General features: G+C 38.9%; 62 protein-coding genes and 1 pseudogene (1 of these 63 running past the window's edge). 46 read left to right on the forward strand and 17 right to left on the reverse strand.

Annotation, left to right across the window (positions count from 1 at the left end; translation table 11 throughout):
• The 4 genes and pseudogenes from ACWIX0_RS03575 to ACWIX0_RS03590 form a co-directional block, all read left to right on the forward strand.
• Positions 1–933: hypothetical protein (locus ACWIX0_RS03575; RefSeq protein ID WP_454172010.1), on the forward strand; the 933-nt coding region annotated here is incomplete at its 5' end.
• Positions 934–944: 11 nt separating this feature from the next.
• A complete protein-coding gene (locus tag ACWIX0_RS03580) occupies positions 945–2207 on the forward strand; it encodes a hypothetical protein (RefSeq protein WP_454172012.1) in 1263 nt (420 codons plus the stop codon).
• An 8-nt stretch (positions 2208–2215) separates the two neighbouring features.
• Positions 2216–3508, forward strand: a complete 1293-nt coding sequence (locus tag ACWIX0_RS03585; protein ID WP_454172014.1) for a hypothetical protein — start codon at positions 2216–2218, stop codon at positions 3506–3508.
• Positions 3509–3718: 210 nt separating this feature from the next.
• Positions 3719–4526 (forward strand): annotated as a pseudogene (locus tag ACWIX0_RS03590) (IS1595 family transposase).
• A 116-nt stretch (positions 4527–4642) separates the two neighbouring features.
• Here the strand turns inward: ACWIX0_RS03590 and ACWIX0_RS03595 are convergent.
• The 5 genes from ACWIX0_RS03595 to ndk all read right to left on the reverse strand — a co-directional run bounded on the left by ACWIX0_RS03595 (position 4643) and on the right by ndk (position 7950).
• On the reverse strand, positions 4643–5662 hold the full coding sequence (locus ACWIX0_RS03595) for a beta-ketoacyl-ACP synthase III (RefSeq protein ID WP_454172016.1): 1020 nt from the start codon (positions 5660–5662) through the stop codon (positions 4643–4645).
• A gap of 49 nt (positions 5663–5711) precedes the next feature.
• Positions 5712–6710 (reverse strand): phosphate acyltransferase PlsX, encoded by a 999-nt coding sequence (plsX, locus tag ACWIX0_RS03600; RefSeq protein ID WP_454172161.1) that lies wholly within the window; start codon positions 6708–6710, stop codon positions 5712–5714.
• A 234-nt stretch (positions 6711–6944) separates the two neighbouring features.
• A complete protein-coding gene (gene rpmF, locus ACWIX0_RS03605) occupies positions 6945–7097 on the reverse strand; it encodes a 50S ribosomal protein L32 (RefSeq protein WP_454172018.1) in 153 nt (50 codons plus the stop codon).
• Positions 7098–7457, reverse strand: coding sequence for a hypothetical protein (locus ACWIX0_RS03610; RefSeq protein ID WP_454172020.1), 360 nt, complete (start codon positions 7455–7457; stop codon positions 7098–7100). It lies immediately after the preceding gene.
• A gap of 79 nt (positions 7458–7536) precedes the next feature.
• A complete protein-coding gene (ndk, locus tag ACWIX0_RS03615) occupies positions 7537–7950 on the reverse strand; it encodes a nucleoside-diphosphate kinase (protein ID WP_454172022.1) in 414 nt (137 codons plus the stop codon).
• A 282-nt stretch (positions 7951–8232) separates the two neighbouring features.
• Between ndk and ACWIX0_RS03620 the strand changes: the two genes are divergently transcribed.
• The 8 genes from ACWIX0_RS03620 to ACWIX0_RS03655 all read left to right on the forward strand — a co-directional run bounded on the left by ACWIX0_RS03620 (position 8233) and on the right by ACWIX0_RS03655 (position 14932).
• Positions 8233–8835, forward strand: coding sequence for a hypothetical protein (locus ACWIX0_RS03620; RefSeq protein WP_454172024.1), 603 nt, complete (start codon positions 8233–8235; stop codon positions 8833–8835).
• A gap of 205 nt (positions 8836–9040) precedes the next feature.
• Entirely contained in the window at positions 9041–9292 is a 252-nt protein-coding gene (locus ACWIX0_RS03625) for a YfhL family 4Fe-4S dicluster ferredoxin (RefSeq protein WP_454172025.1), read from the forward strand.
• A 62-nt stretch (positions 9293–9354) separates the two neighbouring features.
• A complete protein-coding gene (locus ACWIX0_RS03630) occupies positions 9355–10821 on the forward strand; it encodes a Ppx/GppA phosphatase family protein (RefSeq protein ID WP_454172027.1) in 1467 nt (488 codons plus the stop codon).
• Positions 10822–10851: 30 nt separating this feature from the next.
• The gene (locus ACWIX0_RS03635) at positions 10852–11835 is read left to right on the forward strand and encodes a lipid A biosynthesis lauroyl acyltransferase (protein ID WP_454172029.1); all 984 of its coding nucleotides are present in this window, start codon (positions 10852–10854) and stop codon (positions 11833–11835) included.
• Between the two features lie 370 nt (positions 11836–12205).
• Positions 12206–12760 (forward strand): c-type cytochrome, encoded by a 555-nt coding sequence (locus ACWIX0_RS03640; RefSeq protein WP_454172031.1) that lies wholly within the window; start codon positions 12206–12208, stop codon positions 12758–12760.
• A 390-nt stretch (positions 12761–13150) separates the two neighbouring features.
• Positions 13151–14032 carry a hypothetical protein gene (locus ACWIX0_RS03645; protein ID WP_454172033.1) on the forward strand — a complete coding sequence of 294 codons (882 nt, stop codon included), beginning with the start codon at positions 13151–13153 and terminating at the stop codon, positions 14030–14032.
• A gap of 10 nt (positions 14033–14042) precedes the next feature.
• Positions 14043–14663, forward strand: a complete 621-nt coding sequence (locus tag ACWIX0_RS03650) for a hypothetical protein (protein WP_454172035.1) — start codon at positions 14043–14045, stop codon at positions 14661–14663.
• A gap of 35 nt (positions 14664–14698) precedes the next feature.
• Positions 14699–14932, forward strand: a complete 234-nt coding sequence (locus ACWIX0_RS03655) for a hypothetical protein (protein ID WP_454172036.1) — start codon at positions 14699–14701, stop codon at positions 14930–14932.
• Positions 14933–15194: 262 nt separating this feature from the next.
• Here the strand turns inward: ACWIX0_RS03655 and ACWIX0_RS03660 are convergent, their stop codons facing one another.
• From ACWIX0_RS03660 to ACWIX0_RS03695, 8 genes are read right to left on the reverse strand one after another with little or no spacing between them, the layout of a single operon-like run.
• The gene (locus ACWIX0_RS03660; protein ID WP_454172038.1) at positions 15195–15920 is read right to left on the reverse strand and encodes a hypothetical protein; all 726 of its coding nucleotides are present in this window, start codon (positions 15918–15920) and stop codon (positions 15195–15197) included.
• Between the two features lie 44 nt (positions 15921–15964).
• The gene (gene hisG, locus ACWIX0_RS03665) at positions 15965–16582 is read right to left on the reverse strand and encodes an ATP phosphoribosyltransferase (protein WP_454172162.1); all 618 of its coding nucleotides are present in this window, start codon (positions 16580–16582) and stop codon (positions 15965–15967) included.
• Between the two features lie 15 nt (positions 16583–16597).
• Positions 16598–17284, reverse strand: a complete 687-nt coding sequence (locus tag ACWIX0_RS03670) for a type III pantothenate kinase (protein WP_454172040.1) — start codon at positions 17282–17284, stop codon at positions 16598–16600.
• Positions 17285–17294: 10 nt separating this feature from the next.
• Positions 17295–18623: a hypothetical protein gene (locus tag ACWIX0_RS03675; RefSeq protein WP_454172041.1), complete on the reverse strand. Its 1329-nt coding sequence runs from the start codon at positions 18621–18623 to the stop codon at positions 17295–17297.
• Between the two features lie 17 nt (positions 18624–18640).
• Positions 18641–19384 (reverse strand): hypothetical protein, encoded by a 744-nt coding sequence (locus ACWIX0_RS03680; protein WP_454172043.1) that lies wholly within the window; start codon positions 19382–19384, stop codon positions 18641–18643.
• Positions 19385–19430: 46 nt separating this feature from the next.
• Positions 19431–19913, reverse strand: coding sequence for a dUTP diphosphatase (dut, locus tag ACWIX0_RS03685; protein WP_454172045.1), 483 nt, complete (start codon positions 19911–19913; stop codon positions 19431–19433).
• Positions 19914–19966: 53 nt separating this feature from the next.
• The gene (gene greA / locus ACWIX0_RS03690; protein ID WP_454172046.1) at positions 19967–20449 is read right to left on the reverse strand and encodes a transcription elongation factor GreA; all 483 of its coding nucleotides are present in this window, start codon (positions 20447–20449) and stop codon (positions 19967–19969) included.
• 43 nt (positions 20450–20492) lie between these two features.
• Positions 20493–22283 carry a lipid-A-disaccharide synthase gene (locus ACWIX0_RS03695; RefSeq protein WP_454172048.1) on the reverse strand — a complete coding sequence of 597 codons (1791 nt, stop codon included), beginning with the start codon at positions 22281–22283 and terminating at the stop codon, positions 20493–20495.
• Positions 22284–22477: 194 nt separating this feature from the next.
• Between ACWIX0_RS03695 and ACWIX0_RS03700 the strand changes: the two genes are divergently transcribed.
• The 24 genes from ACWIX0_RS03700 (at position 22478) to ACWIX0_RS03815 (ending at position 41160) form a co-directional block, all read left to right on the forward strand.
• Positions 22478–22894, forward strand: a complete 417-nt coding sequence (locus ACWIX0_RS03700) for a Fur family transcriptional regulator (protein WP_454172049.1) — start codon at positions 22478–22480, stop codon at positions 22892–22894.
• Positions 22895–22979: 85 nt separating this feature from the next.
• On the forward strand, positions 22980–23492 hold the full coding sequence (locus ACWIX0_RS03705) for a 4Fe-4S dicluster domain-containing protein (RefSeq protein WP_454172051.1): 513 nt from the start codon (positions 22980–22982) through the stop codon (positions 23490–23492).
• Positions 23447–24355, forward strand: coding sequence for a Coenzyme F420 hydrogenase/dehydrogenase, beta subunit C-terminal domain (locus ACWIX0_RS03710; RefSeq protein ID WP_454172052.1), 909 nt, complete (start codon positions 23447–23449; stop codon positions 24353–24355). The genes ACWIX0_RS03705 and ACWIX0_RS03710 overlap by 46 nt, the downstream gene beginning before the upstream one ends.
• Positions 24345–24701, forward strand: coding sequence for a hypothetical protein (locus tag ACWIX0_RS03715; protein WP_454172053.1), 357 nt, complete (start codon positions 24345–24347; stop codon positions 24699–24701). The genes ACWIX0_RS03710 and ACWIX0_RS03715 overlap by 11 nt, the downstream gene beginning before the upstream one ends.
• A gap of 120 nt (positions 24702–24821) precedes the next feature.
• Positions 24822–25757: an NAD-dependent epimerase/dehydratase family protein gene (locus ACWIX0_RS03720; RefSeq protein WP_454172054.1), complete on the forward strand. Its 936-nt coding sequence runs from the start codon at positions 24822–24824 to the stop codon at positions 25755–25757.
• Positions 25699–25992 (forward strand): hypothetical protein, encoded by a 294-nt coding sequence (locus tag ACWIX0_RS03725; RefSeq protein ID WP_454172055.1) that lies wholly within the window; start codon positions 25699–25701, stop codon positions 25990–25992. The genes ACWIX0_RS03720 and ACWIX0_RS03725 overlap by 59 nt, the downstream gene beginning before the upstream one ends.
• A gap of 142 nt (positions 25993–26134) precedes the next feature.
• Complete coding sequence (locus ACWIX0_RS03730) at positions 26135–26836, forward strand: NYN domain-containing protein (protein ID WP_454172057.1); 702 nt, start codon at positions 26135–26137, stop codon at positions 26834–26836.
• Between the two features lie 123 nt (positions 26837–26959).
• Complete coding sequence (locus tag ACWIX0_RS03735; protein ID WP_454172058.1) at positions 26960–28039, forward strand: thiamine pyrophosphate-binding protein; 1080 nt, start codon at positions 26960–26962, stop codon at positions 28037–28039.
• Between the two features lie 103 nt (positions 28040–28142).
• Complete coding sequence (locus ACWIX0_RS03740) at positions 28143–28376, forward strand: hypothetical protein (RefSeq protein WP_454172060.1); 234 nt, start codon at positions 28143–28145, stop codon at positions 28374–28376.
• Positions 28366–28896 (forward strand): hypothetical protein, encoded by a 531-nt coding sequence (locus tag ACWIX0_RS03745; RefSeq protein WP_454172062.1) that lies wholly within the window; start codon positions 28366–28368, stop codon positions 28894–28896. The genes ACWIX0_RS03740 and ACWIX0_RS03745 overlap by 11 nt, the downstream gene beginning before the upstream one ends.
• Positions 28897–28900: 4 nt before the next feature.
• A complete protein-coding gene (locus ACWIX0_RS03750; protein ID WP_454172064.1) occupies positions 28901–30217 on the forward strand; it encodes a polysaccharide pyruvyl transferase family protein in 1317 nt (438 codons plus the stop codon).
• A 134-nt stretch (positions 30218–30351) separates the two neighbouring features.
• Positions 30352–31239, forward strand: a complete 888-nt coding sequence (locus tag ACWIX0_RS03755) for a LicD family protein (protein WP_454172066.1) — start codon at positions 30352–30354, stop codon at positions 31237–31239.
• Entirely contained in the window at positions 31233–31484 is a 252-nt protein-coding gene (locus ACWIX0_RS03760; protein WP_454172067.1) for a hypothetical protein, read from the forward strand. Before ACWIX0_RS03755 ends, ACWIX0_RS03760 begins: the two co-directional genes overlap by 7 nt.
• Positions 31429–32796 (forward strand): HAD hydrolase-like protein, encoded by a 1368-nt coding sequence (locus ACWIX0_RS03765; protein ID WP_454172068.1) that lies wholly within the window; start codon positions 31429–31431, stop codon positions 32794–32796. Before ACWIX0_RS03760 ends, ACWIX0_RS03765 begins: the two co-directional genes overlap by 56 nt.
• 62 nt (positions 32797–32858) lie before the next feature.
• Positions 32859–33035: an NTP transferase domain-containing protein gene (locus ACWIX0_RS03770; RefSeq protein ID WP_454172069.1), complete on the forward strand. Its 177-nt coding sequence runs from the start codon at positions 32859–32861 to the stop codon at positions 33033–33035.
• 71 nt (positions 33036–33106) lie between these two features.
• Complete coding sequence (gene gatA / locus ACWIX0_RS03775) at positions 33107–34468, forward strand: Asp-tRNA(Asn)/Glu-tRNA(Gln) amidotransferase subunit GatA (RefSeq protein ID WP_454172071.1); 1362 nt, start codon at positions 33107–33109, stop codon at positions 34466–34468.
• A 25-nt stretch (positions 34469–34493) separates the two neighbouring features.
• Positions 34494–34880 (forward strand): nucleotidyltransferase family protein, encoded by a 387-nt coding sequence (locus ACWIX0_RS03780; RefSeq protein ID WP_454172073.1) that lies wholly within the window; start codon positions 34494–34496, stop codon positions 34878–34880.
• Entirely contained in the window at positions 34873–35226 is a 354-nt protein-coding gene (locus ACWIX0_RS03785; protein WP_454172075.1) for a HepT-like ribonuclease domain-containing protein, read from the forward strand. The genes ACWIX0_RS03780 and ACWIX0_RS03785 overlap by 8 nt, the downstream gene beginning before the upstream one ends.
• A gap of 58 nt (positions 35227–35284) precedes the next feature.
• Entirely contained in the window at positions 35285–36979 is a 1695-nt protein-coding gene (gene guaB / locus ACWIX0_RS03790) for an IMP dehydrogenase (protein ID WP_454172076.1), read from the forward strand.
• 354 nt (positions 36980–37333) lie between these two features.
• Complete coding sequence (locus ACWIX0_RS03795; RefSeq protein WP_454172078.1) at positions 37334–37717, forward strand: hypothetical protein; 384 nt, start codon at positions 37334–37336, stop codon at positions 37715–37717.
• Between the two features lie 143 nt (positions 37718–37860).
• Complete coding sequence (locus ACWIX0_RS03800) at positions 37861–38481, forward strand: hypothetical protein (RefSeq protein ID WP_454172080.1); 621 nt, start codon at positions 37861–37863, stop codon at positions 38479–38481.
• A gap of 11 nt (positions 38482–38492) precedes the next feature.
• Positions 38493–39440, forward strand: coding sequence for an outer membrane beta-barrel protein (locus ACWIX0_RS03805; RefSeq protein ID WP_454172082.1), 948 nt, complete (start codon positions 38493–38495; stop codon positions 39438–39440).
• 6 nt (positions 39441–39446) lie between these two features.
• Entirely contained in the window at positions 39447–39626 is a 180-nt protein-coding gene (locus ACWIX0_RS03810; RefSeq protein WP_454172084.1) for a hypothetical protein, read from the forward strand.
• A gap of 136 nt (positions 39627–39762) precedes the next feature.
• Positions 39763–41160, forward strand: coding sequence for an FAD-linked oxidase C-terminal domain-containing protein (locus ACWIX0_RS03815; protein WP_454172086.1), 1398 nt, complete (start codon positions 39763–39765; stop codon positions 41158–41160).
• Between the two features lie 74 nt (positions 41161–41234).
• Here ACWIX0_RS03815 and ACWIX0_RS03820 read toward each other — a convergent pair whose 3' ends face one another.
• The 4 genes from ACWIX0_RS03820 to ACWIX0_RS03835 form a co-directional block, all read right to left on the reverse strand.
• The gene (locus ACWIX0_RS03820) at positions 41235–41810 is read right to left on the reverse strand and encodes an outer membrane beta-barrel protein (RefSeq protein WP_454172088.1); all 576 of its coding nucleotides are present in this window, start codon (positions 41808–41810) and stop codon (positions 41235–41237) included.
• A gap of 292 nt (positions 41811–42102) precedes the next feature.
• Positions 42103–42867 carry a Fic family protein gene (locus ACWIX0_RS03825; RefSeq protein WP_454172090.1) on the reverse strand — a complete coding sequence of 255 codons (765 nt, stop codon included), beginning with the start codon at positions 42865–42867 and terminating at the stop codon, positions 42103–42105.
• Between the two features lie 755 nt (positions 42868–43622).
• Entirely contained in the window at positions 43623–45413 is a 1791-nt protein-coding gene (gene traF, locus ACWIX0_RS03830) for a conjugal transfer protein TraF (RefSeq protein WP_454172092.1), read from the reverse strand.
• A 211-nt stretch (positions 45414–45624) separates the two neighbouring features.
• Entirely contained in the window at positions 45625–45879 is a 255-nt protein-coding gene (locus ACWIX0_RS03835) for a hypothetical protein (protein ID WP_454172094.1), read from the reverse strand.
• Between the two features lie 22 nt (positions 45880–45901).
• On the opposite strand from ACWIX0_RS03835, the gene ACWIX0_RS03840 reads away from it, so the two are divergent.
• From ACWIX0_RS03840 to ACWIX0_RS03885, 10 genes are all read left to right on the forward strand, one after another.
• Positions 45902–47611: a hypothetical protein gene (locus ACWIX0_RS03840; protein ID WP_454172095.1), complete on the forward strand. Its 1710-nt coding sequence runs from the start codon at positions 45902–45904 to the stop codon at positions 47609–47611.
• 67 nt (positions 47612–47678) lie between these two features.
• Positions 47679–49061 (forward strand): hypothetical protein, encoded by a 1383-nt coding sequence (locus ACWIX0_RS03845; RefSeq protein ID WP_454172097.1) that lies wholly within the window; start codon positions 47679–47681, stop codon positions 49059–49061.
• A 138-nt stretch (positions 49062–49199) separates the two neighbouring features.
• A complete protein-coding gene (locus ACWIX0_RS03850) occupies positions 49200–49610 on the forward strand; it encodes a diacylglycerol kinase (RefSeq protein WP_454172099.1) in 411 nt (136 codons plus the stop codon).
• A gap of 278 nt (positions 49611–49888) precedes the next feature.
• Positions 49889–51703, forward strand: coding sequence for a translational GTPase TypA (gene typA, locus ACWIX0_RS03855; RefSeq protein WP_454172101.1), 1815 nt, complete (start codon positions 49889–49891; stop codon positions 51701–51703).
• 272 nt (positions 51704–51975) lie between these two features.
• A complete protein-coding gene (locus ACWIX0_RS03860; protein WP_454172103.1) occupies positions 51976–52686 on the forward strand; it encodes an NAD(P)H-dependent oxidoreductase in 711 nt (236 codons plus the stop codon).
• Between the two features lie 21 nt (positions 52687–52707).
• A complete protein-coding gene (locus ACWIX0_RS03865) occupies positions 52708–55068 on the forward strand; it encodes a ribonucleoside-diphosphate reductase subunit alpha (RefSeq protein ID WP_454172105.1) in 2361 nt (786 codons plus the stop codon).
• Positions 55069–55107: 39 nt separating this feature from the next.
• A complete protein-coding gene (gene purE, locus ACWIX0_RS03870) occupies positions 55108–55605 on the forward strand; it encodes a 5-(carboxyamino)imidazole ribonucleotide mutase (protein ID WP_454172107.1) in 498 nt (165 codons plus the stop codon).
• Positions 55606–55685: 80 nt separating this feature from the next.
• Positions 55686–56183, forward strand: coding sequence for a DUF3972 domain-containing protein (locus ACWIX0_RS03875; protein ID WP_454172109.1), 498 nt, complete (start codon positions 55686–55688; stop codon positions 56181–56183).
• A 345-nt stretch (positions 56184–56528) separates the two neighbouring features.
• Positions 56529–57239, forward strand: a complete 711-nt coding sequence (locus ACWIX0_RS03880; protein ID WP_454172110.1) for a hypothetical protein — start codon at positions 56529–56531, stop codon at positions 57237–57239.
• Positions 57236–57671, forward strand: partial view of an HAD family hydrolase gene (locus ACWIX0_RS03885; protein ID WP_454172112.1) — the 5' portion only. The gene runs 272 nt beyond the window's last position; 436 of the gene's 708 nt are visible here — the first part of the coding sequence; its start codon is at positions 57236–57238; its stop codon lies beyond the right edge, outside the window. The genes ACWIX0_RS03880 and ACWIX0_RS03885 overlap by 4 nt, the downstream gene beginning before the upstream one ends.

The raw sequence follows: 57671 nt of genomic DNA on the forward strand, positions 1-57671 counted from the left end.
GATAGACTAAAGTATTTCAATAAGTTGGAGCGTATTTATAATCTAGCAGAAGCAGTAGCATTTTTAAAAGCATTGCCAAAAAGAGCAAAAAAAGATTTTATAAAATACGCTAGGAAAAATCCACAAATTGCTTGTAAAATCGCTTATATTTATTATAGGTTTGATTTGGGGAATGATAAGTTTGTAAGCAGTGTAGAGGGAAAAAATGGGGCATATCAAAAAGATAGAGAATATTTTATAGATAAGGTTGTGGAGGTGTTTAAAAAAGAAACTTATGAGAGTGAAATTTTGAGAAGTAAGATTAGATTTAGGGAGGCTTATAGTAATCCTTTGTTTGATAGATATAGTTTATTTAGTTCTCGATTAAATGATAAAAAAAGCAAGATTAGCAAGATAGGTTTTTATGATGAAAGAGAAGAATTTGTTGTAGGTTTCATTAAAGAAATATGCAAAGCTATTGGCACAAAAATAAGTGAAGTAAAAGTTGATGCAATAGAAAGTAGAGGAGAAACTTATGTCGAAAAGCAAAAAATAATTATTGATAAAAACTTACTTGTTTTGTCTAATGTAATATCGAACAAAACAAAGCAACCATCTTTTTATTATCAATCCGACAGGCTTATAGGCACGATTATACACGAATGCAGGCATTTATATAATTATCAAAAAATATATGAAACAAAACCGCACACAAACAGCAATTTGCTAAATTATCTTGCATATTGCAGAAATTTTTTAATATCAAGTGCAAGACTAAAAACAAAGCCAAATGTGCTAGAATCTTATCAAAAAGAATGCAATAAAAACGAACATAATGCAGTTTATTGCAAAATAAAAGAATCACAAAACACATATAGGATTCAGCCAAATGAGCGCGACCCTAGATATGTGGCAAATAAAGCCATTGAAAGACTTGGCATAAAACAAAAATAAAAGGTTGATAAATGGCTATTTCTTTTGATTTAAGTTTATTGGTTGATAATAAAATGTATTTTGACCCAATTTGTGGCGATAGCGACAGTGAATATGTAAAATATAAAACTATTTACTTGGGCATTGAAACAAATATTTTAGCCATTGATGATAGGATTGATGATTTTCCTAATTTTGCGACTTATCACAGTTTTAAAACTTCTAATGAAGATACGCAACCTTCTTGTGAAGCACCTTCAAATTTCAAAGATTTTACCGCCACGCTTTATCTAGGCAAAATCATTTTTGAAAAAAATAAAAAAGGTATTTTAGCACCAAAATTTATCCCCTCAAACCTCACAGATTCTAGCTTTGAGGGATTAAATACTTTTTGGTTAAACGAATTCAATCGATTCGCTAGAAATACAAACAAGCAATTATTACCACCAAAACAGCCAGAATTTAGGAACGGTGATTGGGAATATGATGAAGTAAAAAAACGCGACTACAAATACTTGAAATTGCGTTACTTTAGAAGCAAAAAAAATATCGTTTTGACAAAAGAGCAAATCATCTCATACTTCACACAATTACACCAAGAAAACACAGAATTTATCGCAAACTACATAGAATCAATAAATAAAAATCACGGCATTAAAGCCTATCATTTGCACGATAAAATCTATGATGATTTATTATCAAAAGGAATCTTGCAAAAAGATATGTTTAAATGGTGGAGTAATGCCCCTAAAGCCCCTTATAAGCAAGCAGTATTGCTTACTCTTGATTTTCTAACTAAAACCAATCAACCAAATCATAAAATCTTATTATATGATGAGTTGTTTTTTTGGTATTTGGTTTTAAGTCTTAAAAATTTTATCGTAGGTTTTTCTGCTTCTTTTTGCGATGAAAATAATCTACTTTTTAATGCGGGAGCTTATAAGCAATACGCACATTTAGCAAAAAAATATCGTAGTAGCACAAAAGAAGTAGAATTTAGAAACACAATGTATGGCTTTGATGAGTATAGGAGAGAGTTATTTTTTGGCAATAATGGCGGATTGATGAATGTTTATGATGACTATATAAAATTACAATTTTTATCCCCAAACCAAGCATTATTTGAAAGAGGACAACCTATCACACCCTCCCCACTAGGCAAATACTATTTTGAATTAAGCGATAACAAAGGCGTATATATCGAATTTTTCCCTAGAATCTACCCTAGCATCACAAACTCTCCAAAAGGCTGGAGCAAAGAAATGATGCAAAAACTAGATTTAAAGTTAGAATAAGGATTGCTATGGTGATAAAAATCGCAAAACAAGTCAATCGCACACTGAAGTGTTGCATATTGGCATTGTTGATATTGCAAATGAACATACAAGCATATAGTATAGTTCGTTTAAAAACAAAAAGAGCAGAGCCAGTTTTATTGCCCTTTAGCTTTTATGCGACAAATCAGGAAATTCACTTAGCAATAGATACAAATATACTTTGTGTAAATGATAGAAAAGAATATAGCCTACTTCAATATTTAAAAGATTTTACCGCTACGCTTTATCTAGGCAAAATCATTTTTGAGAAAAATAAAAAAGGTATTTTAGCACCTAAATTTATCCCATCAAATCTTACGGATTCTAGCTTTGAAGGGCTAAATACATTTTGGCTAAATGAAATCAATAAAAATGCACCATTGCGACCAAAGCCAACTATGAAAACACCAAAAACTTCATTGGGTAATTTCCCCATCTTGCCACGACCAAGCGTTGATAATGACTTTTATGAATATCAAAAATATCAAGATGAAAACCACAAATATTTAAAAATCCATTATTTTAGGCATAAAGATAATATCGTTTTAACAAAAGAGCAAATTATCTCATATTTCACGCAATTACACCAAGAAAACACAGAATTTATCGCAAACTACATAGAATCTATAAACAAAAATAATGGAATCAACGCATATCATTTGCATAATAGTCTTTTTGAAAATCTAACACAAAAAGGTGTTTTGCCAGAATCTATGATAAAGCGATATATCGACACTCGCGAGATTATCCGCAATAATATGCTTGATTTAATCACCCTAGATTTTCTAGCTAAAACCAATCAACCAAATCATAAAATCTTATTATATGATGAGTTGTTTTATGCGTATTTAGTGTGGAGTTTGAGGGAATTTTTGATTCCGTATTTTAGTGGTAGATTCCAAGAATATTATTATTTAACATTCAATAATGGTGCATATCAAAATGCGAAAAATAAAGATATGCTTTTTACGCAAAACTTTTTTTCAAATTTAGATTTTTTGGTATTTTATAAAAACTCTCATAAGCGATTATATAAATTCGCCTCCCCAAACCAACCAATAAGCCAAATGAACGAATATGAAATATATGATATGAGTGAAAGCCAAATAGAACAAGCAAGCAAAATCACACCCTCCCCACTAGGCAAATACTATTTTGAATTAAGCGATAATAAAAGCGTATATATCGAATTTTTCCCTAGAATCTATCCTAGCATCACAAACCCTCCAAAAGGCTGGAGCAAAGAAATGATGCAAAAACTAGATTTAAAGTTAGAATAATCATAAAACAATTTTGATAAAATAACGAAAATTCCAATAAAATCCACCATATAAACAAAAAGATTTCTTTAACTTAAACTCACATAAAAGAGTCTTAAGTTATGATGTCAGCGATAAAAAACAAGTATATTGCTACACATAAAAACCTTTGCAAGAATTTAAGAGGCTAAGAGAATCAAAAACAAGATAGATTTAAAAAAAGATTCTTAAATATGTTTCTACTTCGCTTACACTCTTAACTTTGCAAGAAGTCTTGATATTGAGGCTGTTAAAATTGCAAAATTAAGCAAAATTTCTCGCCAAAGTGTCAATAAAATTTGCAAAAACATTAGAATCTTAATCACAAAAGAATGTCAAAAAAAAATATCTAAATTAAATGGCAAAATTGAGGTTGATGAAAGCAATCTTTTAATATAGATTTTGGTTGCTAAAAGAGTAAGAGGCAAAAGAGGGGATGGAGCTGGCAAAAAAAACTTCTGTATTTTTGCTTTTTTACACTCGCAACTGCAAGCAAAAGGTATGCTAAAACGAAATAATCGTGTTTATACTCAAATTGTAAAGCATTGCTTGGCAGATGATCTTTTGCCTATAATACGAGATTTAAGGAATATGAATGAGACAGAATTTTATAGTGCAAAATTGTATGATGATTGGGGAGCTTATGATGGGCTAGTGGATTTTTTGTTTCGATTACGCTTGCAACTACAAGCAAAAGTGGCAAAAGCACATTAACGAGTAAAACATAACAAAAATGAGTTTGCGTTAGGTAGAAATCATATAAATGGTATTGAAAATGTTTTTGCTTCATTTCACTTGCAACTATAAATAGAAGGGGTTATGCAAAGCATAGATTAAGCAAATTTAAAGGAATCAAAAAAGAGAATTTTTTGCTTCATCTAAAAGAAACAGAATTTAGATATAAGGCTAGTGGCAGCATTAAAATGTCAAAATACAAAAGCAAGATTTGTATAAAATCTTATTAAAAATGATAAAAGAAAATCTGTTTGAGTTGGGTTGAGCCTTATCTTTTATATATGTAGCGATATACTTGTTTTTTCATCGGTGCAATCATAACTTAAGACTCATTTATGTGAGATTAAGTTAAATAGAGTCAAAACTTTAGAATCCAAACTCCTAATCCCCGCCAAAATACACAAGCGCAGAACCCCAAGTAAATCCCCCACCAAACGCATCAAACAACAATAAATCACCCTTTTTTAATCTCCCCTCGCCATAGATTTCATCAATCGCCATAGGGATACTCGCAGCTGAAGTATTGCCATATTTTTGCACGGTTAGGACGACTTGATGTTCTTGTAGTTTTAGCTGCTCGCCCACAGCATTTATGATGCGTAGATTTGCTTGGTGTGGGACAAAATGCGTAATATCTTTTGATGAAATATTATTTTTGCTTAAAATATGCTCCACATCGGCGATTAGCGTTCGCACGGCGTATTTGAAAACCTCATTTCCTTTCATTTGCAATTTTCCATTTGGTTTGATTGCGCTTCCATTTAGGGCGCAAAGATTCCACGCATTTGGGCTAGGCTTGCCATCTTTGTTTTGAGGTGTCATTAGTAAGTCTGCGTATTTGCCATTTGCGCTTAGATGCACATCTAGTATGGATTCTTTTTTCTCACTCGTGCGCGAGATGATAGCAGCCCCCGCACCATCGCCAAATAGCACGCAAGTCCCTCTATCGCTAAAATCTAGCACCGAGCTTACTTTTTCTGCGCCGATGATTAAGATATTTTGATACGCCCCTGATAAAATAAAACTTTTTGCAATGCTTAGCAGGTAGATAAACCCCGTGCAAGCCGCGCTTATATCAAATGCGGGTGTATTTTGTATGCCAAGTTTTGCGCTGATTAGGCACGCATTGCTAGGCATAGCAGCAAAATCAGGGCTCAAAGTCGCACAAACCACCAAATCAATATCGCTAGGCTCTAAATTTGCCCTTTTTATCGCAAGTCTAGCTGCTTCTACGCCCAAATCGCTACTGCCTTGAGAATCTAGCGCGAAATAGCGCGTCTTTATCCCCGTGCGTTTTTGTATCCACTCATCGCTTGTATCTAGCGTCTTTTCAAATTCGCTATTTGGCACGCATTTAGCAGGAGTAAAAGAAGCAATCGAGCGCAAGGAGGCATAATACATCGTAATCCTTTAGTTTAGATTTTGCAAGGGGTTTATGCGTTTGTTGATTTTATTTTTTGGCAAAATCTACAAATGCTTTTTCTATGCGCTCGCATACTTTTGATTCTAAGGCTTTTAGTGCTTGATATACGGCGCATTCTATGGCGCGTTCATTGCTTTTGCCGTGGCTTATGATTACGACTTTATTTACCCCTAGCAGTGGCGCACCGCCGTATTCTGCGTAATCTAGCTTTTTCTTTAGCACATTAAAAGAGCCTTTTAGGATGATTCCACCTAGAATCTTTATAGGAGAGGTTTTTATATCATCTTTTAAGATTTTGCTTACCGCGCTTGCCACGCCTTCAGCGGCTTTTAGCACGAGGTTTCCGCTAAAGCCATCGCACACGATAACATCAGTGCTACCATTAAAAATATCGCCACTCTCTACATTGCCGATGAAAAATGGATAGTTTTTTAGCAGTTTAAAAGCACCTTTTGTGAGTTCGTTGCCTTTGGATTCTTCTTCGCCATTTGCTAGCAATCCTACGCGCACATTTTCATAGCCCATCACAGAAGTCGCGTATTCGTTACCCATTATGGCAAATTCTAGCAAGTATTCGCTTTTGCAATCCGTATTTGCCCCAGCGTCTAAAATCATACTTGGCTTATCAGTCGTAGTAGGCATAAGCGTGCAAATAGCGGGGCGGGAAATGCCTTTGATTCTGCCGATTCTCATCGTTGCTAAACTCATAGTCGCCCCACTATGCCCGGGCGATACAAGCGCGTCTGCCTCGCCATTTTTTACTAGCTCTGTGGCGACAAAGATGGAGGATTCATTGCGTTTTAGTGCTTCTGTCGCGCTTTCTTCCATACGAATATAATCAGCGCAATGTTTGATTTTCACGCGAGATTTTAGCTCGTTTGATAGGGGTGAAATAAGAGGGGAGATTTGGCTCTCATCTCCTACTAATATCGCTTCAAACTCACGCTTTTTGATAGCATCTAGCGCGCCTAAAACGATAGGTTGGACACCTTTGTCCGCGCCCATTACATCAATAGCTACTCGCAACATAAAAACTCCTTGCTGTGTTGATTACGCGCTCACCTTTTGGGCTAGTTTGGTGGATTGCTTCGTGCGTTTTGTCGATAGGCTTATAGCCTTAGTCTAGTTTTGCACACTTGCAAAACCACCAAACTAGCTCAAAAATGCCTTGTTTATAACATTGGCTTATAGCACTTGCGTGCTATGTTTGGCTCTGTGTTATGTTTGGATTCTAAAATCTAGTTAAAAAGTTGAGTATATTTAGCCTTTGTATTTGCCACTAAATTTATTCACTTGGTGGGGTAGCTTCCAACTTCCGTCTTTGTCTTTGATAGGTTTTGCAAGAGTGATTTTGTAATGTGTTCTGCGCTTTGCCGCTCTTGTCTTGCTTACTCTTCTTTTAGGGACTGCCATTTATTCTCCTTTGTGATGATAGTCTAGTTTAATTGATTGGATTTCACTTTGCAAGATAAAATCTAAATCAATAAAGCCATCAAAAAACTCAATAACATCAAATGTATCTAAGCTTTGGCTTTGTGTATCCCACAATCCATCTGAAATATACAAAACCAACTCTTCATCTAATTCTTTTTCATACTCCTCGCCACTTATATCACATACTAGCTTGATTCTGCCCTCTAGCCTACCTTGCAAGATAAAAAGCCCTTTTTTGCTTTGCCCTGCTTCTTTTAGCTCTCCGCGTAGTCTAACTCCGTCTTTTTCTAGGCTAAAAGATTTTGGTGTGGAGTAGATTTTACGCGCTTGGATTCTCATTTAGATTTGGTTTTGACAAAATCTTTTAATCAACACTGCGTAAAATGCTAGTATGTTTGAAAATCTTAATAATGCGAGTCTAGCAAATCTCACGCGAGCTAAAGAAAAACGCAATTTCGATTTTGGCATTTTCTAAACTATCACTACCGTGCACAGCGTTTGCATCGATACTCTCGGCAAAATCCGCTCTAATCGTGCCTTTTGCCGCTTCTTTTGGGTTTGTAGCTCCCATTAGCTCCCTATTTTTTGCTACGGCGTTTTTTCCCTCTAGCACCATTACTACCACAGGTCCGCTTATCATAAACTCCACCAAATCTTTAAAAAACGGACGCTCCTTATGCACGGCGTAAAATCCTTGCGCATCGCTTTTGCTTAGCTGAAGTTTTTTCATCGCTGCTATGCGCAAGCCATTGTCCTCAAATCGTTGCACTATCTTGCCTATCACGCCTTTTTTGACGGCGTCTGGCTTGATGATTGATAAAGTTTGCTCCATATTTTCTCCTTATCATTTAAGTTGTATTTGAAGTTGCTTTTAAAATTGCCACTGCTAAAATTGCCTTTGCAATGAAATTTTGCAAAAAAGTAATTTGTGATTATAATGCGCTTATGCTTAAATAATAATAAAAAATTGATTTGATAAACTTTCTTTAATCATAGAATCTAGCTAGATTTTGGTATAATGCCGTTTTTGCGACACCTAAAAATAAAGACATAACGAAATAAAACGGATAAAACGCACAATATCACATAAATCTAAAAAAGGCATAAAAATCAAATGCAGCACACCCCACCGCAAAATCCAAATAATCAAACCATTCCTAAAGCAAATCAAACTCCCCCAACGCCTGATAAAAGCATATCTCAAACGATTTTAGTCCAAGATTTTATAAACCCATCTAGCACTATCCTAAATCCAAATATACAACCTAGCTCCTTAAAATCTATTTTTGATTCTGCTATGCTAGCTCCTGCTATGTTGGCTAATGACTCTACACAAAAAGCCACTCTACCCACTCAACCCACCAAAGGCGAAATAAGAATCATAGAGCAAGAACCTTTGAGAAAAGATTTTGGTAATGAAGTGAGAATCAACCAAAACGAGCGCGATGAATTATTTGCCATAGAAACGATACAAAAAGATGAGGGACTAAATGTGCGCTACCTCATCTACGCATATTTGGGACTTGGGGCATTGTTGCTAATGTGTATGCCAAAGATATGGCTAAGTAGCGCGATATACTACACAAGCCGTGATATAAACAAACTCCAAACCCAACGAGACTTACTCCAAGAAGAAAACAAACGATTGCAAAATGAGCGCGAAAAGCTAAAATATCAATACTTAAAGCTAAATTCTCAACCACAAAATCCACGCTAAGAAAAAGCTAAGAAAAATAAGTAAAAAAAGAGTAAAAACAGCAAAAATCACTCAAAATCTACACACAAAATCAAAAAATACGCCTTTAGATTCTAAAATTTTACTAATTTCAACATAATTTAAGAATATTTTCGTTAAAAAGCACCATTTGTTTTTGGCAATATGTTCATAGTGCCTAAAATCCACCAAAAGTAAGGAGTGCAAAATGAGTTTGTTAATCAATGATGAATGTATAGCTTGCGATGCGTGCTTAGAAGAATGCCCAAATGACGCGATTATCGAGGGTGAGCCAATTTATCGCATAGACCCTGATTGTTGCACAGAATGCGTGGGGTATTATGATGAGCCAAGCTGTGTAAGCGCGTGTCCAAAAGATGCTATTATGCCAGATCCTGATAACGCAGAGAGTTTAGAAGAGCTAAAATACAAATACGAACAACTAAAAAATAAAGAATAAAAGATATAATACGCCATTATTGCTCACAAATCAATTTTAGCACAGAATCATAAGGGGTAAAAATGGCAAAAGTAACCGCAGTCATTGACATCGGCTCAAACTCCGCTAGAATGGCGATTTATGAAAAAACAAGTCGCTATGGATTTCGTCTCATATATGAGAGCAAATCTCGCGTGAGGATTTCGGAAGGGTGCTATGAAAATGCTGGAGCATTGCAAGAAATCCCTATGCAAAGGGCTATTTCAGCGTTAAGAGAATTTAGAGCGATCGCCAAACAGCACAATGCCAAAAAACTCTTTTGTGTAGCGACTTCTGCGATAAGAGACGCACCAAATAAAGCACAATTTTTAGCTCGAGCTAAGAGGGAGAGCGGCATAAATATCAAAGTCATTGACGGGGAAAAAGAAGCGTGGTATGGCGGGGTGGCGTGCGCAAATCTTTCACACAATAAAACAGGCATAACCATCGACATAGGTGGCGGAAGCACAGAATGTGCTATCATAGAAAATGGCGTGTTAAAGGATTTAATATCCCTAAAACTTGGGACGATTAGGCTAAAAGAACTATTTTTTGACCATAATAAAAATATCGATTTGGCAAAAGAGTTTATTTCAAAAGAGTTAGAAAAATTGCCACCGATTTTTAAATGTGAGAATGTATTTGGGATTGGCGGTACGATTCGTGCGATAGCCAAAATGATAAGCAGGCAGGCAAAATACCCCATAAAAACTATTCACGGCTATGAAGTAGAAGTAGCAAAAATGCGCCCCCTTATCCAAAGTATCTACAAAGCAAAAGAGGAGGAGTTAGAGGGGCTAGGTGTCCCTCTTGATAGAAAAGATAATATAAAAAGCGGTGCACTTATTTTTTCTATGCTTTTAGCACATTTTGGGGCAAAAAATATCACTGCTAGCGGTGTAGGAGTGCGTGAGGGGGTTTTCCTTAGCGATATGTTGCGCACCCAAAGACATAGATTCCCAAATGGTATCTTGCCTTCTCTTGTATCCTTGAAAGATCGGTTTGGCATAAATGAAAAAGTTGCCAAAAATCACACTAGACAAGCCCTAGCCATTTTTAGCGCATTGTCCCCGCTACATAAGCTAGGCAATGAATACACAGCATATATCAATGTCGCTTCACAGCTTTGTGATATTGGTAGTTTTCTAAATTTTTATGGCAAGTCCGAGCTTGGTGCATATATATTGCTAAATGGGCTTGATTATGGATTTTCACACACGCAAAGAGCAGTGATATGCCTGCTAGTGCAGCATTTAGGCAAGCAGATTCCAAAAGATTCTGCCATAGCACATATTAGCGAGATTATGCCACCGCTAGAATCTCTGCAATGGCTTAGCTTTATTTTGTCCCTAGCCCATACTCTATGTGCCACAGGGGAAGAAAAACTAGCCTATACTTATGCTAGAGAATCCCTCCAAATCCATTGCAAATCGCCACTATATCTTGCTAGAGAGGATATTTCTAGGCTGATTCCACCTGCAAAAATGAGTGTAGAATTTATCACGGGCTAGAATCTAACTAGATTTTAACTAGGATTTGAAATGTCGCAATCCGCGCAAACAGCTAAGCAAACACACAAACAAAAGCTAAACGACAAGCTAAAAAAACTTGCTATGTTTTGCAATGGCAAATTTTTAGATAGCTTTGTGCGTGGGTTTGGATTTATATTAGCGATTATGCCACATTGGGCGTTTTTGGGATTTGTCAAAGGGCTAGGAGGGCTAATGTCCTTGCTAGATAAAAAATCTCGCTACGATGATGCCAAAAAAAACCTTGATTTTATCTATGGCGACAAACTTAGCGAGGAAGCAAAAAAATCTATCATCAAGCGGTGCTATCAAAATTTTGCATTTGTCATACTAGAATCTATCCGCGTAACCAAAATCCCATACGAAAAACACGAAAAACGATTTGAAGTCATAGATGAGCGTTACTTGCTAGAATGTTTAGATTCTAAAGGTAGCGCGGTGCTTATCTCTGGGCATTTTGGGTATTGGGAGGCTATGGCGACATTTTTGCCACCGCGCTATCGAAAATGTCAAATGGCAAGTCTAGGGCGACTGACAGGGATAGATTCTGTGGATTCGCTAATTATCTCAAGGCGTGAATTTCAAGGGGTAAAATTTATCAACAAAGCTGGCGCATTTAAGCATTTGCTGCGACTATATGGCGGAGGAAGTGCGCTAGCAGGGATACTCACAGACCAAAGTATCAACAAAAACGAGGGCATAGAAGTAGAATTTATGGGCAAAAAAGCCACGCACACGCCCATAGCTTCTATCCTCTCGCGTAGATTTGAAGTGGGAATCGTGCCTGTGTTTATTGATTTTGATAAAAACTACACAAAGTTTTTTGTGAGATTTTATCCGCCTATTTTTACACCACGCACGCAGGATTCTAGCGAGGATATTTTGCAAGCGACACAAGCCCAAGCAAGTATCACAGCCCAAGTGATAGATATAAATCCTAGCAGTTGGTTTTGGTTTCATAGGCGTTGGAAAGATTTTTATGAGGATTTGTATTAGGATTTTAGTTTTTTTTAGTTGCGTGGTTTGATTTTGCGTTTGATTTTGCGCGGAAACATTTTTTAAATTTTCTATGTTTGTTATGTTGGGTTGAGATTTTGCAAATGTTTTTACAATAGAATCTAAATGGATTTTAAATGAGATTTTGTGGTTTTTGTGGCGTTTTTGGCAGAGATTTTGCAAAATTCGCACTTTTTTGCATAAAATCTTTTCCCAAATCACATAAAATTTGCTATAATCAAGGTTAATCTTTCGTAAATGAGAGATAATTTTTGCTAAGCTACTTAAATCGTTGATATATTCAAATATTTTTTGCATATATTTGCATTTAAGTTAGCGAGGCGATTCTACACAGCATAAAGGAGCAAAAATGTGTGTGAATGTTTTTAAAGGGCTACAAGTAGTAGGTAAAGGTGTCTCTCTAGCGGGACTAGTATGCGGAGTAATGCTAAGCTCATCATTGCTAAATGCTGCGCCAGAAGGTGCAAAAGCAAAAGCAAAGCAAGCCACAGGCAATATGTCTGCTGACCAACGCAAAAAGGCAGAAGATGGTATGCGAGCGGTGCAAAGACGAGAAAGTTTCAATGAAGCTACTCTAGAAAAAGGCAAAAGACGCTACAAATCTTGCGCGATTTGCCACGGCTCAAAAGGCGATGTAACAGCTCCAGGGCAACTAGAAGGTAGAACTATCCTTGATAGAGACTATGCAGCACTTGTAAAAGAGTTGCAAGACTACCGAGCAGGCACAGCAGATAATGGCGGACTAAATGTCATAATGACCGTGAATATGGACGAATGGACTGACCAAGAAATCCAAGATGTCTCTGCGCATATCAATGCTTTGCGTGCTGAATACAACCAAAAAGCAAAAGCAAAAGCTGGCGGAGCAAAAAAGAAGAAAAAGAGAGATGACGATGATGAATAAGCATTTTGCTTAGATTCTCGTTTTTTGATTCTTTTTGACATAGCAAGCGTTTGTTATGCTGGTTTAGCTACAAATCGAATTTGTGATTTGTAGCTATTTTTTTGGCTTTTTTAGATTTTAGATTCTGTGCTTTGACTTCTATTATGATATTTTTCATAGAATTTTTAACTTGCTATAAACTTCAAAACAACTAAAACACTCCCAAAATCTAACCACCAAATGCCTCCAAAATGTGTAAAATCTGCGCAATGAAATAAAAATTTGCAAAAAAGTTGCCAACTTTAAGCAAACCAAAAAAAAAAAAAAACGGCAAAATTTTCTTACCAAATCTTTTTCCAAAACCCAAGGGGCAAGAAAAAATCTACAAGCAAAAATCGAAAGGATAAGAAAATGAACGCTACGCAACAACTCCATAAACACATTTATAAAAACAAAAAACACCTTGCAAAACACACCATCACGCCAAAAAAGATGATACAAAAAATCGCAACGCTTGCTTTTGTCTCACTATTTTCTACTCTTAATATTGCCATTTCTCAAGTCTATGACGCCGAGCTAGAACGCGAAATACAACGACTAGAAAAACAAAAAAAGATACTAGAGCTAAAAAGGCAAAATAGAAAGCTCCAAAAAGAGCTAGATGATGACTCTATGCCAACACCTCAAAAAACGCAAAATCCAACCTCTAAGCAAAATCCACAAAATCAAACCCCATACTACGCACCTACCCAAGCACCAAACCAAGCCTCAAAAAATCAAAGGGTTTATATAGAAGAAGAGGACGATGATAAAGATGTCGTCTATGCAGAAAACGATAGGCATTTGTGGGGTTATGTTCGCTTTGAGGGAGGGTTTCATACTGGTTTAGCTATAACCAGAGTGCCACAGGTTAATCTCGAATTAGGATTAAAAACAGGCGATAAGGTGAGAGTTTTTCTAGGTGGTAGCTATGCTTGGGGTAAGCGTAATCAATACATTGCCAATGGGTATATAGGGGTTGGCTATATTCCTAAAATATTTGATACACCTATGAGGGTTGTGCTAGATTCATATATTGGTGGGGCTTATGGGGAGTGGGAAAGCTATACATCATCTGGTTATTTTGAAAGCAGGTATGAAGGTGGTGGATTTTTGTTAGGAGCAAAGGTGGGGTTTGCATTTGATTTAGGCTCTCACGCACAGTTAGAGATTGGTGCAAGGATTGAAGCCTCTTTAGGTGGATTATTAAATGCTGTGGCTACGCCTATGTGTAGCTTTAGTATTTTATTTTAAAGGAATCTAAATGAATTTTTTTGCTGTTTGTCGTATTTGTGGGTTATCGGTATTTGTCTGTGTGGCTAGCGTGGTATTTAGTGGTTGCATTGATGTGATAATACCTATGGCGATAGATTCCGCTCCTCCAAAAACTAATAAATCCATACATTCCCCAAAAAATAGCATAAATCTAGGTTTTTTTCTATCGCAAGGAAGTTCTCTTGGCGATAATCCTAAAAACGATAGAGCAAAAATCTGCTTTGCTAGCTTTTGGGACCATAATAGATTAGGGGTTAAAAACCTATCATTTCCCGTGTATTTTGAATTTAATCCGCAGCTAGATAGCGATGGCACATATACTCCAAGTGAAGCAAAAGCGCAAGGTAGCTTTGGCAAAATGATAACAAAGGGGTCCTTTTGTGTAGAAGTAGCAGGAGAAGTTCCTATTAGCGTTTTTTCACTTGCAAAATATCCTAGCTATGTGATATTTACACCTGCTAGTGGCAAAACATATTGTTTGATAGGCACACTAGAATTTGGGGATAATGCACCTAATTGGCTAAGTTTATCATTTTCTGCAACAAAAACGCATTGTGAGTATTGGTTCAAATACAAATCCTTAGAGTATATTCATACAAAAATAAAATAAGAAAGCCAAATTTAACTTGAGAAAGGATTGTAAATATGCAAAATTTAAGAGTTAATAGATTGCTAAATGTGATTTTAGTAACCCTAAGTTTAAGTTTTAATTCGCGTAAGTCATTAGTCGATGATACGGAGGATAGCAAAACTTGCAAACAATCTTGCTGGGATAGATATTTTACATATAGCGGAAGTCCTAGCGAGACGGCTAGCAACATCAATTCTTGCACATTGCAAGAATGTGGCTGCCACTACGCAAATTGCAAAGATGAATAACGATTTGTATCAAAAATCTATACGCGTTTAAGCTAGCTTTTGGCTTTGTTTAGTTAGATTTTAGCTCGCTGTTATTCTTTGCTAAGGCTTAATGCCTGCCTTAGTGTCATCATCATTGCGCTTTAAGATTTTGCTATTTTTTGTTATTTTAGAAATGCTTTAAGCATTGTTAGATTTTATAAAAATAGCAAAATCATCGACAAAAATAGCTTAAAAAATTCCTATAAATTATGATAGTTATCAAATGATAATTTAGCAGAATCTACCACACGCTTGCAATGATTTTGATTTTGTTTGATTTGGTGCTTTTTTCTTTTTGTGTTTGTTTGGCGTTTTTGGCGTGGGATATGATTTTTGCGTCTAGTTTGCTTTGTGATAGCGCGGTATTTTTAGATTCTTTTGATAGTGCAAAATCTTTGGCAGATTCTTGCGAAGTGGATTCTTGTGAAATGGCAGAATCTTTAGATTCTTGTGCCACGCTCGTGTTTTGATAATTTTCCTCAACTAGCGCGTTTTCCTCATTTTTGCCCATATCGATAAAAGTAAGTCTAGCTTTGGCACAATGACTTATCCCCCCTTTGCATAGCCCGAAATAAAAATCAATGCTTAGGCTACTTTTATCCTTGCTCCATTCATACGCATAGCCATATCTCACATCTAGTGGCATCTCATATACGACAACATAACTATGACTATCCATAGGCAAGACACGCTCCAAAGCATAGCCAGATTGTTGGTGGATTTTGCCGTATTTTTTGCGGTATAGGTGGTAGGCGGTGGGTATGTCTTTTGCATCTATGATGATGACTTGGGTTTTGCCTCGCTCGGTGCATTCGCTACTTTTTGTGGCAAATCGCACTTCACAATCCAAATACCCCGCAACTTCCCACTGCCATTTGCCCCATTTCTCTCCACTTGCAAACGCTACTACACTATTTACAAAGCACGCTACAAATACCAAAAAAGCTGTTTTGATAAATCGATACATTGTTGTCCCCTATATGTTTGGCAAACCTTAATGCTTAGCAAAATCTACTTTGTTTTTAGCTGTTTTTCTATCCTAGCGCATAGCTCTAAAATCAAAGCCTTTTTTAGCGAAAAGCTATTGATATTTGCCACCAAATACGCACTAGAATCTAAGATTTTCTCACACTCCAAGAGATTATTTGCCCTCATCGTATCACCCGTCTCTACTATATCTACGATACCATCACATAGCCCCACAAGCGCGGCTAGCTCGATAGAGCCATATAGCTTTATCACATCAACAGGGATTGCTTTTTGAGAAAAATATTTTGTAGTGATATTTGGCATTTTTGTAGCAATGGTAATTTTAGGCTTTGAATAATCAATCGGCTTATCCGCGTGTGCGCCCACTACCACGCGACATTTGCCTATACCCAAATTTAGTAGCCTTACTACATTGTAGGGTTGCTCTTCTAGCACATCTAGCCCGACTACGCCTATATCTGCGGCTTGATGATACACATAGGTGGCGACATCTTGGCTTCTTACAAGCATAAAGCAAAAATCGCCTTTTTGTAAGATTAGCTTCCTATCATCAAACTCAAATTCTCCTCCAAAAATGCGCGAAAAAAGCCCCAAAGTATCTTTGGCTATGCGCCCTTTTGGCAATGCGATATTTAGCACATTATCTCCCAAATACTACTCCCAATCTAAATCAATAGGGGCTTCTTCTAGCTCTTGCATTGTTTGGGCTCTGCGCCGTTTTTCTAATGCCCTCTCAATAGAAATTCTCATACCACGAAAAACCATTGTCTCATCATAAATCGCTTGGGCAAAAAACTTCGCCAAATACTTGCCATCGCCACCTGTGAAATATGCTTTTTTTGAGCCGATCGTGTTTTGGATTGTCAAAATGATACTTTTTAGCATTCCATAAGTGATTCCATCTTTGGTATTTAGTGGCAATTCTTTTGGCTCATAAGTGAAATTTATCCCGCCAACTAGCAGTGGCGAAATCCTCCCATACGCGCCTATCATTTCATTAAACCCCGGTAAAATATAGCCACCTTGATGACGCCCACCGCTCATCACATCTACCGTGATAGCTGTCCCAGCATCGATTATCACGCCATCTCTCACGCACAAACACGCAGCTTTTCTATCCACGCCAAGCCCCATATATTCGGTAGGTAGTTCGATGATGGATTCCAAATCGTAAGTGGTTTTAAATGTCTTAGTTAGGATTTTTTCATTTTCAGGATTTACGCTAATGTAGTAAATCTCTTCATTAAACATTCGCCTATGTAGTGAGCGAGGGAGCAGGTGGGTTACTTTTCCATTGCTCCAAAAGTGAAAATGTGTGTTACCTATATCGCATAATAGCATAGCTACCCCTTTATTTAGATGTTATAAAATCGGCAATTTTTGCAAAATCAAAGTAGTATCTGTTGTAATAAAAAATATTTTTGGTGTAAAAATTTAGTTTATTGCCCATCATTTTACCAAAGGAATCTTGCGCTTGATAGACTTTGTGCGTGAAATCATCGACATTTAGCGCGATGATAAAGCTACCATTTTTTTCATAAGTATAAAGCGTATTGTTTGAAAAAGCCATACCCTCTAGGCTTGCATATTCAAATTTTTTGGTATTTACCTCTCGCAAAGTGTGGTCTAACTGCGCTATCTTGCCCTCTAGCGTGAGTGCGTATAAGTAGCCATTATAAAACACAATATCTTTTAACTCCTCTGCATAGCTAAACTGCTGTGCTGATACAATGCTAATTAGCTTTTTAGGCGTAGCGGCAAATATTCGCAAATCATCGCCTTGCAAGTAAATAATGTTGTTGAAAAATTTTTCACTTGAGACAATGATATTTCTTTGCGTTTCATAGTTTTGCGTGCTAACGACTAAAATCCTGCCATCAAGTGTAGGAAACACCACCAAAGAATCTAAAAATAGCGGAGCAGCGATAAGCTGATTTACCGCTAGCACTGCGCTACCTTTTTGGCTAAATACGGATTCTTGGGCGATTTTTTTGCTATTTTCTTGCACATTTTCTTGCGTAGATTTTGTCGCTAAATCGTTCGCAGATTGATTTTGGCTAGATTTTGTAAAATCTATGTTTTGTGGCTCATTAGAATCTACCTTATCAAAGTCGCCACCAAAATCACCTCCAATAGCGATGATATGGCTTGTATTATCAGTGGTTACAAACGCAAGTAGATTTTCTTTCAAACTAGCGCTAATAGCACAGCCCTGTATTTGCACTTCGATTTGCTCTTGCGTGCAGGCGGTGTTTTCCTCTTTTACAGGGCAAGTCCCGCTATCAAATGCGTTTTCATCAACCAAACTAGATTTTAGTAGCAAAATCTCCCCACAACCCTTAGCAAAAATATAATACCCGCCAGATTCGTTCAAAAACTTCGCGTTTTTGGGGATTAGCTCTCGTATTTGCTTATTTGCAGGGACAAATCCACTTTGTGTCAAAAGCGAGCCATCTTTTAGCGTGGCGACATAGCGATTGTTTTGGGCTATGGGCGTGGGGAAAGATTGAGAGAAAATGATTTGCCCATCGATATTAGCAGGCGTATAAAATTTTTTGGAGCTACACCCAAAAAACATAACGCACGATAGCACCATAAGCACAACTATGTGTTTATGCTCTGCAATCTTTGCAAAATCAGTCAAAAACATAGATTTTGATAAATTGATAAAATCTTTCATCATTTGCACCATTTTTGTTATTTTTGTTGTTGCTCGCTAGGTTTTGTCGCAGAAGTATCACTAGATTTTGGGCTAGATTTTGTTTCTTGTGGGGTTTTAAGTTTGATAGATTCTAGTTTTGTAGATTCTAATGATATTTTATCTATGCCATAATGCTCCATCTGCCTAGCGATAGAATCTAAGCTAGATTCACTAGAGATACTTTTTAGCACCTCACGCGCTTTAGCAATATCGTTATTTTTAAGTAGCAAATACGCTTCTTGGATTTTGGCAAAATCTTTTAGCGAATCTGTATCTTTTTGCTTGTTTTTTGCGTTGTTGTATATGGCATTTAGTGCCTCTTTGTCCTCTTTTAGAGAGGCTAGCTCATATTGTGCCATTTGAGCGATTAGCTCATTTTTTGATTCTTTTAGCTCCTCTAGCTCTTGCATTCGCGCTTCTTTTTGACTTGATAGATTTGCATAGATAAATGCGTCATAGAGTTTTGGGGCTTTAGATTTTAGATTTTCGCGCAAGACAGTATTTTGTGGCGATACAAGCAATTCATCATATATTTGGCTAATCTCTTTTGCATTTTTTTCCTCTACATAATCGCTTACTACGATAAATCCTACCCAAAGAATGATGATAGAAACAATCCCAAGCAACACAAATTTGTATTTTTTAAAAAGTCTTTCTAATTTGAAAGCATTTTCTAATAGCTTTTCATCATTTTGAAATTCATTTTTTATACTTTCTAAATCCTTGCTTAGCTTACTCACTTTTGCTCCTTTTTGTTATTTTTGGTGGTTTATCGCTACTAAATGCTTATTTATGAGTCTTGTCATTATGGTGGCTACCAAATCCACCACTACTGCCAAAGCCTTTTGCCCCTCGCTCACTTTGTGCTAGCTCATTTACTTCAACAAAATCCACTTGCCACACTCTTTGCACCACCGCTTGAGCGATTCTATCGCCTTTATGGATAGCAAAATCCTCTTTGCCTAAGTTGATTAAAATCACTATTATTTCCCCACGATAATCGCTATCAATCGTCCCGGGCGTATTTAGCACGGAAATCCCATTTTTGATAGCTAGCCCAGAGCGAGGACGCACCTGTATTTCATAGCCTTTGTCTATCTCAAAAGCAAGCCCCGTGCGCACCGCTACTCTCTCGCCTGCCTTTAGCACCACCTCATCGATAGAATGCAAATCAAAGCCCGCCGCCTCTGCTGAATGATAGCGCGGGATAATCGCTTCATCGCTAAGTCTTTGCACCTTTAACACAGGGATATTTTTGTCAAAATCCATTATGATTCTCCAAAATCTAAATTCTGCTTTTTTTACTCAAATGTTGCGTAATGTTACTCAAAATAAATAGGCTTATAAGAAATGCTTAAAATCTCAAAATCACACTCCCCACGCGGAAGAGTGATATTTACCTCATCGCCTACTTCTTTGTCTAGCAATGCTTTTGCGATGGGCGAACCATAAGAAATAAGCCCACGCGAAGAATCGCTCTCAATGCTCCCCACAATCGTATAAGTTGATTTTTTCTCACTATCCAAATCCAAAATCTCAACCGTGCTACCAAAGCTTACTTTATCGTGTGGCAATTTTGCAGGATCAATTATTTGCGCATCGGCTAGCATTTCGCTCAAATCTTTTATCCTAGCATCAATAAAAAGCTGTTTTTCTTTTGCTGCGTGATATTCAGCATTTTCTTTCAAATCCCCGTGCGCACGGGCAATGTCGATTTCTTTGATAATATTTGGACGCTCGACTTCTTTTAGATTTTTTAGCTCGGCGCAAAGTTTTTGATGTCCATATTGTGTGATTGGTTGCATAAAATTCTCCTAAAAATCTAAGGGGATATAATACCAAAATTTGTTAATTCATTAACATATTTGCGACATTTTGCGCACTTCCATAATATGTTTTTGCTAGATTTTTTTCGATAGAAATATGTGAAATATTTTTAGCACTAAGATATTTCCACAACTTTTTTGCGCTAGTGATAAAATGCCCATCTTTTGCCCTCTCTAGCTCGCATTCAAACGCATTTAGTAGATTTTTAGTAGTCATATCGCCCTGTATTAGCTCTTGGTGCATTTTAGATTCTCCCCTGCCCGCCTCCTCGCCACAAAGGGCATTATAAAAAATATTTGCTAGCCCTATGTAGCGTAGTTTGACAAATGTCCTAGCGATAAGATAATCTAGTCTCGCAGCTTTATAGCAAAGCACAAAAGGAATGCCTAAAAGAGCTGCTTCTAGCGTGGCAGTCCCAGAGCAGATAAATGCAAAATGCGCTTTTTTTAGAGAATCTTGTGTATCAAAACTTAGCTCAAATCCGCTTAAATCGCCATATATCAACTCTAATTCCTCCCTACTTTTATCCCCAAAAAACGCAGGGACAACAAGGATTTTAATAAAATCTTTTTTTAGATTTTGTTTTGGATTTTGCGTGGATTTGGTGGAGGTTTTTGCGTGGTTAGTAGCGTTTGTAGCGTTGGCAAAGTTTGTAGATTTTTTTGATTTTGTTATGCAAAAAGCCGTGTCAAAAACATTGCTAGATTTTAGCATTTTTGATTCTAGCGCGTTTGCCACTTCTCTAAAAGTAGGGAAAATCCGCGCTATCTCACCCACCCTAGAGCCCGGCATAAATACGATGCGCATTGTATTTGATTGCGCGTTTGAATGCGTAGTATCTTTATGATATTTGGCAACTTTTTGCATTAAGCCTTGTTTTTGCGCAAAATCCTGCATAGATTTTGCCTCTTTTTGCTGTGATTCTCTCTGCTTTATCGCGCTAAAATCTAGCTCATCAAGCAATGGATGCCCTACAAAGCAAATTTTTTTTGATTCTCTAGCTTTGATTGAATAATACCCCACTTCAAAAGGCAATATCGCTAAGAGTCTATCAAATACCCTCTCTAGCACCTTTACACGCCATTTTTTCCACGCCCACACTTGAGGCAATATGTAGTAATAAATCGGTGTTTTTATGCCACTAGATTTGATTTTTTTGGCAAGCGGGATATGAAACGAACTAGAATCTAAAAAAAGGATTTTATCGGCATCTTTTGCGATTTGTAATAGTTGGCTTTGTGCTTGCAAAATAAAAACAATCTTTTTTGCCACATCGACAAAACCCATTATGGCAAAATCTTGCGAGAAAAATAACGGCTTAAAAGATAGGTGTTTTTTGATAAAGTCATTTGCGCTTTTTGCAAAATCTAATTGCGCAAAATCTTGTGTAAAATCTTGCGCAGGATCGATTTTGGCAAAATCCGTTTTTGCATAATTATGGCTAGATTTTGTGTTAGTTTTTATACTAGATTTCGTGCAAATGTTAGCGTGAGATTTTGTAAAGGATTTTGCGTGCAAACCTCCGTGCAAATCACAAGTTTTACCCTCCAAAAAAATAGCAAATTTTTTTGCCACTTGTTTTTGTAAGGTTTTATCAAAAATCCCTAATAATTCGATTTTATTTGTGGCTTGAGTAGCGTTTTGTTGAGGATTTTCTTTTGTTTGTAGGATTTTATCGCTTTGTTTTGATTCTTTTGTGCTTATTTCACTTTGTTTTTTTTCTTGTTGATATAAGTTTTTTAATAGGCACAAAATCACTTCTTTTGCGTGCAGGTTTGAGCTTGGTTCAAGTGCGCTAAGTAGGATTTTCATTTGCTATCGCTTTTTTGTGGATTTGACATATTTGAGGCATATTTTGAGAGGCAAAATCCACAAATTGTATAACATTTTGCTTAATTTTTTATACTTTACATTCTAGGTGGATAAAAATATTTATTAAATTATGCTAAATTATCAACTAAATCCTGCCTTATAAATGGCATATAACAATATTTAAAGGATAAGTAATGGAATTTGAGGCAAGCCTAAAAGCTAAAAATCTAAAATCCACTCCACAGCGCATCGCAATCCTGCGCGAAATCAAAAAAAATGGGCATATCGGCGTAGAAGATATCTATCAAAATATCAAAAAACACTATCCGTGCATATCTCTTGCCACCGTGTATAAAAATGTCGCTACACTAAATGAAGCAGAGATTTTGCGCGAAATCAAAGCCCCCACACAAAAACAAAAATACGAGCTAGCCTGCGACAAACACATACATGTAAGCTGTGATAGATGTGGCAAACTCCAAGATGTCTATGCTGATGTAAATGCGCTATCTAGCGAATGCAAGCAAAAAACGGGATTTGATTTATTTGATATTTCTGCGGTGTTTATCGGCGTATGCCCAGAATGCAAGGCAAAAGAAAAAAGCATATAAAATACTCGCTAAATCTTCCCACTAATACCGAAAAAATACTACTTATTCATAATCTACATTTTATTTTAAGATTTAGGAGTTACAAATGCCAATTTTGCCAAAAAATAATCATTGTTGCGGGTGTAGTGCGTGTTTTAATGCCTGTCCGCACTATAGCATTGCAATGATTCGCGATTATGAGGGATTTTATGTCCCAAGCGTGAATCAAACCACTTGCACCGAATGCAAATCCTGCGAAATCGCCTGTCCTACTTTGCCTTTTCTAAATTTTGCACCTTATGATAGCGTTCGCAAAAAATCACAATTTCCACTAATGGCAGTAGCGCAAACACACACGGGGGGGGGGAATCGCCTACTCAAATCCCAATCTTGTAGCGACTTTTTAGGGAGTGCTTCAGCTCACTCACTGCGATGCACGGCAAGTGCGTCTCATTCGTTCGCTTCGCACAACCCTAAAAATTCATCTACAATCTTGGAATTTGCAGATTCTAATGATTCGTCATTGCGAGATTTGCAACGCGAATCAAAGCAATCCAAAAAAATAATACAAAAATGGATTGCCACGAATCGCTTCGCGATTCTCGCAATGACAGCGTAGATTCCTCCTCCCTTACGCGTGGCAACTCTACAAATTCCCCCTCCCTTGCGGAGGGGGTTAGGGGGTGGGTAGAATCCCTTCCATTTTATTTCCACAAAAACTCCACCAAAGATTCCCAAACCCTATCATTTTCGCCAAAACTCTCGCGATTTACCGAGCCAAAGGCATTTGCACTTAAAGCAAAAGATGACGCATTGCGACTAAATTCTAGCTCTGGCGGTGCTTTCACACTCATCGCGCAATATGTCCTAAATCGCGGTGGCGTGGTATTTGGTGCGAGTTTTGATGAAAATCTAAATGTTGTCCATAGATTTATCGAATCGCTCACCGAGATGGACACTCTGCGCCGAAGCAAATATGTCGAATCCTTTATCGGCGATACTTACAAACAAGCGCGGGATTTTCTAAAAGCAGGGCGACTCGTGCTTTTTAGTGGCGTGCAATGTCAGATTCACGCATTAAACGCATTTTTGCGAAAGCCATATCCAAATCTACTCACAATCGAAGTGATTTGCAACTCCGTGCCTAGCCCAAAAATTTGGGATATTTATAAAGAGAGTTTGCGTGAATCTAACGATGAAAAATTATTAGATTTTAATTTTCGGGGCAAAAATCTAGGCTGGGAGAATTACTCCATAATTGCCACAACAAACAAAGAGCAAAAAATCATTCCAAACGCCCATTCACCATATCTTTACAACGCTTGGGCTACGCATATCATCACGCGCAAATCTTGTGGTAATTGCTACTCAAAGGGCTTTGTAAGCGGAGCAGACTTCACACTTGGCGACTTTTGGGGAATCCGCGAATATCACGCGGACTTTGTCGATGAGCTAGGCGTTAGTTGCGTTTTTGGTGCATAATCAAAAGGCGTTAGAAATTTTAGATTCGTTGCAAGATTTTGCGCATATCATTGCCACAATCGCGACTATTATCACGCTTGGCAATCCCGCTGCACTTCGTAGCAACGGCATTCAGGCGAATCGCGACTCTATTTTGCGCGAAGCGATTGAAACTTATTCGCGCACCAAAGACGCCAAAAAGGCAATGGCGATTCTCTCACAATATGCGCAAAATCCAAACCAAACCACAAAACCTAACGCATTGCGCCATTATTATTTGGTGTGGAAAAACGACCCACTTCGCAAAGCCATCTCAAACGCACTAAAAAGAGCGCGAAAGTGGCTTTTGAAAACTATGCAAAATTAACCTATCTAAAAATTTTGCAACAATTTGGCAATATGTTGAAAATAAATTCATATTGTTTAAGTAAATTACTTGGGCTTTGTTATAAAATACTACCTTAAACAACCTTTTAAGGCAAATACAATGAAAATCCTACTTCTTGGTGGCACGGGTGCGATGGGAGCGCATTTAGCGCGGATTTTAGCAGACATGGGCAATGAAGTGCATATCACTTCGCGGCGCAAATTTGCAAATAATAAAAGCGATTTTGCGCCAAACATTCACTACATTTGTGGCAATGCACACGATTTAGATTTTGTGCTAGGTTTGCTTGATTCGCACAAATATGACTGCGTGGTGGATTTTATGATTTATGCCACGATAGAGTTTTTGGATAGAGTGGAATTACTGCTTGGCAAATGCGTTCATTATGTGTTTTTAAGCTCGGCTAGGGTTTATGCGAGTAGTGATGAGCTTTTGAGGGAAGATTCACCTAGATTGCTTGATATAAGCAAGGACAAAGAGTATCTAGCCACCGATGAATACGCCCTTACCAAAGCAAGACAAGAAAACATTTTAGCCCACGCACATAAAGGCAACTACACCATAATACGCCCTTATATCACATTTAGCGAGATTCGTTTGCAACTTGGCGTATATGAAAAAGAGTCGTGGCTTTATCGCGCAATGCAGGGCAAAAGCATAGTGTTTTTCAAAGATATAGCCACGCATTACACGACTATGACTTACGCGCTTGAAGTGGCAAGAGCTATTGCCGTGATATGTGGCAATGCTAATGCTTATGGGCAAACCTATCACATAGCAAGTGAAAAAGCGGTGAAATGGGAAGAGATTTTAGCCATTTATCAAAAAGTATTGCAAAACGAGCTAGGCAGGGAAATCAAAGTCGTTTTCGCAAATCTTTATGAATTTTTTGGCAAAAACGCATATCAAGTCATTTATGATAGGCTATTTGATAGGAAATTTGACAGCTCTAAAATCAATGCTCTGCTTACCCAAAATGGCGAAAAACCATTGGGGGGGGGGGAGTTTAGAAACGCATATCGCGCTGTGTCTTAAAGAATTTATCCAAAATCCGCGTTTTAATGGCATTGATTTTGATGATGAAATCAAAAAAGACGCGCTTTGTGGCGAAATGACAGCATTATGTCAGATTCAAGGCACACAAAATAAAATCGCCTATCTCAAAGCCTACAAACGCCACGCAAAAGGCTTTTTAGCCAAACTTAAAGCTAGGATTTTGTATAGGGTTTGTAAAATTGGGTTTATTTTAGTAAAAATCATAACCAAATAAAAATCTTAAGTTTTATTTAAGTGCTTTTTTTATAAAATCGCATTCTTATTTTTCTCTAGCTAGTTCGGTATCGGGCTAACGCGATACCCAACTCCTAGAGTTAATGTAAGAAACATATTATTTTGATATTAAGGAGGCAATTATGCCAAATGATTTAAATGAAGTAGATTTTTCTCCATATTCTTCAAAAAGCACCGCTGTGCTAGTTGATTTATCTTTCTTTATCAAAGCCTATCAAAAAAGTCAAGGCAAATATCCATCAAAAGAATTTGTTAAACGACTAAGCGATTATTTGTTTAAAACCCTAATGGTTTATAAAGACACACTTTTTCGTTATTATATATACGATTCAGAGCCTTTATCATCAGGCAGGATACAAAAACCTATAAGCAAACAAGAATACTTGTTTAACGCAACGCCTATTTATGAATTTAGGACAGAGGTTTTAAAAGAACTCAAAAAGCAACCTTATTTTGCTGTGAGATTAGGAAAAATGTCTGGCAAACCACAATGGAAACTAAAAGCAAATATCCAAGCTGATTTGCTTAATGGCAAAAAAGCAATAAGCGATTTAAAAGATGAAGATTTTGTTTTAGACATAAAACAAAAGGGCGTAGATATGAAGATAGGTTTAGACATTGCTACTTTATCTCTTAAAAAGCAAGTTGAAAAAATCATTCTTATAGCGGGCGATAGCGATTTTGTCCCAGCTGTGAAATTTGCTAGGAGAGAGGGTATCATCATTCAGCTTGACCCGATGCGACAGAATATCACAGATGATTTGCAGGAGCACATAGACTTGCTATTTTCTATTTTGCCAGATAGTAAAACCAACAAAAAATAATAAAAATGGTTTAGTGGGCGTATTCTACTAAAATTGTCCTGCAAAGGCTAATTTTAGGCATATTGCTTTTGTTGTTGATTTTTTGTTACAATGCGAATTTATTTTTAAAATCAAAGGATTTTTATGAAAAGCACCAATCTCCCCGACACTCTCTCCCACTACACCACAGATAAAAACGCACAGATTGTCCTAGCTTTGCTAAAAGCCCACAATATCCGCAAAATCATCGTGTCCCCGGGCGCTACAAACATTACCCTTGCTCGTAGCGCACAAAATGACAGCTTTTTCACGCTATATTCTGCCATAGATGAGCGAAGCGCGGCGTATATGGCGTGTGGCTTGTGCGAAGAGAGTGGCGAGGCAGTCGCGCTATCTTGCACGGGCGCGACTGCTGCTAGAAACTATATGAGCGCGCTTACAGAAGCCTACTATCGCAAACTCCCTATCCTTGCGATAACTTCTACGCAAAATATAGCCAAAGTAGGACATTTAGTCCCGCAAGTAACGGATAGAAGCCACCCGCCACACGACATAGTCCGACATAGCGTATATCTTGGCATTCCTAAAAATGACGATGAAGCTTGGGCGTGTGAGGTAAAGGCAAATACGGCGATTTTGGAGCTATTTCGCGCAGGTGGGGGACCTGTGCATATCAATTTAGAGACGAGTTATAGCGCGGATTTTAGCGTGAGAGAGCTACCCAAAGTGCGCGTGATAAAGCGAATCACACAAAGTGATTCACGCTTTGCTTTGCCACAGATTCCACTACACAACCAAAATGGCGAAAAAGTCAAAATCGGCATACTACTAGGCTCACATAGCGCGATGAGTGATGAGCTGACAAAGGCTATTGATGCATTTTGTGCCAAATATGATGCGGTGGTATTTTGCGACCATACGAGTGGATATTATGGCGACTACCGCGTGGCACATTGCATTAGCACTATGCAGCACAGAGGATACGCGGATAGTTTGTTCCCAGATTTAGTCATCTATATGGGCGAAATGAGCGCGTATAGCTATGTCTATGGCAAAAGCGTGTGGAGGGTAAGCGCAGACGGCGAGATTCGCGATACTTTCCGCAATACCGAATATGTCTTTGAAATGCCTGAAATAGCGTTTTTTAGACACTATAACGCATTAAACGATACAGCTACAAACGGGGGGGGGGGGAGGGGAATCACACTCCGATTCGTCTCATAGCTTAGATTCTACTTCAAAATCCGCTTTAAATTTAAACTCTACCACTTCACACTTTACAGATTCACATTCTACAAAATCTTATATCAACCTTTGCAAAGAAAAATTGCAAAATCTATGGGCAAATGTCCCTGAACTACCTTTTTCAAATATTTATCTAGCACACAAATCCCACAATCTTTTGCCAAGCGATTGCGTAGTGCATTTGGGGATTTTGCATTGCATTCGCTCGTGGAATTTCTTTGATTTCCCGCAAGGTGTGAGGGCGTATAGCAATGTCGGTGGCTTTGGCATAGATGGGTGTGTGAGCGCAGCACTTGGGGGCAAGTTTGGCAGATAAAAATCGCCTTGTATTTTGCATTGTCGGGGATTTGACGTTTTTTTATGACTTAAACGCACTTGGCAATCGACACTTGGGCGCAAATCTTAGAATCTTGCTTGTAAATAACGGCAAAGGCACAGAATTTAGAAATGTCGGGCATTTGGGTGCGCTTTTTGGCGACTCAAGTGATGATTTTACCGCAGCAGCAGGACATTTTGGCGATAAATCGCCCACACTTGTAAGAGACTTTGCGCGCAATCTAGGCTTTACCTACCTTAGCGCAAACGACAAAGAATCCTACGAAAAAGTAGCAAAAGAATTTTTCTGTGCTGAAATGACGCAAAAACCTATGCTTTTGGAGGTTTTTACAAACGATAGCGATGAAAGCAAGGCACTAGAAATCATCACAAATATGGAAATCGCCACCAAATCCAAACAAAAAGAGCGCAAAAACAAGCCCAAAATCTCACTTACCAAAAAGCTAAAACGCGAAACCCTGCGCGTGGTAAAACAAATCGAGCGAAAGTTGGAGGATTAGCAAAATGAAAAAAGTTAGAATCATCACATATTGTTCTGCGCTATGTAACTACGGACAGGTGCTTCAAGCGTTCGCGTTGCAGAGATTTTTGCGAAATCACTACAAAGATTACGACATTAAGCTAATCTATGCGCATCCATTTGGCGCAACGCCACAGAGCGAACCGCCAAAACGAACGCCACTAAAAGTCTTTTTGGCGCATTTTAAAACGGCTAGGCGATATTTTTGTGCTTATATTTTGTGTATCGATAAATACGATAGGCGCGTAAAGCGCGACAAAAAAGAAGCGTTAAAAAATGCGTTGCGCGAGGTTTTGGCTGAAGTAGGGCTCGATAAAAATGCCGCAAATGAGTCGCGAATCAAAGCGTTTGATAAAAAGCGCGAATTTGAGCGATTCAAAAGAGAGCATATTGCGCTTACTAGCGAATCTTTGCAAGATTTTCGCACTTTCACGCCTGAAATGGAAGCGGACTGCTATATCGTAGGGAGCGACCAAGTGTGGAATGATTGGGGTGCGCTTCAAAACGACTACACGCAAGGATTGGATTTCTACACGCTAGAATTTTTGCCACCAAACCACAAATCACACAAAATCTCTTATGCCGCAAGTATCGGTAAGCCAAAATTTGGGAGCGAGGGCGAAAAGGCGTATTTTAAAAACGCGCTATCAAAATTTGATGCGATTTCATTGCGCGAATCGTGCAATATTGAGTCGTTAAAAGAGATAGGTTTGCAAAGTGTTTGCGTGCCTGACCCAAGTCAGCTTTTAACCAAAAGCGACTATGAAAAGCTGATTGATTCAAGCATAAAAAATGGCGCGTTTGATTCGCACAAAAGCGATGGCAAGATTCGCAAGGACAGCGTTTTTGTCTATATGCTAGGCAATGAAACGATTATGGATAAGGACGAAATTATGGCATTTTTGAGCGCGAAAAATAGCGTGATTTACACAAATGCAAATGTGGATTTTTCTTGCGAGTGGGATTATAAAAGCGACTTTGCGCCCACACCACAAGAATGGCTAGCGTGTATTAGGGATTGCAAGGTGCTAGTTACAAACTCTTTTCACGGGTGCGCCTTTGCGCTTGTGATGGGGACGCCTTTTGTGGCTTTGAAACTAGGTGGCGGTGCTAGTGGAATGAATACGCGATTTTTTCAGCTATTAGAACTTTTTGGCTTACAAAATCGCCTTGTGGATAATTTGAGCGATTTAGAGGCGCAAATAAAAACGCCCATAGACTTTGAATCTGTCAATCAAAAGCTAGATTCGTGGCGCAAAGTGGGAATGGAATTTTTGAAGCAAAATCTAGCGAATCTTTAAAATTGAAAATAAAAATTTGCGCTATAATTGCGCTTTTAAAATTTTAGATTCACAAAAAGGAGTGCTTATGAAGCCATTTTTAGCAAAACTCTACACGCTATGTGTAAAAAACAAAGACAAACGCCAACGCATTTATGATTTACTCACAAATAGGGGGGGGGGGACTATCCACATTAGATAAAATCTTTGAACTATCAAAGGCAACTAATGAAATTTTAAGAGCCACCACTATCCCCACTCAAATTCCACAAGCTACGGGTGATTTGAGATTACACCAACTTGCATCACTTGAAATCCTCAAACGACTTACCGCATTTTTAGATAAGCATAATATAGAGTATTGGCTCTATGCTGGCACTCTCATCGGTGCGATGAGGCACAAAGGCTTTGTGCCGTGTGACGATGACATTGACATTGCAATGACTCGTCCAAATTATGAGAAATTCCAAAGCATAATTGATGAATTTTGCCAAAATGGCTTATCTTACACCGATGGCGATATTGTAAGGATTTTTTATATAGGCGCAACCGCACAAATAGATATTTTCCCATTTGATTTTGGCAATAGTGCGGATTTACCACCCAAAGATGAATATGACAGCTTAATTAAAAAATTTTGGGAGATTCATCATAAGATTCCATTTGATTTTAGTGTAGGGCATATACCAAAAGCCACTACGATACCAAAAGATTATTTGCAAAAATTAAAGACAATCTACCAAAATGAAATTTTACAAAACAAGCCCATTCCGCCAAAAGCATATTTGTTTCATTCCTTTCACGCACCTGCTTACGCGAGGGTTTTATGCAAATATGATGAGATTTTCCCGCTAAAAAAGATTGAATTTGAAGGGTGCGAGTTTAGCGCACCAAATGATTCTTTTATGCACCTGCATAGAAAATATGGCAATTTTATGTGTTTGCCAAAAACGCTATATTCACACGAAGCTGGGCGAAATCTATCAAAAGAACAAATTTTAAAAGATTTAGAATTGATTGGCGCAAAGGATTATTTGTGGTAGCACGACAAACCTACGCCATCATACTCTGCGCTGGAATCGGTTCTCGTTTAAGCGCGCTTACAAATCTCGCTCCCAAAGCTTTGATAAAAGTAAATGCAAAAGCGATTTTAGACTTTGCGATTGCTGGATATTTGGACGCTGGGCTAGTGCAAAAAAAATATCATTGTCGTTACGGGCTACAAAGGCGAAATGATAGCAGACTTTTTAGCGCAGAATTATCCACAGATTCGCACGATAAGAAATAGCGATTTTGCCACTACAAACAATATGTATTCGCTGTATTTGGCGTTGAGAGAGTTGCCATTAGATTCGCTTGACACGCTATTTATAAATAATGGCGATTGTTTATATGAATCCCAAACCATAAAAGATTTTGCAGATTTGCCACTGCAAAATACTATCGCGATTCAAAGCAAAATCTATAATGATGAATCGATGAAAATCTCGCTAGGCACACAAAATCAGCTCATAAATATCGCCAAAAATATCCCGCAAAAAGATAGCAATGGAGTCTCTATTGATTTATATAAATTCTCGCGCCCTGCTGTAATCACGCTTTTTGATATTATCAAAGATTTTATCGAGATTCGCGAGGATTTGACACAATGGAGTGAAGTGGCATTTCCTCCACTATTTCGCCAAGTCGCCGTCTCACCGCACGATATAGGGCGAAAAAAATGGGTAGAAGTCGATAATGTGGAGGATTTGGCATTAGCGGATAGAATTTTTAGCGATTTTGATTTAAGCGCGAAAAAGGCGTTGATTTGCGATATGGACGGGACTTTGTATGTGGGCGATAAACCTTTGCAAAAAAGCATAGATTTTATCAAACGCACAAAGCAAGAGATATTTTTTCTCACAAACAACACTTCAAAAACGCCAAGCGACTATGTAGAAAAACTCGCTTCCTTTGGGATTTGCGCGGATTTAGCGCATATTATCACGCCACTAAACGCGCTCATAGATTATTTACAAACAAAATCCATAGATTCTGCCTATCTTGTGGCAAATGAGCGTGTGGCTAAATATGTGCAAGAAAAGTTACCAAATGTAAATTTTTGCTTTGATAAAGAGCGCAATCAAGCGGTGATTCTTACCTTTGATACGCAGATAAATTATGAAAAATTGCAAAATATCTGTGATTTATTACACAATACAAATGCAAAATATATCGCCACACATAGCGATATATTTTGCCCTAGCGAATATGGCGCGTTGCCAGATATTGGGAGCTTTGTTGCCTTGCTAGAAATGGTGGCACATAAGATTCCAAGCGTAGTGTTGGGTAAGCCAAATGTTGCTTTGGCAAAGTCGATTTTGGAGCGTTTTAGCCCACAAGAAATTGCCGTCATAGGCGATAGAATCTACACAGATAAAGAGTTAGCGGATAATATGGGCTGTGATTTTGTTTTGACACTTACAGGGGAGACTTCACGCGCTGATTTGCAGGACTATAATGGTAGTTTCCCCAAACTTGTGGTGCGTGATTTGGGCGAGATAGATTTAGACAACCGATTTTATGCTACGCCACGAGAGAGAGAGAGAGAGAGAGAGTAATTGCGCACACGCAAATAGATTTTATCCACGCTGCATAAATACTAACTTGCTAGGAGGCTACAATGTCGCCTAGTAAAAATTCTACTACAAATTACGCTGTGATTTTGGCTGGCGGGGTTAGCAAAAGAATGGGCGATATGAGTTTGCCAAAGCATTTTTTAGAGATTTGTGGAATCCCTATTATTGTTTTAACTATTCAAAATATAATCAATTCATCTTTAAGCTATTTTTGTCTATAATTTCGCAATATTTATGAAACCAAACAATGCTTAAAGCATTTTTAAAAAATTGCAAAATCTAAGGAGCAATGATGATAACGCTAAAGCAGGCATTAAGCCTTAGCAAAGAAGAGCAAAACGAGCTAAAATCCCAAATCCAAAATCTAGCAAAACAAAGCCAAAATGCCGAACTAAACGCATACATAGATTTTAGCGATGACGGGCAAGATGGCGTGCCAATTTTAATCAAAGACAATATCAATGTCAAAGGCTGGGAAATCACTTGTGCTAGCAAAATCCTAAAAGGCTACAAATCCCCATACAACGCCACAGCAATCCAAAATCTACACGCAAATGGAATGAGCGCATTTGGCAGGGCAAATATGGATGAGTTTGCTATGGGAAGCACGACAGAATCTAGCTGCTATGGGCGCACCAAAAATCCGCGTGATACTTCTCGCGTGCCCGGGGGTAGCTCTGGGGGGAGTGCTGCAGCAGTGGCAGGTGGGCTAGCTATCGCGGCACTTGGTAGCGATACGGGAGGCTCTATCCGTCAGCCTGCTAGCTATTGTGGCTGTGTAGGGCTAAAGCCTACTTATGGTAGGGTTAGCAGATATGGGCTTATCGCTTATAGCTCAAGCCTAGACCAAGTAGGACCTATCACGCAAAATGTAGAGGATTGCGCGCTACTGCTAGATGCGATAAGTGGTAATGATGAGCGCGACTCTACAAGTGCAAAAAAGCCCCCTTTGCAATGTTTTAGCAAGCTAGATAAAGAGAGAGGGTTTAAAATCGCAGTGTTAAAGGATTTTATCAAAGATGCGGATTCTAGCGTGGCAAAAGCGTATGAAAACACCATAAAAATCCTAGAATCTAGTGGCAATGAAATCCTGCCTAAACAAATGCTTGATACAAGTTTGCATATCTCTACTTACTATATCATCTGCACAGCAGAAGCTAGCTCAAATCTCGCTCGCTTTGATGGTGTGCGCTATGGCAATAGAGTGCAAAACGGCGATGCAAGCAAACAGGGACTAAAAGATTTATACCTATCCACGCGCTCAAATGGCTTTGGCAATGAAGTAAAAAACAGAATCTTGCTAGGTAGTTTTGTGCTTAGTAGCGGGTATTATGACGCGTATTACCTAAAAGCGCAAAAAATGCGACAACTTATCCGCGCACAATTTGAGGAAATATTTAAAGAAGCGGATTTGATTTTATGCCCTGTCGCGCCGACTACCGCTCCCAAATTCCGCGCTATGCAAACGCCATTGCAAATGTATCTAAACGATATTTATACCATTGGTGCAAACCTAGCAGGAGTGCCTGCTATCAGTCTGCCTGTGGGAAATGATAGCGAGGGATTGCCTATTGGTATGCAGCTTATTGGCAGACATTTTGATGAGCAAAGCGTGCTAGATTGTGCATATAGTTTAGAGAGTGCGCTTAGTTAATTGTGTATTTAAAGATAGTGAAAATATGAAAAATCAAACGCTAAAAACATCACAAAAGATTTCACAAAAATCTATATTAGAGTTTTTGGAATCTTTGCAACCACAGCTACAAAAAGAGGGGATAGAAGCACTCGGGCTTTTTGGCTCATTTGCCAAAGGAAGCGCAGATAATGCAAGTGATATAGATATTTTTATCAAAAGTTCACATATTTTTTGCAAAAAATATGTTGGATTTAGGGCGTTTATTTTTTTGGATACATTAAGGGCGGATTTGGCAAGGTATTTTAAAAGAGAGGTTGATTTGTGTGATATAGCTAGTTTGAATGATAAAAAACTAGCAAGACTACTAGATAAAGCCATTTGGGTATATAATACCTCAAATAACAATCATAAAAAGGTGCATAATGGATAAATCCACACAACGATTTATAGAAATGCTAGATAGAATCCAAAAAATACAAGAACTATGCCAAAAAAGTGGTGGAGTAAGCCAAGCCCTAAGCGATACACTTAGTGCCCAACCTGCTATTATGATGCACTTTATTATTATGCAAGAACAGATTACAAAACTTCAAAATGACGCAGAATTTGCATTGTTAGAAAAAATATCAAAAGAAAATTTAAGAGGGCTTTTGGCGGTTAGAAATATTGCTTCACACGATTATGATGGTATAAATTTTGCGATTATTGAAGATATTATCCATAGCAATTTACCAAAACTTGCTAAAGAAATAGAAGAGATTTTGCGCGAAAAATGATGTTATATTATTTTGCAAAAGTGATTTAAAAAATCAAATACTACAAAAAGGAGCAAAAATGACAAAATCTACAAACCCCGCAAAGCAAGCCCCTGCAAAGCAAGTCGCAAAATCAAAATCCGCGACAAAACCCAACACAAAATCTAAAACCCTAGAATCTAAAATCACAAAATCTAGCGCGAAAAAATCACATTTGCAAGAATCCAATCCGCAAAAATCGCGTTTGCAAAAACCCCACACGCAAAAATCGATTTTGCAAAAATCTAGCACACAAAAATCCACTCCGCTAAAATCCCCAAAAATCCCATTTCAATCATTTCCAAAAGCTTTGACTTTTGAAGATATTTTGCTTATCCCCGCGTATTCGCAAGTCCTGCCAAAAGAAGTAGATACCACTTCAAAACTTACCCGCACCATAAGTCTAAATATCCCCATTATCTCCGCTGCTATGGATACCGTCACAGAGTATAAAGCCGCCATTGCTATGGCAAGGTATGGTGGCATAGGCATCATACATAAAAATATGCCCCCCCAAATGCAAGCAGAGCATATCAATAAAGTCAAAAAAAGTGAAAGCGGGATTATCCGCGACCCTGTATCTATCCAAGCAAATCGCTCTCTAGCGGATGCCAAAATCATCACGGATAATTATAAGATTTCAGGTGTGCCTGTGGTAGATGAAAAAGGCTTGCTTATAGGGATTTTGACAAATCGCGATATGAGGTTTGAAAAGGATTTGAGCAAAAAAGTAGGCGATGTGATGACAAAAATGCCTCTTGTAACGGCAAATGTAGGCGTAAGCCTAGAGCAAGCACAACAAATTATGCACGCCCACAGAATCGAAAAGCTCCCCATAGTCGATAAGCACAATATCTTGCAAGGGCTTATCACCATAAAAGACATTCAAAAGCGAATCGAATATCCAAACGCCAATAAAGACGCGCAAGGTAGGCTTTGCGTGGGGGCAGCTATTGGGGTTGGACAGCTTGATAGAGCGCAGGCATTAGTAGAAGCGGGGGTAGATGTGCTAGTGCTTGATTCTGCGCACGGGCATTCAAAAAATGTCATTTCTACTTTAGAGGGCATAAAAAACACGCTAAATATCCAAGTCATAGTCGGCAATGTCGTAACGGCAAAGGCTACGCAGGATTTGATTGCCGCAGGCGCAGATGGGGTAAAAGTCGGCATAGGACCGGGCTCTATCTGCACGACTAGAATCGTAGCGGGCGTGGGTATGCCTCAAGTCTCCGCGATAATCAACTGCGCAGAAGTGGCGATAAAAAATGGCGTGCCACTCATCGCCGATGGTGGGATAAAGTATTCAGGCGATGTGGCAAAGGCATTAGCACTTGGAGCATCTAGCGTGATGATAGGCTCGCTACTTGCAGGCACGGAGGAATCCCCCGGGGATTTGGTGCTATATCAAGGACGGCAGTATAAAAGCTATCGTGGTATGGGTAGTATCGGTGCTATGTCAAAGGGGAGCGCGGATAGATATTTCCAAGAAGGCACAGCACAAGAAAAGCTAGTCCCCGAGGGGATAGAAGGACGCGTGCCATACAGAGGACGCATAGGCGATGTGCTTCATCAGCTTGTAGGGGGGTTAAGAAGCTCTATGGGCTATCTAGGCGCAAAAGATTTATCTAGTTTGCAAGAGAGAGCAGAATTTGTCGAAATCACTTCAGCAGGTTTGAGAGAATCCCATGTCCACGATGTGGATATTACCAAAGAATCTCCAAATTATCACGGCTAGCTTGCATAAATTTGCCAAAAATAGATTTTCAAAATAGATTTTTGCGCAAAAAATAATGCAAGTGTAATGCAAAAATAATGCAAACATAAGCAAGCATAAATTATAAGATTTTGCAAGAAAGTAAAATATCAAAGCAAAATATCCCAATATAAAATATCCCAAAACAAGCAAAATCCTATCTTTTTGCCCTACGAAAATCTACGCCACAAAATCTAGCCCTAAAATCTATCACAAATCTATGTTTTCATTTTTTTATGCCATTTTTCTGCCAAGATTTTTATCAAGATTTTGATAATGTTTGGTTATAATCTTGCGTGCATTTTGCACTAATTTTACAAAAAAAAGGAGCTTAAGATGAATATCTTAACACAAACGACACAAGTAGCACACTCGGCAAATGCCACCACAAGCCATACCAAAAACAACAACGCAAGCAAACTAGCTAGATTCACACTAGCAGTGATATTTGCAAGTGTATTTGCGGGCATATTTGGCACGCTAGCCTATGCAGAGCCCACCAGCCAAGACATACAAAAGCAAATCGAAGCACTAAAAAAAGAAAACGAACTCCTAGAGCTAGAGCGCAAAAATCAATCCCTAAAAGACGATGATTTGCAACGCCAAATAAATGACGAAAGACGCAAAAACCAATCACTAAAGGGCGCAAACCAGAGAGAGAGAGAGAGAGTAACTCAAGCGCAAAATCTGCTAAAAGCCCAAAGCAAGGTGGCTTTGTAGGGCTTGAGCTAGGGATTGGAATCGCAAACACAAAAGGAACTAGCACAGATGACACAGGCATAACAGAAACTAATTACAACAAAAACTACCCACACTTCCCCATAAACTTACAATTTGGCTATCAATGGTATTTCACAAAATCTATGGGCTTGCGAGCCAAAGGCTATATAGGCTATTCTAATTATTTTAAAGAACTTTACAAACACACTTTTTCAAATGAATATGACGCAACAAGTGGTTATTATGATAAAAACACAGGAACATATTACCAAGAGTTTGAATCAGTAACAAATGGCGATTATGTATTTAGTTTAGATTCTCACGCTATTCAATACGGCGTAGAGTTAGCATATATTTGGGATTTTTTGGACAAAGGCAAGCACACTATCGGGCTAGATATAGCACCTCTAGGGCTTGAAGCAAGCACATATATGCCAAAACATAAATACAAAGCTACAGGTTCTACTACATACACTTGGACTGGCACAGGGACAAACAATACAGGATTTGAAGATACTTTTACAGAATCTAATAATGCAAGTCGTAGTCAAGCCTTTGAAACTCATACAAAATTTGCCTACACAGCAAGTATAGGGCTTCATTATTACTACAATGTCAATCATCAAATCTTTGCCTCTTACAAAATCCGCACATACAGCACCACCACCACAGCTACGCTAAAATTTAAAGATTATGTTAGTCCTGCCAAAATCTCAAATGTCTCAAATCACGCCTTTTTGCTAGGCTATGCGTATAAATTTTAGGGGGCAGTGAAATGAAAATCATCACAAAACATATTTCAAAATCTATCCAGCCTTATGTATCATTTGTAGTTTTGACTTTTGTGAGTTTGGCAAGTTTAGCTAGTTTATCAAAAGCCGATGAAATCCAAGAGCGAATCGACAAGCTAAAAGCTGAAAATGAGCTACTAGAGCTACAAAAGAAAAATGCCGCGCTAAAAGAGCTAGACGCTATCCAAAAAGAAAACGAACTCCTAGAGCTAAAGCGCAAAAATGCTGCACTAAAGCGCGGAGAATCTATAAATGATTCTAGCGACTTTGCTAGCACAAATAGCATAGCTACTAAGACAAATCGCCCCTGCACTCAAGGCAAACTAGGGCGATACGCACCCACAGGGTGCTTTGTGGGCGTAGAAGTGGGAGTGGCTTTTGGCGTGGAAAATAATGTATGGGGGGCGAGTGGATTTCCTAGAACCCCTAGCGATTCTAGCGGGGTTAGTCTGCCCCTCACTATAAATGGCGGGTTTCAATGGTATTTTTTAGCAAATATGGGCGTGCGTGTGCGGGGCAATCTAGGATATAGCGCGCATTTTGCTGATATGAACTATGGTGGCATAAACTCGATGGAAGCGACAAATCATTCGATACATTATGGCGTAGAAGTAAGCTATTTGTATGATTTTATCGCCACGACAAAAAGGACATTTGGCGCGGATGTGGGATTTGGCATAGAGGGAATGACACTTTTTGGCTCTAGCGCAAAAGATAGCAGGGAGGGCTCATATAACGATGGCGCGTATAACAAAACCATAAGCAAATTTAACTTTTGGCAAGGCAGGATAGGCGTGCATTATTATCACAATCTTACTCATCAGTTTTGGTTGTCATATATTTATAAGCCCTATTCTAGCAAATGGGTAGAAAAAGCCCACGACACCACACCAAACAACTTTATCACGCTAGGATATGCGTATAGATTTTAGGGGTTAATGGCGTTTTGGGAGGGGGGATTTTGGAGGGGATTTTGTAGTTTATTAGCATATTTTGCCATCTTTGTAGTCATTGCAACTTGTCATTTTAAAAAAGATTTTGGCAAAAGCGGTTTTAGCAAGAGTGATTTTGGTAAAAATGATTTTTGTAAAATCGCGTTGCAATTTTTTTTTGAATAATAAAAAACTTAAAGTTTTAAAAATAGCTTGATTGCACGCGATATTTTGTGATATTTACAGTAATATTTTGCTGTGTAAATCACAACTTTTTAACAACACAAAATCCAAAGCAAAATCATAAATAAGGACTACAACAATGCTCGATTCTACCCATATAAAAGCCCTGAAAAATATCGTAGGGGAGGAGAATTGCTACGATGACAAAGCGCATTTGCTCGCCTACTGCTATGACGCTACGCGTGAGCGATACGAGCCTGAAGCGGTGGTATTCCCACGCGATGAGGGCGATGTAAGCGCGATACTCAAATACGCTAATGCGCACAAAATCCCCGTGATACCGCGCGGTGCGGGCAGTGGATTTACAGGAGGCGCATTGCCCGCACAAGGCGGGATAATCCTCGCCTTAGAAAAGCATTTCAACAAAATCCTAGAAATCGATGAAAAAAACCTCATCGCCCGCGTCCAGCCCGCTGTGGTAAATAAAATATTCCAAAACGAAGTGGAAAAACGCGGACTTTTCTACCCGCCAGACCCTGCAAGCCAAGAGTATAGCACACTAGGGGGCAATGTCAGCGAAAACGCAGGCGGAATGCGTGCCGCCAAATATGGAATCACCAAAGACTTTGTAATGGCGTTGCGCGCGGTGCTACCAAATGGCGAAATAATCCGTGCGGGCAAAAAAACCATAAAAGATGTCGCGGGCTATAATGTCGCGGGAATCCTCATCGCAAGTGAGGGGACACTCGCCGTCATCACCGAAATCACGCTCAAACTCATCGCCAAGCCCAAATTCAAACAATCCGCGCTTGGCGTGTTCCCAAGCATTGAGAGCGCAATGAATGCCGTGTATAAAAGTATGGCAAGCGGGATTACGCCTGTGGCAATGGAGTTTTTGGATAATTTAAGCATTCGTGCGGTGGAGGAGAAATTTCACAAAGGCTTGCCAACGGAGGCGGGCGCGATTTTAATCACGCAAGTTGATGGGGATTTGGAAGTGCAAATCCAAAATCAAATCGCCCTTTTAGAATCTAAATTCCGAGAAAATGGCTGTATAGAATTTAAAATCGCGCAAAACGCGCAAGAGGAGGAGGATTTGTGGTTTGCTAGGCGCAATGTAAGCCAAAGTATCAATATCTATGGCAAAAAAAAGCTCAACGAAGACATCACCGTGCCTCGCTCGCGCCTACCCGAACTCCTAGAGAAAATCAGGCAAATGAGTGAGAAATATGGCTTTAAGATTCCCTGCTTTGGGCATACAGGCGATGGGAATGTGCATACAAATGTGATGGTGGGCGACCCAAGCAAGCCCCTAGATGAAGCCGAGCTAGAGCGCGGGCATAAATGTATCGAGGAAATTTTCAAAATCGCGGTGGAGCTAGAGGGCACACTTAGCGGGGAGCACGGCATCGGGCTATCTAAAGCTCCATTTATGCACCTAGCTTTTAGCAAGGCAGAAATGGAGCTTTTTGGCGCGATAAAGAGGGCATTTGACCCAAATAATATCCTAAACCCGCATAAAATGGGATTACCTTAAAATACCCGTGATAAGTCGCTAAAAATAATCTGTTTAAGGTTGATTAGGCTTAAAATTTATACCAAAAAAAATCGCTAGAAGTTATGTATATAACGCAGGGCAACACTATAAAATGTATATTTATAAGCATACCTATGCACATTTTTTGGAAATTCAAATGGCAAAAATGATATTCTAGTTCCTAATTCAAGGGTTTTACTAGAATCAAAAGTAGCGCGAAATCCTGCATTAAGCCCGACATCTAAATTTGTTGCGAAAGTAATGCTTGTATTTCCACCAAGTCCAAGCCCTACAAATCCGCCAAAATCTAAATCCTCTTTGCTTACAAAATTTCCTAGAAAATCTACATTTGCACCATAATTAAATATCATAAACTGCCCCTTACGCGCGTAATAACCATCTTTGTAATTCAAGTTTGCATAATATCTTACGCCAATATGTGGCGCGAAAAACTGCTTATACCCTACAAGCAATCCATAAGTCCCACCAAAATTATGCACTGTATGAGTGCCATTACCAAATTCTAACTGCGTAGGAGCGATATTTACCCCCGCTTCTAGCCCTGCAAAAGCCCCGCTTTTTTCGGCATTTGCCACGCTTATGCTAGCTAGGGTGCTAGCTACTGCTATGGTTAGATACTTTTTTTGCATTGTTTGTCCTTTTTTGTAGATTTGTGCTTTGCATAGCGCATTTGCACGAGGAGCAATGCTACAAAAAAAAAAAAAAAAACGGATTGTTAATGTGGCGTTTGTCGTGGGTTTAATGCGTAAAATCAATGTTTGTTTATTGCTACGCCTTTGTGAAAAATTTAGCACTTTATTTAGAATAAACTAGAATAAGATAAAAATAAATCAAGCATAGAAGTATCAAAGATTTTTTCTAAGCATATTTACAAAATCGTAGTCTTAATAGCGGTATTTAAGAGATAAAAAAGGCAAAATATTATCGCCTGCAGGGTTTATGTTTGGATATATTATGCGTTGGATTTGGTGCATTATTTGGGATAACAATCTCTTTTTCTTGTGCTTGAAATATTGTTGCTTTGTGTAATTCTTGCTTTTGTAAATCTTTTGCCATAGACATAAAGTTTTGTATATCGTTGTTGCGGATAATAGAAATATATTGCGCTTTACTATCTTTTTGGATTATCGCAGGTGGTAGATTTTGCTCTATGCAACTATATACGATTAGCAATCGTCCTATTCTGCCATTACCATCACTAAATGGGTGGATTTTCTCAAAGTGAATATGAGATTCTAAAATCGCTTGAAGTTTATCATCATCATTTTTTGCATTCTCAAATCTATGATATAGATTATTACACCATTCTTGCATAGCTGTTGGCACTTGATAAGGTGGAAGCGTCTCAAAAGTCGCACCTATAATGACATTTGGGACTTTTTTAAACTCGCCCTTATTGTCAAGCAAATTTTCTAAACATAGGGCGTGGAAGTGTTTTATGAGTTTTGGATTTAGCTGTTTTTTAGCATTTAGAGATTCTATAAGACATTTTAAAACTTGCTTATAATTTTTAACTTCGTAAAATTCTCTCATATTCATTTGCTTAGGAATATAATCATCTAGCAAAATACTAGCGGTTTCATCTTGCGTTAGTGTGTTGCCCTCTATGGCGGTGGAATGATGAGCCATACGCACGCATAAATCAAGCGCATATTTTTGATTATCTAAAAAATCTAAAAATTGCATTTTTATCCTTTAAGCAAAATGCCTTATTTATGGTAATTATATCATAAACACATTTTGCAAATTTTTTATCCCGCGCAAAAACACACAAACAAAAAAAGCATATTAAAAGGATAAATTGGGAGTATTAAGGGGACAAATTTTGCATTCAAAAAAAGCAAATAATCAAACTTTTAGCGTGGTAGATTTTATATTTTTGGGCGTAAAATCCCCTTTTATAGTAGCATTCATTATTTGTTCTTTGCGTGTAGTTGATTTGCGTAATTGATTTGTGTAGTTGAAGTATTCAAAGATTTTTTACATAATCCTAAATGTATGTAAAAAATACTAATGCTTACTCAAGCTATAAGCCACAATAAAGATTTAAACACACAAAAAAAATGCAAACTCCAGCATTATCTTTATCACACAATAAAGAGCATAGAAATCCATAAAACATTGTCATATTAAACGCGTAAGCGCGAAATATCTCTATTTTAATCAATATTTTGAGATGCTTTAGGCTAAAGCCCCCTCAGTATGACAAGCAAAACAAATCCGACAAGACAAGTCAAAAAAATTACCACGCAAAATCTAGCGCATTTCTAAATAAAATGCTTTTTTTTAATAAAACTCAAAAACAGCGTCTTGCTTGTTTTGCTTAAAATAGCGAAAATCCCAAAATCCATCGCAAAAACAAGCAACAAAGCAAAAAAAACAAGGCAAAAAGCAACAAAACAAAAATAAAAAAAAAGCAAAAACAAAACAAAGTCAAAAATCTACCAGCTAAAGCCACCACCGATTTTGACATTTAGATAGCTTGGCAATCTTAGACTATTAGATACCATAGGCATCGGCGTTAGATTTAGGTTGCTTTGCACGGCTATGTCTAAAAATCCTAAAATATTTAGCCCACCTGTCAAAATTATGCCCTCTTTTGTCGTGTCGCGGAAGTCATACATACTGCCAAACCTAAAATCCACATATTTAAAATCAAACATCACGCCCCCGCCTATCATTTGAGAATAAGGGCGCGTGGTAGAAAGCGTCTCATTTGCTAGCAAGTCCGCATCTAGCGCAAAAACTATGCGCTCCTTCCACAATGAGTAGCTCACCCCTGCCCTAACCTGCGTATTTAGCTCGATGGTTTTTTTGTTGGTTTTGATTTTGGGTGCGTTTAGATTTTTGCCTACAACGCCAAAGATTAGATTTTTTGAAAAACTAGGCATATATAGTAGCCCCGCATCCACGCCCCAAGTGGAAGTTTGCACAATGTCTTTGGTGCTAAAGCTGATTTTGCTACCTAGCGTATCTAGCGAGCCTTTTTCATCTAGTAAATACCCACCTGCGTGGATATATTTGCCCGCAACACCTAACCCAAATGTCCCAAATCTCGTATGAAACGCATATCCATAGCCTAGCGGGACTTCGGCTACTGCTAGCGTGCTAGCACTTATTTGATGATTTGCGTTTTTGCTTAGTGCGGAGTTATTGTCGCTATTCACTTGCTTTACGGTTACGCTATCTTTGCCTGCGGTTACTTCTATATGTGTGCTATCTTGGTTGATGATTAGCCGTTTATGATTTTCATCGATTTTTGCATTTGCGTTTGCATACGCGCTTGCTAGCAATCCTAGCGAAATCCCCCAATTATTGTTTTTGCCACTATAAGTGATGATAAGCCCATTTTGACTAGAGACACTAAAATCATTTTGATTTAGCATATTAAAGAGGGATTCCATATCGCGCAAAAACTTTTTTATCACATCATTTGAGCTAGCTTTTAGCGTGATTCCACCACTGCCAAGTATTTTGGTTAAGTCGATATTTTGACCATCACCACTGCCAAGTGTCTTAATCACACTGCCGATACTACTCTCATCTAGCGAATCTATAAGCCCGCTAAGTAACCCTAGAGAGCCATCTTTATCATCTTGTTTGTTTATGGATTCTTGTAGGGATTTTTTGACTGCATCGATTTTGCCATTTTTTTGCACCTCTGCCCAAGCCTTAGATACATCAGTTTCAGTGCCTGTGCCACCTGCTAGACTAGAGAGTTTTTTTGCCAAATCTTCCGTAGTTGGATTGCTACTTGTGCTACCTGTAAAATCTTTTAGCACTTTTTCAAACGAATCACTAAGCCCGCTTATTGTAGTATTTGCCTGAGGGCTAGCACCACCTCTAGCTTTGACACTTGCCGTTGTTGCTCCGCTACCTCCCGTGCCATTGCTACTAAATAGGCTACTTAGTTGATTTCCCATTTTTTCGATATTATTTGTATCAATGCTTGCTGCCCCTAGCAAATTTGTCTCTTTATATCCCGCACCAAAGCTATATGCAAAGCTAGATTTATTTACCACTCCTAATAACGCGGGGTTATAATACAACGCCCATTGGGATTGTTTGAGTGCTACGCCAGCACCCCCCATACCCGCAGATACATTGCCCACCCCGCCAAATTCTAGGGCATTTGCACTCTCAATGCTAGCAAAAGCTAATGCTAGAGAGATAACAATAGATTTTTTCGTATTTTTTGCGTGAAGTTTAGTGAAGCTAATAGCATATTTCATAGCCAACTCCTTAAAGTAGGGGATATTTTCAAAGTAAATTATATCAAATCCAAACAAAAAGAATGCCAAACAAGCCAAAAAACTAGACAAATTTTAGGGTTTTGCGACTTTTAGCGTTGCTTTGATTAGATTTTGCATTGATTTATTTTTAGATTTTACTAGATTTTAATGTGTGAAATACTACAATACAAACAAAAAAATAGATTGCCCACTAAAATGCAACTTTTAACAAAATCGCATTTTCTCGCAATGACTTTACCAACCCTAACCCAACGGGTTGCGAGGCGTTAGCCCAAGCAAAAGCCCTCTCCGCAAAAGGTGGGGCTTTAAGAGGCGTTGCCACTCTCGCAAGGGATAGGGAAATTTTGTCATTGCGAGATTTTGCGCAAGCAAAATCGTGGCAATCTATTTTATGGATTGCTTCGTTGTGGCTTCGCCACTGCCTCGCAATGACAAAAATACACATTTCAAAAACAAAGGAAAACAAAATGCCAAAACAGATTCAAACCTTAAAAAATATTGGATTTTTATCTTGCTTGCTATGGATTATCACGGTTTTTAGTGGTTGTGCCACAGATATAAAAAGCCTAGAAAAATTTGCCCACACTTATTACTATCAAGACGCAAAGCAAGCAAGTGAATTTGCGCTAAAAAAGAGTAATGACAAAGATTTGTTATGGCTAACTCAAGCGGGGGTTAGCGCGTTTAGCGCGGGGAGTGAAAACGCCATAGAGCTACTAGAAAAAAGCGAAAATCTATTTAGCAAGTATGAGGGGGAGGGACTGCTAGCAAAAGGTGGCGCACAAGTGGGCGCGACTATCGTAAATGACAATGCGATGGAGTATAGAGGCAATATGTATGAGGGGGTGTTTTTAAACTATTATAAAGCACTAGCCCAAATGCAAAAAGCTAATGAAAACGGTGATATGAGTGCTACACGCGTAGAGCTAAACCGTGCAAACGATAGGCAAAGGCGGACAAAAGACTACTATGCAAAGCAAATAAATCAGGCAATAAATGAGGAAAATGAGCGATATGCCAAAAGCAAGGCAAAAGGCGTAGTCGATAGAGATAGCTCGCAAAATAAAGCAAGCAGGGAGCTAGAATCCACTTATTCAAATTTGGCGAAATTTCGTGCGTTTGATGGGTTTATAAACCCTGCGGTAAGCTATATCTCAGGACTATTTTTTGCGCTAAATGGCGATAATAAGGGTATAGACTACCTAAAAGAATCCTATGGAATCACACAAAGTGAATCTATCGCACAAGACATACTCTATCTAAGTAGCGCAGATTTTAGGGCAAATGCAGAATCTAGCAGGGCATTTCGCGCTAGGGTTGTCAATGCTACAAATGATGATTTAGCAAACAACGAAAATAATTCAAATGATGAATCTAGCAAAATCTATGAAGCACATAAAGAGGAGTTAGAAAAGCTAGATTCTAGGGCGTTTTATACTTGGATAGTGCTAGAGGAGGGCAGGCAAGCGCACAAAAAAGAGTTTAAATTTTCCCTCCCCCTTATCACTTCAAATGGACTGTATCATTTTGGCATCGCCCTACCCCAATTTGTAGAGGGGGTAAGCTTTGCAAATGCCTACACCATAGAATCTAACCCAAAATCTAGCCATATAAACACAGAATCTATCGCGTTTTATGAGCTAGCAAATACCGATAAAATCATCGGCACAGAGTTTGAAAAACAGCTAAAAGCTATCATTGCGCGTGCTTTTGTCTCTGCTAGCCTAAAAGTCGCCACACAGCTAGGGCTTAGCAGTGGGCTTGGGCAGATAAATTCTGGCTTTGGGCTACTTGGCTCGCTTTTTGGGAGTGCTTATTCTATGCTAAGCACAAACGCGGATTTGCGCATAGCTAGCGTCTTGCCTCACAAAATCTTGCTAGCAAAAATGCAAAATGCAAAAATTAGCCACCAAACTCCAAACCAAAAAGACGCAAAAGAGGATTTTAGCTATGACATTTTTGCAGATAGGACGAAAATATCTAGCATAGATTTTAGCCTCTCTGCGTGCTATGAAATGTGGCAAACAGCAAATCAACCCGATAAAGAGGGCAAGACAAAGACACAAAAAAAGCGTGATAGAAAAAATACAATCTTGCTATGCCCTTACACGCATAATATCGTGTATCTACGACATACAAAAGCAAAAACTTATCATAAAATCCTTTTTTCGCGCTAGAATGCGCTAAAATTGCCTAGCACAAATATAGCCCGCGACAAATACGCAACAAACAAAAGAGAAGACGATGAAACTGCCAAAAATTGACTTTAGCAAATATCATTTGCCAAAATTTACTTTTTTACAACGATTTAGCCTGCCAAAAATCACTCTGCCACGAGATAAAAAGCAGCGATTTGCCATAATCTTTTTGGGATTTGGAGCGGTGCTAATTATTATGCTTTTGGGGGTGCTTTTTTATGCAAGCTATCAGCTAAAATCCGCCCTAGAAACCTCCATAAATGCGTATTTAGAACAAGCAAAAGAGGATATGCCTACGCTACAATACGCCCCTTTTAGCTGCTCTGGGGTGGCAAATATCTCTTGTGCTTCGCCATATATCGCCCTAGTAGGCGAAATACAAGCGAGGGACATCTCGCTAGGATTTGGCAAAATGGGGGATAAAAATAAGCTAAATGCGTGGATAGAAACAAAAGAAATAGAATTTATAAAAGACACTAGCGCACATTCGCTTTTGCGGGTGTTTTTTGCACTGCCAAAGGTGGATTTGAGTGATATTTTATCCCCCACTTACATAAACTGCGAGCTAGAAAATGTCCTGCTAGATTCTAGTTTTGTTGCTTTACAAAATCCACCATCTCAAATTATGCAATCCTCTAAAGACACGCAAGAGGCGCAAAATCTCGATTTTGCAAGCAAAGATTCTCGCACGCATATTTCACACACTGCCAAATGCAACCTAAAGGCACAAAATATGCGCTACTACTTCAAAGCACAAGCCCAACAAAGTTTGCAAATCCCCCACGAATCCAAAAACATAAAAGACATTCTCACACATATTTATAAATCCTACCTAAAAACGCCAAATGCCTTTATGGAGGAATCTAGGATATGGATAGATAGCATAAATCTAACGCTTAAGCCAAGCGGGCTAGATTCTGCCATAATGCAATGGCTAAAAAAACAACACCATATCATCGCACAAAATCCAACACAGCAAACACAAAATAATGCTAACAACACAAAAGAAGCGCAGGAAAAAATGGCAATGCAAGAGGAAATAAAAGCACAGGAACAAGCCTTAAAGGAGCGATTTGACAACGCAATAACAGAGAGCGCAAATATCGCTACTTATACATTTTCATTTGTCAGCACGAGCAAAGACACGCGCAAAGCGATAATGGAGGGGGTAAATAGCTTTAGCAATCTTTTGCAAGGAAAAAGCATAGAAGTAAGCTATGAATTTTTGCCAAAACATACGCGATATTTTCGCTTAAGCGACATTGTAAGCGCACCAAGCGCGGTGCTAAATCTCGCAAACTTTAGCCTAAAAGTCAGACAAACCCAAACGCCAAGCAAAGATTCTACAAAATCCACACAATCTAGCACAAAACCAAATGCCAAATCTAGCGTAGAATCTAGCGCGGAATCTAAAAAAGAGGACAAATAATAATGCAGAATCAAAAATATTTTTTGATTCTACTAAATTGATTTTGCAAAATAGTGCAAATACGGCAAACACTGAAAAATTTGCAAAATCTGCAAACAACACACCACAAAAATAAAACAAACAAAACAAGGAGGCAAAATGCACAAATCTAAAAAAGATAAAAAGCTACAAAAACGAAACAACAAAAAAGGACGCACAGGGCTAAAGCGCGTCCTAAACGCAAGCAAATATTCACGCGATGGATTTATAAGCGCGTGGAGGGAGGAGGAGGGATTTCGCCAAGTAACCGTGCTTTTTGTGCTATCTTTGGGATTTGGACTATGGCTTGGGCAAGGATTTTCCCAAAAGATTTTGCTTAGCTTTAGCGGGTTTTTATGCGTGCTAGTAGAATTATTTAACACCGCCATAGAAAATGCAATCGATCACACAAGCCTAAAACCTCACCCCTTTGCCAAAAAAGCAAAAGATATGGGTTCTGCTGCACAAACTTTAAGCCTCATATTTTTCGCACTTGTATGGGGGATATTTATCTATGAAGTGTATTTATAGTGATTGCTAGCTAGATTTTAGCTTGTTAGATTTTAGGGGAAAATTCGTCAAAATCTAGTTTGACAAAATCTATGCAAAATGTGTGAAAAATATGTCAAAAAGCCCTATTTTTTGGCGTTTTTTTTTTTTTTGTTTCTTTGTGTAGCAAACTTTTTAGTAAAAATTAAGTTGGTTTATAGCTTTGCTAAAGGAATAAAAACCTATAATTCTACTTTTTGTTTTACACTTATTTTACACAGCTTTTTTCTCACAAATCCCCAAACAAAGGCAACAACCCAATGCAAGACACACAAAATATCCGCAATATCGCCGTTATCGCTCACGTAGACCACGGCAAGACAACATTAGTAGATGGGCTTTTAAGCCAATCAGGCACATTTAGCGAGCGCGAAAAAGTCGATGAGCGCGTAATGGATAGCAACGACTTAGAAAAAGAGCGCGGTATCACAATCCTCTCCAAAAACACCGCCATAACTTACAAAGGCACGAAAATCAACATTATCGACACGCCCGGACACGCGGACTTTGGAGGCGAAGTAGAGCGTGTGCTAAAAATGGTCGATGGTGTTTTGCTGCTTGTCGATGCGCAAGAGGGCGTGATGCCACAAACCAAATTTGTCGTAAAAAAGGCACTAGGCTTTGGAATCCGCCCCATTGTCGTGGTAAATAAAATCGACAAACCCGCTGCTGAACCTGATAGAGTGGTAGATGAAGTTTTTGATTTATTCGTGGCGATGGGCGCGAGCGATGAACAGCTAGATTTCCCCGTGATTTATGCAGCAGCGCGGGACGGCTATGCAATCAAGAATCTAGAGGACGAAAAAAAGAATTTAGAGCCGTTGTTTGAAGCGATTTTGCAATCTGTCGCCGCGCCTAGTGGGAGTAGCGAAAATCCGCTCCAAATGCAGGTTTTCACGCTAGATTATGACAACTATGTCGGCAAAATCGGCATTGCGCGGGTGTTTAATGGCGTTGTCAAAAAGGGCGAATCGGTGATGCTTGCCAAGGGGGACGGCACAAAAGAAGTCGGTAAAATCACCAAACTCATCGGCTTTATGGGACTTGCCCGCACCGAGATAGAGAGCGCGGGAGCGGGAGATATTGTCGCTATTGCGGGGTTTAATGCCGTTGATGTGGGGGACTCCATAGTCGATAAGGACAATCCTATGCCACTAGACCCTATGCACTTAGAAGAGCCCACGATGAGCGTGTATTTCGCAGTGAATGATAGCCCGCTCGCTGGCACGGAGGGCAAACATATCACAGCAAACAAAATCAAAGATAGATTGCTTAAAGAAATGCAGACAAATATCGCAATGCGGTGCGAGGAAATGGGCGAGGGGAAATTCCGCGTGAGTGGGAGGGGCGAACTCCAAATCACCATTTTAGCGGAGAATCTTAGGCGCGAGGGCTTTGAGTTTAGCATTTCACGCCCCGAAGTGATTGTAAAAGACGAAGATGGCGTGAAAAAAGAGCCTTTTGAACATCTTGTAATCGACACGCCACAGGACTTTAGCGGGACGATTATCGAGCGACTTGGGCGCAGAAAGGCAGAAATGAAAGCGATGAATCCTATGGGCGATGGATTTACGCGATTGGAGTTTGAGATTCCCGCACGGGGGCTTATCGGCTATCGTAGCGAGTTTTTGACCGATACAAAGGGCGAGGGGGTGATGAATCATAGCTTTTTAGAGTTTCGCGCATTTAGCGGGAGCGTGGAGTCGCGCAAAAATGGTGCGCTCATCTCTATGGAAGCAGGCGAGGCGACAGGATTTTCGCTTTTTAATATTCAAGAGCGAGGGGTGCTATTTATCGCGCCACAGGCAAAAGTCTATGTGGGAATGGTGATAGGTGAGCACAGCAGGGACAATGACTTAGATGTCAATCCTATCAAAGCAAAGCACCTTACTAATATGCGCTCAAGCGGGGCAGATGAGGCGATTAAACTCGTCCCACCGCGTGATTTAACGCTAGAGCGGGCATTAGAGTGGATAGAAGAAGATGAGATTTTAGAAATCACGCCACTAAATCTTAGAATCCGCAAAAAAATCTTAGAGCCAAACGCAAGAAAACGCGCAAATAGCAAAAAGTAGTAATGCAAGATTAAAATCTAAAACACAGCCCAAGCATAAACAAAAATCTAACATAAGGAGTGAAGTCTGCGTATTTAGCATTTATGCCACAATCAAACATAAAACAAATAAAAATCACAAAATCAAATAGAAAACTAAAATGTTGCAGTTTTGGTTTTTTGCGCTTTGATTTTGCATTTTTTGTTTTGCGTTTTGATTTTGTGTGTCGTTTGCAAGTATTGTTACTTGCATTGCCTTTGATACAAACTAAAATCATCATTTAAGGAGATACGATGAGTATAAAAACAAAAACCCCAAAATCTATTTTAGAGCCAAGCAAGCAAACGCTAGAAAATAATGATTTTTTAGAAGCGATGAGATTTCGCCACGCTTGCAAGGTGTTTGATGCAAATAAAAAAATCCCACAAGAGCACCTAGACATTATTATAGAATCAGGCAGGCTAACTCCTAGCTCTTTTGGGCTAGAGCCTACTCGACTGCTTATCTTGCGAGATAATGACATACGGCAAAATCTAAAGCCACTATGCTGGGACCAAGCCCAAATCACAGATTGTAGCGAAGTGGTAGTGTATCTAAGCAAAATCGCGGATATGGCACACACCTCAAACTACGCCACGCAAATGTTTGAACGCAAGGTGGGCGGAAGCAAGCCAGAGGAAGTGCGAGCAAAGCTAAAAGCGTATAAAGATGAGCGATATGCGGGATTTTTAGCCAAAAATGGCTATGTAGATTCTAGCTCCATTTATCATTGGAGTGCGAAACAAGCGTATTTAATGGCAAGCTCGATGATGAATTGTGCTGCGTATTTGGGCATAGATTCTTGCGCGATTGAGGGATTTGACAAAGATGATGTCGAAGCATTTTTAGGGCTTGATAGGGCAAAAGAGCAAGTCGCATTGCTAATTTGCTTTGGATATAGAGTCTCTCCTCCCAAGCACAAAGCCCCTAGAATCGCATTTAACGAATTTGCAACCATACTCTAAAATATTTCAAAGGAACAGAAAATGTCAAAACCATTTACAGTCATCAAACGAAACGGCAGAAGCGAAGTCTTAGATATAAACAAGATCAAAAAATATACCTCAAGCGCAGTAGCAGGCTTAAGTGGCGTTAGCCAAAGTGATTTAGAAATGGACGCTAAGCTACATTTCCGCGATGAAATCACCACAGAAGAAATCCAACAAACCCTAATCAAAACCGCCGTAGATAAAATCCAAATGGAAGCACCAAATTGGACTTTTGTCGCAGCAAGATTGTTTCTTTACGACTTATACCATCGAGTAAATGGCTTCACAGGATACAAACATTTAAAAGACTATTTCGCAAACGCAGAATCTCAAGGCAAAGTCGTGCGTGGGTTAAAAGAAAAATTTGACTTAGAGTTGTTAAATTCTAAAATCGTGCCTGAACGCGATTTGCAGTTTAATTATCTTGGCATTAAAACACTTTATGATAGGTATCTAATCAAATCTAGGGATAACAACCCTATCGAATTGCCCCAACATATGTTTATGGCAATCGCAATGTTTCTCGCACAAAATGAAAAAGATAAAAATGAGTGGGCAATCAAATTCTACGATATGATTTCTAAATTTGAGGTGATTTGCGCTACGCCCACGCTTGCAAACGCACGCACACCGCGTCATCAGCTAAGCTCGTGCTATATCGGTAGCACGCCTGATAATATCGAGGGAATCTTTGACGCTTATAAAGAAATGGCGTTGCTTAGCAAGTATGGCGGGGGAATCGGCTGGGATTATTCTAAAGTGCGCGGACTTGGGAGCTTTATCGATGGGCATAAAAATGTAGGTGGCGGAGTCGTGCCATTTCTAAAAATCACCAACGATGTCGCTATCGCTGTAGATCAGCTAGGCACGCGCAAAGGCGCAATCGCCACTTATTTAGAAGTGTGGCACAATGATGTAGAAGAGTTTATTGATTTGCGAAAAAATAGCGGTGAAGAGAGACGCAGGACGCACGATTTGTTCCCTGCGCTTTGGATTTGTGATTTGTTTATGAAGCGCGTAGAGGAGGACGCACTTTGGACGCTTTTTGACCCATATCAATGTCAAGAGCTTACAGAGAGCTATGGCGAGAAATTTGAAGCAAAATATATTGAGCTAGAAAATAACCCCGAGATTATCAAAAAACACATAAAAGCAAAAGAGCTGTGGAAAAAGATTCTCACTAATTATTTTGAAACAGGAATGCCATTTTTGTGCTTCAAAGATAATGCCAATCGTGCCAATCCAAACGCACACGCGGGAATCATACGAAGCTCAAACCTCTGCACCGAGATTTTCCAAAACACTAATCCTAGCCACTACAAAGTAGAAATCGAATTTGAAGATGGCAAAAAAGTAACTTATGAGGAAAGTGATGAAATCACTACTGATGATGGCATAAAAAAGAGGGCAAACAAGCTAACCTCGCTAGATTCTATCAAAGGCAAAAAAATCTATATTTCTACCAAAATCAAAGAAGGTGGAAATACCGCCGTATGCAACCTAGCAAGCATAAATCTAAGCAAAATCTACACAAAAGAAGACATTGAACGCGTGTTGCCAATAGCAATTAGAATGCTTGATAATGTGATAGATTTAAATTTCTACCCAAATCGCAAAGTCAAAGCCACAAATATGCAAAATCGCGCCATAGGGCTAGGGGTGATGGGAGAGGCAGAAATGCTAGCCACTAAACAAGTGCAATGGGGTAGCCAAGACCACCTAAATCTAATCGATAGCATAATGGAAATGATAAGCTACAACGCGATTTTATCTAGCTCTAATCTTGCAAAAGAGCGCGGAAGCTATGAGCAGTTTAAGGGGAGTAATTGGAGTAAGGGGATTTTCCCCATCGATGTAGCAAACAAAAACGCGCTTAGCCTAACGGATAAAACGCTTTTTGATGCTGGATATAGCTGGCAGGAGCTAAAAGCAAAAGTAAAATCTCAAGGTATGAGAAATGGCTATCTTATGGCGATTGCGCCGACAAGCTCTATTTCTATCCTTGCAGGGACGACACAAACTATCGAGCCTGTGTATCAAAAAAGATGGCTTGAGGAAAATCTAAGCGGTGTGATTCCCGTAGTCGTGCCAAATCTAAACCTTGATACGATAAACTACTATCCAACCGCATATAGTTTGGAGCAAAGCCTCCTAGTGCGCGCTGCTGCCGTGCGACAAAAATGGATAGACCAAGGGCAAAGCCTAAATATATTTTTACCATCTGGCACAGTGAGTGGAAAACAGCTAAATGACATATATATGCTAGCGTGGAAGCTAGGACTAAAATCCACATACTACCTGCGCTCAAAAAGCCCTGAAATCATAGACAGAGACTTAGAGTGCGAAAGTTGCCAATAAAAGCAAAATCGATAAAAACAACAACATAACGGAGTATCGATGAAATTTGTAAGTGTCATAATGGGAAGCAAGAGTGATTATGAAGTGATGAGTGAATGTCTAAAAGTGCTAGAATCTTTTGGGGTAAAATATGAGGTGCTTATCTCATCGGCACACAGAAGCCCAAATCGCACCCACGAATATGTCAAAGACGCAGAATCTAGAGGCGCGCAAGTCTTTATCGGTGCAGCAGGTATGGCTGCTCACCTAGCAGGTGCTATCATCTCCCAAACCACAAAACCAGTAATCGGCGTCCCACTAAAAGGTGGAATCCTAGATGGACTTGATGCGTTATTATCCACTGTGCAAATGCCATCATCTATGCCTGTGGCAACGATGGCAGTAGGCAAGGCTGGAGCGATAAATGCAGCATATCTCGCCATACAAATCCTAAGCCTAAATGATGAAAATCTAGCCCAAAAACTCCGCCAAGATAGGCAAGAAAAACAAGAAAAAGTCGCTAAAGATTCTGCTTCAATCGAAGTTAGGCTATCTTAGGATTTTCTAAAAACGGGGGGAATGACTTTTGCTGTGAAATGCCTAAAATCTAACACCTAAAATCCAATAAAGGGAATATAATGGAATCCAAAGCACCTCCAAAAGCGTGGATAGAATTTAGCGAATTTCTCAAACTCTCTGGCTTAGAAGAGCAAAAAGTGCTCGAAATGATAGAAAATGGCTTAATCACAAGCAAAGAGGAGGGCGGACAAAGGCTAATCGAAGCAGAGAGTAGCTCAAACGCGCTCGTGCAACGCGTGCAAACAGGACTTACTTCTGCGGAGACAAATGGTGGCTCTTATGACCCTGTATTTGTGGAGCGCACGATTCACACGATTATGGGGCTACACGACAAAGTCATAAGCGCGAAAGATGAAACCATAGCTGCTTTTAAAAGTGAAAATAGCTTCCTAAAAGACGCGCTTATCTCTATGCAGGAAGTCTATGATGATGACAAAAAAACCATAGAAGTAATGCGCGAGGAGCTAAGCCACGCTAGAGAAGAGCTAGAATTTATGAAGCGAAAATATAAACTAATGTGGGGCAAAGTATCTGATTTAGGCAATGCCAAAAGCTAAATATTGCGCTAGAATTTGCTAGATTTTGATAAAAAATGGCTAAAATCGATTTTTTACAAACATTTTATAAGGAAATACAAAATGAAATTTTTTAGCATAGATATTTACGGGGGGGGGGGGCAATAATCTCTATCTAACTTCTAAAGCAACTTTTTTTACACTTCTTTTTGGCTTTTTTGTAAAAATCACGCAACTTTTGACACAAGAAAAAGAAGCAAATCTAGCAAAAACCACGCTAACACCAACTACACAATCTACACCAGCCACACAATTCACGCCTTTTTTAAGATTCACACAATTTGCTAGATTTGCAAGATTTACGCGATTCGCGCTTAAAGGTTTGCTATGCAAATCATAGCGCATAGGGGATTTTGGTGCGATTCTGCACTACAAATCGCCCAAAATCGAACTCCAAATTCGCTTGAATCTTTTGAACGCGCCTTTCAAAATGGCTTTGGCGTGGAGAGCGATTTGCGCGATTGTTACGCAAATCTTGTCATTAGCCACGACATACCAAACGCAAACGCGATTCACGCAAAGCAACTTTTCGCGCTTTATCAAAAATTTGCGCGTGAATCTAACACAAATCTTACAAAACTCCCACCCCTTGCGCTAAATATCAAAGCCGATGGACTGCAAAATCTACTTAAAAATCTTTTAGAAAAATATCAAATCCAAAACTACTTTTGCTTTGATATGAGTGTGCCTGATATGCGATATTATGCGCATTTTGGACTTACATTTTTCACAAGGCAAAGCGAAATCGAGCAAACCCCCGCACTTTATGACGAAGCAGAGGGCGTTTGGTGCGATGAATTTTACTCGCATTGGATTAGCGAAAGCACAATTTTAGCGCATTTGGAGAATGGCAAAAAAGTCGCCATTGTTTCGCCTGAACTTCACAAACGCGACCACAAAAGCGCGTGGCACGATTATAAGCAAATCCTATATTCGCACAATTTGCAAGATAATAAAAATATTTTTCTATGCACGGATTTTCCGCATTTAGCGCGAGAATTTTTTGCAAACTCCACCACAAAGGACTTTTTGAAATGAAACCACACAAAATCAAAGCAATTATTTTTGATATGGACGGCGTGTTGATTGACGCAAAAGAATGGCATTTTGTCGCGCTAAATAGGGCGTTGCAACTCTTTGGATTAGAGATTTCACGCGAGGCACATTTAAGAGAATATGACGGACTGCCCACACGCACAAAATTAGAGATGATTTCAGCGCGAAAATCCCTGCCACGCGCACTTCATAGCTTTATAAACACAATGAAACAAATCTACACGATTGAGGCGATAAATTTGCATTGCAAACCAAATGAGATTCGCACAAATGCGCTAAAAAGCCTAAAAAATGACGGCTATCATCTTGCACTTTGCTCAAATTCGATAAGTCAAACCATTGAATCTATGATAAAAAAGTCCAATTTAAGCGAATTTTTGGATTTTTATCTATCCAATGAAAGCGTGAAAAATC

It is taken from the genome of Helicobacter sp. T3_23-1059, assembly GCF_053654515.1.

What these genes read in the sequence shown, in the direction of transcription:
- ACWIX0_RS03860 (WP_454172103.1), top strand. Translation starts at nt 51,976, where the DNA reads ATGAGTATAAAAACAAAAACCCCAAAATCTATTTTAGAGCCAAGCAAG.
- ACWIX0_RS03820 (WP_454172088.1), bottom strand. Translation starts at nt 41,810, where the DNA reads ATGCAAAAAAAGTATCTAACCATAGCAGTAGCTAGCACCCTAGCTAGC.
- traF (WP_454172092.1), bottom strand. Translation starts at nt 45,413, where the DNA reads ATGAAATATGCTATTAGCTTCACTAAACTTCACGCAAAAAATACGAAA.
- ACWIX0_RS03585 (WP_454172014.1), top strand. Translation starts at nt 2,216, where the DNA reads ATGGTGATAAAAATCGCAAAACAAGTCAATCGCACACTGAAGTGTTGC.
- ACWIX0_RS03765 (WP_454172068.1), top strand. Translation starts at nt 31,429, where the DNA reads ATGATAGCAGACTTTTTAGCGCAGAATTATCCACAGATTCGCACGATA.
- ACWIX0_RS03675 (WP_454172041.1), bottom strand. Translation starts at nt 18,623, where the DNA reads ATGAAAGATTTTATCAATTTATCAAAATCTATGTTTTTGACTGATTTT.
- ACWIX0_RS03725 (WP_454172055.1), top strand. Translation starts at nt 25,699, where the DNA reads ATGGCGAAAAACCATTGGGGGGGGGGGAGTTTAGAAACGCATATCGCG.
- ACWIX0_RS03625 (WP_454172025.1), top strand. Translation starts at nt 9,041, where the DNA reads ATGAGTTTGTTAATCAATGATGAATGTATAGCTTGCGATGCGTGCTTA.
- ACWIX0_RS03670 (WP_454172040.1), bottom strand. Translation starts at nt 17,284, where the DNA reads ATGCTATTATGCGATATAGGTAACACACATTTTCACTTTTGGAGCAAT.
- ACWIX0_RS03640 (WP_454172031.1), top strand. Translation starts at nt 12,206, where the DNA reads ATGTGTGTGAATGTTTTTAAAGGGCTACAAGTAGTAGGTAAAGGTGTC.
- ACWIX0_RS03825 (WP_454172090.1), bottom strand. Translation starts at nt 42,867, where the DNA reads ATGCAATTTTTAGATTTTTTAGATAATCAAAAATATGCGCTTGATTTA.
- ACWIX0_RS03580 (WP_454172012.1), top strand. Translation starts at nt 945, where the DNA reads ATGGCTATTTCTTTTGATTTAAGTTTATTGGTTGATAATAAAATGTAT.
- ACWIX0_RS03845 (WP_454172097.1), top strand. Translation starts at nt 47,679, where the DNA reads ATGAAACTGCCAAAAATTGACTTTAGCAAATATCATTTGCCAAAATTT.
- gatA (WP_454172071.1), top strand. Translation starts at nt 33,107, where the DNA reads ATGATAACGCTAAAGCAGGCATTAAGCCTTAGCAAAGAAGAGCAAAAC.
- ACWIX0_RS03770 (WP_454172069.1), top strand. Translation starts at nt 32,859, where the DNA reads ATGTCGCCTAGTAAAAATTCTACTACAAATTACGCTGTGATTTTGGCT.
- ACWIX0_RS03815 (WP_454172086.1), top strand. Translation starts at nt 39,763, where the DNA reads ATGCTCGATTCTACCCATATAAAAGCCCTGAAAAATATCGTAGGGGAG.
- ACWIX0_RS03595 (WP_454172016.1), bottom strand. Translation starts at nt 5,662, where the DNA reads ATGTATTATGCCTCCTTGCGCTCGATTGCTTCTTTTACTCCTGCTAAA.
- ACWIX0_RS03875 (WP_454172109.1), top strand. Translation starts at nt 55,686, where the DNA reads ATGGAATCCAAAGCACCTCCAAAAGCGTGGATAGAATTTAGCGAATTT.
- rpmF (WP_454172018.1), bottom strand. Translation starts at nt 7,097, where the DNA reads ATGGCAGTCCCTAAAAGAAGAGTAAGCAAGACAAGAGCGGCAAAGCGC.
- ACWIX0_RS03645 (WP_454172033.1), top strand. Translation starts at nt 13,151, where the DNA reads ATGAACGCTACGCAACAACTCCATAAACACATTTATAAAAACAAAAAA.
- ACWIX0_RS03695 (WP_454172048.1), bottom strand. Translation starts at nt 22,283, where the DNA reads ATGAAAATCCTACTTAGCGCACTTGAACCAAGCTCAAACCTGCACGCA.
- ACWIX0_RS03650 (WP_454172035.1), top strand. Translation starts at nt 14,043, where the DNA reads ATGAATTTTTTTGCTGTTTGTCGTATTTGTGGGTTATCGGTATTTGTC.
- ACWIX0_RS03660 (WP_454172038.1), bottom strand. Translation starts at nt 15,920, where the DNA reads ATGTATCGATTTATCAAAACAGCTTTTTTGGTATTTGTAGCGTGCTTT.
- purE (WP_454172107.1), top strand. Translation starts at nt 55,108, where the DNA reads ATGAAATTTGTAAGTGTCATAATGGGAAGCAAGAGTGATTATGAAGTG.
- ACWIX0_RS03700 (WP_454172049.1), top strand. Translation starts at nt 22,478, where the DNA reads ATGGAATTTGAGGCAAGCCTAAAAGCTAAAAATCTAAAATCCACTCCA.
- ndk (WP_454172022.1), bottom strand. Translation starts at nt 7,950, where the DNA reads ATGGAGCAAACTTTATCAATCATCAAGCCAGACGCCGTCAAAAAAGGC.
- ACWIX0_RS03705 (WP_454172051.1), top strand. Translation starts at nt 22,980, where the DNA reads ATGCCAATTTTGCCAAAAAATAATCATTGTTGCGGGTGTAGTGCGTGT.
- ACWIX0_RS03795 (WP_454172078.1), top strand. Translation starts at nt 37,334, where the DNA reads ATGAATATCTTAACACAAACGACACAAGTAGCACACTCGGCAAATGCC.
- ACWIX0_RS03810 (WP_454172084.1), top strand. Translation starts at nt 39,447, where the DNA reads ATGGCGTTTTGGGAGGGGGGATTTTGGAGGGGATTTTGTAGTTTATTA.
- ACWIX0_RS03720 (WP_454172054.1), top strand. Translation starts at nt 24,822, where the DNA reads ATGAAAATCCTACTTCTTGGTGGCACGGGTGCGATGGGAGCGCATTTA.
- greA (WP_454172046.1), bottom strand. Translation starts at nt 20,449, where the DNA reads ATGCAACCAATCACACAATATGGACATCAAAAACTTTGCGCCGAGCTA.
- ACWIX0_RS03755 (WP_454172066.1), top strand. Translation starts at nt 30,352, where the DNA reads ATGATTTACTCACAAATAGGGGGGGGGGGACTATCCACATTAGATAAA.
- ACWIX0_RS03840 (WP_454172095.1), top strand. Translation starts at nt 45,902, where the DNA reads ATGCCAAAACAGATTCAAACCTTAAAAAATATTGGATTTTTATCTTGC.
- ACWIX0_RS03800 (WP_454172080.1), top strand. Translation starts at nt 37,861, where the DNA reads ATGGGCTTGCGAGCCAAAGGCTATATAGGCTATTCTAATTATTTTAAA.
- ACWIX0_RS03655 (WP_454172036.1), top strand. Translation starts at nt 14,699, where the DNA reads ATGCAAAATTTAAGAGTTAATAGATTGCTAAATGTGATTTTAGTAACC.
- ACWIX0_RS03750 (WP_454172064.1), top strand. Translation starts at nt 28,901, where the DNA reads ATGAAAAAAGTTAGAATCATCACATATTGTTCTGCGCTATGTAACTAC.
- ACWIX0_RS03620 (WP_454172024.1), top strand. Translation starts at nt 8,233, where the DNA reads ATGCAGCACACCCCACCGCAAAATCCAAATAATCAAACCATTCCTAAA.
- guaB (WP_454172076.1), top strand. Translation starts at nt 35,285, where the DNA reads ATGACAAAATCTACAAACCCCGCAAAGCAAGCCCCTGCAAAGCAAGTC.
- ACWIX0_RS03865 (WP_454172105.1), top strand. Translation starts at nt 52,708, where the DNA reads ATGTCAAAACCATTTACAGTCATCAAACGAAACGGCAGAAGCGAAGTC.
- ACWIX0_RS03730 (WP_454172057.1), top strand. Translation starts at nt 26,135, where the DNA reads ATGCCAAATGATTTAAATGAAGTAGATTTTTCTCCATATTCTTCAAAA.
- ACWIX0_RS03610 (WP_454172020.1), bottom strand. Translation starts at nt 7,457, where the DNA reads ATGAGAATCCAAGCGCGTAAAATCTACTCCACACCAAAATCTTTTAGC.
- ACWIX0_RS03780 (WP_454172073.1), top strand. Translation starts at nt 34,494, where the DNA reads ATGAAAAATCAAACGCTAAAAACATCACAAAAGATTTCACAAAAATCT.
- ACWIX0_RS03735 (WP_454172058.1), top strand. Translation starts at nt 26,960, where the DNA reads ATGAAAAGCACCAATCTCCCCGACACTCTCTCCCACTACACCACAGAT.
- ACWIX0_RS03710 (WP_454172052.1), top strand. Translation starts at nt 23,447, where the DNA reads ATGGATTGCCACGAATCGCTTCGCGATTCTCGCAATGACAGCGTAGAT.
- ACWIX0_RS03635 (WP_454172029.1), top strand. Translation starts at nt 10,852, where the DNA reads ATGTCGCAATCCGCGCAAACAGCTAAGCAAACACACAAACAAAAGCTA.
- ACWIX0_RS03850 (WP_454172099.1), top strand. Translation starts at nt 49,200, where the DNA reads ATGCACAAATCTAAAAAAGATAAAAAGCTACAAAAACGAAACAACAAA.
- dut (WP_454172045.1), bottom strand. Translation starts at nt 19,913, where the DNA reads ATGGATTTTGACAAAAATATCCCTGTGTTAAAGGTGCAAAGACTTAGC.
- ACWIX0_RS03785 (WP_454172075.1), top strand. Translation starts at nt 34,873, where the DNA reads ATGGATAAATCCACACAACGATTTATAGAAATGCTAGATAGAATCCAA.
- typA (WP_454172101.1), top strand. Translation starts at nt 49,889, where the DNA reads ATGCAAGACACACAAAATATCCGCAATATCGCCGTTATCGCTCACGTA.
- ACWIX0_RS03630 (WP_454172027.1), top strand. Translation starts at nt 9,355, where the DNA reads ATGGCAAAAGTAACCGCAGTCATTGACATCGGCTCAAACTCCGCTAGA.
- ACWIX0_RS03805 (WP_454172082.1), top strand. Translation starts at nt 38,493, where the DNA reads ATGAAAATCATCACAAAACATATTTCAAAATCTATCCAGCCTTATGTA.
- ACWIX0_RS03880 (WP_454172110.1), top strand. Translation starts at nt 56,529, where the DNA reads ATGCAAATCATAGCGCATAGGGGATTTTGGTGCGATTCTGCACTACAA.
- ACWIX0_RS03835 (WP_454172094.1), bottom strand. Translation starts at nt 45,879, where the DNA reads ATGTGTATTTTTGTCATTGCGAGGCAGTGGCGAAGCCACAACGAAGCA.